Below are 48,391 nucleotides of genomic sequence, written 5' to 3' on the forward strand. Positions count from 1 at the left end.
TCGACAAGCTCAGTCCGAACGGAGTCAGGCAATGAAAATAGGGAAGTTATTTCCAATATTGCCCGGTAAAAAGAAAACCTTGCCACGAAGGCACAGAGGAAAAGATTTTTTCTTTTCTCCGTGTCTCCGTGGCAAAAAGAGGAAGTTATACCGAGACAAATACTTAGCTACTTAATGCTCCATTGCCGTAACTGCAGCTGGCAACAATGTCAAATCGGACGCAACGTTCTTTAACCACTGTTCAAAATCCTTTAGTGATTCATCTATTTCTTCGCTGCTATATTCTTCGGTGTCTGCGTCAAATTTCCTTATCCAAACATTGATTCTTCGTTCATTATTTTTATGCTCATCAATATTCGCAGCAAAGTTATCCAGCCAAGGCTCCAGTTCGTGATTGGTGAAAAGCAATTTCATGAATTCTATCGTCGTACCATGGTCAACGGCTACAATCTTGTGTCTCAGGCAGTACTTGGCTATTGTTAATTTGCCCTCTCTTGGACAACTCTCCCAGACTCTATGACATTTTGTTCTGTATGCTTCCAGTCCCCACTGAAAAAATTTAGCCCGGGTACATTCTATAGATCTGTGTAGTTTATAATCTGACCCAAAATACCGGTTAGTTTTATTTTCGATATTTTTGGCACTTTTTTCAGAGGTTCCATTATTTATACCGTTTGTGTTGGCACCCAATTCTATGTATTCATGTTTGGGATGAGGAAACATGAGAAGCTCAATGATATTGATCATCAACACCAACATATCTTCTCTGGGTAAAGGACTGTGCACATCTTCTATGGGTTCTACAGAATCATCCAGATCAAACAAGTCCTCCTCTTCACCATCCGACAAAGGCTCAACCAGATCAGTTAACAAAGCATTCAAATCTTCCAGAAAAGCGAAAATATTTCCGTCGTACCTATTGCTGAGGATGGTGGTTTTAAAATCAAAATACACAGAGCTGAGATCGTTTACTTTACGATCAAAGAATTCAGGATTGTCCTCGACGAAGCTCAAGGCGCTGGCATCATGATCCAGACTGATACTAAAAAGATAAAAAATAATTGATTTAAGTTTTTGTGGATAATCACTTTTTATCATTTCAATATTTTCAATGATTATTTTTTTTGTTAATTCATCCAGGGGTTCCATATGTGGACACAAGTAATTATTCTTATCCATAACATCCAACCATTGTTTCAGATTGAACTCACCCTGAAGGTTAACACATGACTGAAATATGATTTGGGAAGTCCGCTGCCTACTGTCTGCTTGCTGCCTACTGTCTACTATATGACTTGTCTCCTGTGGATTCTCAGGAAAAAATTTTGCATTTTCCAATACTGATGATGCAAGGTAGTCACCTTCAAAAGAGCAGTCCTGAAAAACAATCCTTTCAAGATCAGCACTGTTTAATTGCTCTTTAGTGAATTTACAGCGCTTGAAAACTGTATATTCAAACTCGGCTCCCTTCATTGAACAGCCTCTGAAATCTACCCCTTCAATCGTCTCTGACACGCCACCAGGCATTTTTTTCAAGCCATCCAACGACACCAGTTTTTGTAGCCCTGGATTTTGTCGCATAAGCAATTCCAGGTTTTCTTCACCAAAATACATGATGATGATTTTGATACTATCCGGAACCTTACTACGATCAGAAATTAACTCACAATAATGGTCTGACCCGGAATACCGGAGCATTTTTTCCGGTGTGCACCCGCCAGACTGTGGATTATAACGTCTTTTCGGGGCAGGCAACCCATCTTGCTGATTTGGAGGATTGACCTGAAGCATTTTCAGTTTATTAACCAACGCTAGCTTACCCACCTCCTCACCGTTCCTGACTTGCACTGTTCTGGTGGATGTTTTGCCTTGCAGGATGCGGCCTGTCGGGCTGAATGTGCCAATTTTATCAGCTTTGCTTACCATGCTGGTTTTAACCAAATCCAAAATCAGGCTCCCCTTTGATATTTTCGATATTTTCGGCCGCATTTTATTGAACCGATGAAAACCGAACAGTTACCACGGCTAACGGTCATGACCAGCATCTTTATGCCAGGCTTAATCGGCAATTAATGGCGAAAACCATTCATTATTTAATGCTATGACCATTCGTTTAATAACTTAGTTCCTTTGCCCTGTAACTTATCTGCAGTGGTAATTGCCGTATTTGTTGACTAGCCTAACAGCCTCAATTGCAAGCGCCTGCGTGCGATGAACATGCTGACGTTAATTTCTGAAAATGCCAGACAGGAGCGAGCGGACTACAATGATGCCGACCAAGATCACGTCACCTAATTCAGTGCCCCCTCATGACGCTGGCAGCAAAGGTACGCATTGGGTCGCCGACGAAGCGGATCTGAAAGTCTGGCAAGAAGGCCGTTCAAAAAAGTCACGGAAAATTAAAAAAAAGAAGAGGTGCCCAGGTTCTGCTGACAAGCCTTTTCCCGGCGTTTCTCCCGTTGCATCCCGATACCTTGGCAAATCGGACTACAATCCCGTTCCAGGTCAGCAGGTCATGGATAAGGGCTTGGAGTCAAGATATTGCCAGCCCTCGACCGAGGCCTCTGCATCACTTGATGCGCCTGCCAGGGATGATGAATGTTCTCATTTTCAGTATGCTTCCCGGCCAGAGTTGGGCAAGTTATATTTGACTCGCCCAAGGTTCAGGCCTCAATACATGACGCCACTGGTTGATATTGGAGCCAATCTCGTCAAGGACTGCTTTGACTTGCCCCAGGTTGTGGCAGATGCTTCCCGGGCAGGGGTTGGGCGCATCATGATAACGGGCACTTCCATTTCTGCGTCGCAAAAGGCTCAGAAATTGGTGGATCAATGGCCGGAGCCATCGGCGAATGCTACTGAAGCCTCTGGATTTTCAGATTCCTCCCCATGTTCTTTGTACTATACAGTGGGATGCCATCCACACCATGCCAGGGATTTCCACCGAGATGGTGGCATACGGCAAATGAGAAAAATACTTGAACAGGGGGATAGCCACTGCATTGCGGTGGGTGAGTGTGGATTGGATTACGATCGCAGATGGTCGTCTCCTGAAGTGCAACGTACCGTGTTCAGGAAACAGTTGGCGCTGGCTGCAGAGCTGAAAAAACCACTGTTTTTGCATGAGCGGCTTGCCCATGATGACTTCGTGCGCATTCTGGCAGACCACATAAATCAGTTGCCTTCACCAGCCATGGCCTGCGTGCACTGTTTCACCGGTAACAGTGAGCAACTGCAGGCCTATCTTGATCTGGGCTGTTCCATTGGAATTACCGGTTGGATCGGCGATAACCGTAACAAAGATCTGGTTAAGGCACTGCGCTCTGTCGGTTGGGAGGCTCTGCGTGACCGCCTGATGGTTGAGACCGATGCACCGTTTTTAAAACCTTATCTGGTCATGCCGCAGCGGTTAGAGCACCGTCGCGGTGGCAAAAGAGCAAATGATAATGAACCGGCTAATCTGCCCTATGTGATCCATGCGCTGAGCCAGGTGCTCGGTGTGGATGGCGAAGAGATTGCCGCTGCAACCACCGACAATGCCAGACGGATATTCTCACTCGGTGACTGACGCAGTATTGGTATCCCGCTTGCAAAAAGCCAGAAAAGTCAGGGTCATATACGCCGCAGGAGTGATCATCTGAAATTTTAGTTATGCGTTCTTAGCACTTTGTTATCAATAATGTGCAACTTAATGATTGTTTGATAATCCAATTATAAAATTCATCGATCAAGTTAAATTATGTTTAAGGAGGAACCATGCAACCACTACAAAACAGCCAGGCATCCAATGCTTCAATAAGATCAGCAATGGATGTTCCGTGCACCCCACGATCTGATCAGCCAGTACAGCGAAAACTGGAGATATGCCACTACAAGACAACCATGATGTTCGGCCATGGTGAGATTAAATCCTTTCCATTTATTCTCAATGGAAAGACTTATCATTTTATAAACCAGAAGTCAGGTTGTCATTCTGTTTCAATAAATGATGAGGTTTTACTGGAAAATTTTACTGCCCGACAAGAAGAAAAAAACAACCTGATAGCAAAGAGGCTTTCTGATGTTATAACAAAAGGTTTTGAAAATGTTTGTACCGTTTTAGATGACCGCACAAAAATTCCAATAAGAGGTATATGTCATGACTTTGCTCATTACTTGAGTCTTGGCTTTACCGTTTTTGAGTCCACGCGATATAAAGATCATGATGCTTTTTACGAATCACTTCCAAACGTAAAAGTCACTGAATTTACCGGAGAACAGGATTTAAGTTTTGGAGACATTGTACAAATAACAGCTAAGCCTGACTCCGTTGGATATAAACCTTTGGTTTATCATAGCGTGGTTTATCTCGGTGATGGAATATACATTAGCAAAATTTCTGGATTAAATATTTACATTCAGGATCTTGATTCGATATTAGATATATGTAAAAGCTGGAAAAAAGGAAGTCTGAGGGTTATCAGAGATGTTGGTGCAGCGGAGCACTAATTTCTACTCGCTCCCATGCTACTGCACCGGAGTGCGACCAGACTGTGTATGTATTCTCACGTAAATGGTTTGTGGCAGGGAGGAACTTTTATAAGAAGACATAGTCTTAAGATTTATTCAATAATCCAATAATTCAATGAATCACTCCTGTATGTTACCTTCATTCGATGTTGCTTTTTCTGATCTTTATTCCAGTACATTAGATATCATAAACCAATCCTGCGAACTTGATGCCAGCAAACAACAGCATGTGTCTCAAGGCATGTCTGGCCAGACACTGAACTCTCCTATTCCTGTTTACAATAGTCAATCAGATATATACCAAAGTGAAACAGGCATTCTTAAATCGTTGCATGAATACGATATTGTATCTTTAGCAGAATTCAATCCAGATGATCAGTTAACTCATCTTCATGACATACTGTTTAACCAACAAGATTTACCAGATGTTACTTTTGTTAACCCGATAAACCTGAACCAAACGACAAGTGATGAGCAAACGACCCCACTGGAAGAAATTGCTGATAGTTTCCTTGTTGAGCACCAAAGGGAGCGAATGCAAGAACCCAAAAAAAGGAAGCTGGTAAATCAGCAAAGAAGGAAGCGGTATCATGAAAGAATGAAGGATCCCGAAAAAAGAAAGCTGAATAGTCAGCGCCAAAGGGAGCGGTATAATGAAAGAGTGAAGGATCCCGAAAAAAGAAAGCTGATAAATCAACGCCAAAGAGAGATAAGACAAGACCCCGAAAAAAGAAAGCTGGAATATCAACGCCAAAAGGAGCTAAGGCAAGATCCCGAAAAAATAAATCAGTTTAATCAGCGCCAAAGGGAGCGGTATCATGAAAGAATGAAGGACCCCATACAAAGAAAGCTGCTGAATCAGCGCCAAAAGGAGCGAATGAAAGACCCCGAAAAAAGAAATCTGAGAAATCAGCAACGAAGAGAGCGAAGGAAAGACCCTGAAAAGAGAGCTGAAAAATCAACGCCAAAGGAAGCGAAGGCAAGGTTCATTAAATAAAATTTCAAATGAGAAAGCTGTCTAATTGCGATGGTCTACTGGTCTGGATGAACAGTTGAATCTTTGCGAAGTTTCCTTTTACACTCACTTTTGTTGTACTCAGTGTTGCGCTTCTTGTACTCACTGTTACGTTTCCTTATGCGCTCGGCGAAATCGGGATCATTCCGGTAGCGCTCCCTTCGGTACGCCTTTATGCGCTCGGCGAAATCGGGATCATTCTGGTAGCGTTCCCTTCTGCGCTCCCTGTTGCGCTTCCTGTTAAGCTTCCTTTTGCGCTCGGCGAAATCAGGATCATTCTGGTAACGATTCCTGTCACGCTTCCTTTGGCGCTCGGCGTAAACGGGATCTTTGCGACGCTCTCGCATTTGGTTCCTTTTATGCTCCCTTTCGCGCTCAATTATCGAAGCGTTATCATCAACAATGTCTTTTACCCGGGGCGTTTGATTCTCATTTGCAGTCTGGTTCAGGTTTATCGGGTTAACTACAGTCAATGGTCGTAAATCTTGTGGGTTAGAGAGTACGTCAGGAAGGTGGTTTAAGGGATAGTCTGGATTCGAATGGCTCTGTGGTGCTGGCTCCCTGATTTCAGGCTCACTCCCTGATAAACATATATGCTGAATACGAGACATGTCTGGTATTGATGATGGTGTATCATTAATGGGTTCGTTACCAGAATTCTCAGGTATATGTTCATCAACTGATGTTGGTATGTCCGGAATATCAGTTTCAAAAAAAACTGCTGTTTGTGAAGCTGTTTCTGACGCTCTTTGTGAAATAGTTAGTGGCTCAATATGATATTTATTCAATGAATTAAAGAACTCAGGGTTATTTTCGTCTGTATCTGGTTGATTATGGTAACCGGGAATGGAAGTGTTCAGTACCTGAACAGACATTCCCTGATATGTCTGGGTTTGTATGCTGGCATCAACAAATCGATGGTCTTGTTCTATTAAATCTAATGAGCCGAAATAAAGATCGTCAAAATCAAGATCGAATGAGGGCAGGCTACTAAGAAAATCCATCGAATTGTTGAATTATTGAATTGCTGAATTACTGCTTAAGACAACTCTTTATTATAAAAGTTCCTCCATAATAAAAAAACATTCAGATTTTCAGGAACCTGGCTCTGATACCAATTTCACTAAACATGAACTGTGCAGCTTTTGAACAGCTTGATCTTTATCAGACAGAGCGGAATACTCCATCCATAGCGCAAAGCGCTTGGGTGGAGATGGATCGGGCCGCGCAGGCAGCGACCAGCCCGTAGAGGGCTGGCAAAACAACCGAAAAAACAGGAACTTTTCGTTGTTTTTCAGGTCAAAAAAAATTATGGCACAAACAAAAACAATGAAGGTTCGAGTAAAAGACAAACACGCCAGATTACTTAGTAAAATGGCTCGATCTGTCAATTTTGTCTGGAACTACATCAATGAACTCAGCACCCGTATGATCAAAGAACGGGGAGTATTTTTGTCTGCCTATGACATACACCCTTATACCAAAGGGGCAGGGAAAGAGTTGGGATTACACAGTCAGTCTTTGCAGTGTATTGCTGCCGAGTATGTGACTCGCAGAAAACAGTTCAGGAAAGCGAGGCTTAACTGGCGAAAATCCGGTGGTGTCCGTCGATCTCTTGGCTGGATTCCGATAAATACCGGGCAATCCAAATGGAAAAACGGACAGGTTTTTCATAACGGCCATTATTTTTCAGTCTGGGACTCTTTTAATCTCAGTGATTACAAGTTCCGTTCTGCCAGTTTTAGCGAAGATTCAAGAGGTCGTTGGTACTTCAATGTTGTTGTTTATGTTGAGACTGAAACATCAAAAGGCACTAAGTCTGTAGGTATAGACCTTGGCTGCAAAGAATCGGCCACTGATTCTAATGGTGATGGTGTAAAAGGCAGAACATACCGGGCCTTTGAAGCCGATCTTGGTATTGCTCAACGAGCCAGAAACAAAAAGAGAATCAAGGCTATTCACGCAAAAATAACAAATAAAAGAAAAGATGATCTTCACAAATACAGTCGCAAACTGGTTAATGAAAATGCGGCTATCTTCGTTGGTAACGTCAATTCCCTCGGTCTGGCAAAAACCAAAATGGCAAAATCTGTTTTAGATGCCGGTTGGGGAATGTTGAAAACAATGCTGGAATATAAATGCGATCACGCAGGCATTGTTTTTGAAGAAGTCAACGAAGCATACTCCACCCAGACTTGTTCGTGCTGCGGTTGTATTTCCGATAGCAGTCCGAAAGGTAGAGCAGGTTTGCGAATAAGAGAATGGACCTGTTCAGAGTGCGGAGCTGAACACCACCGCGATACCAATGCGGCAAGGAACATTCTTGCGCTCGGGCATGAGCGTCTAGCTGTAGGAATCCCCCACTATAACCGCGTAGCGGTTTAGTGGTGGGAGGATGTCAATAATTACCAAAAGCTGAAGCCCGGTAAACGCAGAGAGGTTGAGCCGCCAGAAGTCAGACTATAGGCACCGGACGCTACTTCAGAGGTTGATCTACCACTGACGATTTGAGAGACAGCATGAGTAGTAGGGTGAATGGAGCTAAAATCGCCGATGCCTGGCAATGGAGAAGAAGAGTACAGTCCTGGCTGGGACTGAACTGGTGCTGTGCGGATGGAACCAGTTTCCGGGTAAGGCAGAGGTTCAGCCGATAGTGGCTCCTGTTTATGTTGCTGCCTAACTGCAAGGGGGGCCGGTTCGGTGGAGGTGGTGATCTCTCGATTACGAAGCTTGATGTAATTGCAGTCATCTGTGCAGGCATTTACACAAAGAAACACGGCGCCAGAAAAGCAGACGCCAACAGCCAGGCCGCCGAAGACACCAGCGACAGTGCTGCAGGCTGCAGTATTATGGGCTACAACACCACCAATAGCGGCACCTCCAGCGGCAGGCATCGGAGTAGTTATGGCACACGCAAAGCGATCCTGTTTAATTCGCTCACAATTAAGGGTGTAGTCACATAACCGGTGAGCCACTGGCTGTGTTGTCACCGTTAAATACGTAGCATTAGAGATATTCATATACCTTATTATCCTCAGATTATTGGTTACTTCCGGCCCATAATTTTTATTAAAAATATTTTTGTCTGCCCGCAGACAAAATTATCTGACTTAATTATTCCCAAAAAGTTCCTTATGAATTACCACAATTAAATGAGTAAAGAAGGGTCATGTGCAAATATTGCTTCTTATCAGTAAAAACGACAATGATCATTATTCATTTAAAGACCTGGCACTGACTTTCACTGGCTTTCTCTTAATCGGTCACCTGAGCTTTTACCTCAGCAGGGAGTGTCTGAAACATTGTATTGTATTGCTCATACAAATTCTTATGGCGCTTTAAACAATGATGCATAACTGTATTGCCTTGTTTGTCTTTGATATGCATTAGCTTAAAAAATGTTTCAATACCCGTTTTTTCGATTATCGGGTCACAGAACTCGTTATTGATAAATTCACAGGGAAAGTATTTGTGCAGAGGTGTACAGCCGTTGTTGTCTTTAAGTTTTAATAAATCAACCAGCAGGTCTGAATTTGATTGAAGTAGATCCTGCAGAATACACTCTCGTAATGTTCGTCTGATATGAAATCGCAGCCTTGATGTATGGATGTTTACCAAGAGCAAATGTAAAGGGGTTGAGTCATCATTTTTTAAACGACCTTGCAAAAACGTAGTTAATCCATATTTTTTAACCAGCCAGTTAACTGTATCAATGAGACCATCCGGCCCAACATTTGAATAGTCAATAAACTCAGTTTTAGACATAATATGCAATACATTTTCACCTGTCTCAGGATTTATTAGTTCAAGAAAGGCCCTGCCCGAATCACCCAGGGCATCAACGATGATTTCAAGAATATCTTTATAAAAGAGCAGATGTAACGTTGCATAACTCTGATTAAGAAAAAAAAGATAGAATTCCTTGATCTGTTTCTCACTCATCATGCTAACCATTCCCTGGAATATCTGGAGACTAAAGCAGGCTTCCCTATTCAGGTTTTCAATATTGCCAATGCATGACGTGAAGCACCCAGGATAATGTATTTTGCAGTAAGCAACGTCAAATCGACACAGGGCTTTGATCAGCGGGCTTTTTTTGTCTTTCTGTGGACTTGTGGCCCATTGGACAAAAGTATCGTTATTGCCTGATTTCTTATGCAATGCAATCAGGTAAGGGAGTTTTTCCATCAAGGGTTTATGGTTGTAGAGACTATGTTCAAGTATATAGAGAACAGATTCTGTGCATTGGGGTTGAGTTTGCTGACTGAAAAAACTTTCTATATCCGTCTTACTCTTATTACAGAGATTCAATAAAAAACACTGGTGATTGACTTTAAACAGATCATCTTTTAATTTAGGGTCGCTTATTTGTCGGAAGTAATAGTCAGCATCGTCAAAACGTTCGGCTGCGATAGCATGTCTGTTCAATTCGGCCGCAAATGAATTTTTCAAGGCCTCGTCATGGGTGAACATGAGCCTGTTTTTCAAGTAATGCCAATCGCCCCCATTATCTATTATGTCCTTCAACAAAGTTGTCTGGTGTTTGGTTTTGTAAAGCAGCAGTTTAATTTGTAATTCTTGATCCGTAATCCGATCCCAGAGAAATGTAGCCAGGTACATTGCTTCCCTGTTCATGGCATCTACAATCGGAGTTTGTTCTTGCTGCCTGAGTGTTATGGACATATCATCGGTACAGTCAAATGCCTGATCCCAAATACATCGATCACCAGCAATTATGAGATCCCGGTGGTCATCGTCCATATCACACAGCATGTGATCTATACCTTCCAGCAGCCTGTGATCTGAAATTTTTACACGAGCGTTAAGAAGCCACTGTTGAAATAAGGAATGGCCTTCCAATGTGCAAATGGACAGCACCTTGAACCTCAGTAATGGATTACCGAATGACATGCAGAGGTTGACAATTTTTTCAGGCTTCTTAAGTTCAAGGCATTTTTGTACCATTGAATGACCCGTTTCCGCTTGTGCTGTAAGAAGGTCAACTTTCTGATTATCGCTGAATGTTTCAGTCAATATAAATATCAATTCATCACTGATGTATCGCTTGCCTGTACAGGCCCATAGCAAAGCAGACACATTGGATTTTCCGGTAAAAAGAATAGCCTCCAAACGATCCTGAATAGTCAGGACATCTAACAGGTATTTAATACGGTGATGGTATTCTGGTTCAGTTAGCTGGAATTCTTCATAGGGACGCCTGAGATCACTGCACATGAACTGTAGTAAGGATTGATCAATGTCAGGCCCCCCTTTCAGGATTTTTTCTATCAATTCCCTATTTTCATGAAGAACGGTTTCAAACAGATAGGTACTTTTGTTATAAAGACAAGCGAATGCAAGGGGAGGAGCAAGATCATGCATGGGTTGGGTGACCATCTCCAAAAGGGTTTGCCTATCAAATTTATCTTCCAGCTTCTTGAATAATGGCTCATCCATAACACGGCATACTTGATGCAATATCGTTTCGCCGTCATCGAAAGATTTTAAAAGTACATGCCGGAGGTCTTCCGAGGACAGTCGGTCAAATAAAGCCTGGTAAAAAACACTGCCTGCCTCGTTGGAAATGCTGGCCAATTCCAGAAGTGCATCCGTAATCTTGAGTTTTTCCTGACATTCAGTGGGGCGAGGAATGAACAGGCTTTGAATCTGAATATCACTGAGAGCATTTAATTGGGCCTTAATCTCCAGGTGATTCTGTTGATACAAGGATTGATAGACGCCCTTGAGAAGAGCTCTCCATGAAATCATATTGTCGGGGCTATTGGTTTTTGAGTCGGAAAAAGGGGTAACACTGGTGACTGAGCTATCAGTACTCTTTTCTTCAGGGTGGCATGTTACAGTACGTTTTAATATTTGCTGATCAAGCAGGTTGTTATCCCCTGACTCCATTGAATCCTGTTGTTTTTTTAAGCTTATGGGTGTCAAGTTATTTCCTGCAGTCTTATCCTCTTTGGATTCAGCATTTGAAATAACCGAGACAGTTGGATTAAAACTAATATCCATGAAAAAATCACCCTTTTAACTGCTACACAATTATTAATAAAACCGAGACTGGTGAAAACAAACTTCTTGACTGGAAAAACACTGTGGCAGACAAGCTGACATAGTGTTTTTATAAGTGATCTTATTTTTATTGGTTACTTGGACTTTTGTAATTAATGATAGTTCGAAAAAAAATGAAATAAATGAAAATCAGTTTCAAAAATAATGAAATATCCGGGTTAAATATATTCAAGATTCAAGACCTGACAGTGTTTTTCCTCTCCTTTGAGACAACCTGGCAAGATCACGTTGATTCTGCCAGAGCTTTTCAGATAATTCAGTAACTGTCTCATTACGATCAGAAACAACCCAGCCGGCAATTGCCTCCGCTACATCGGGATACGGATTCGCTGCCTTGCGCTGGGCGTTTTCTATAAAATGCTGCAGATTTTCATAAGTCAGACAATAGAACACTTCAGCCAAATGCCGATTTTCAAGTGTATAGGCATTGGATAGTTGTTCTATTTGTCCCTTAAGAGGTTTAGTTAAAACGGGTAAGCCAATATGTATGCATTCGGCGATCAGTGTAAATCCGCAGTTACAAATCACCCCTCTGGATGTCTGCAGACTTTCTTTAAAGCTGTTTACGCTCATTTGAAAAAACTCCGTATTGCCAATAACCTCCGGCGCCCTGGGACCATAAATTTTAAACCGGTATCCCGAAAACCGGTTTAACAGGCTGGCAACATTATCCTGATTTTCAAAGGGCAAATAGACAACAAGGTGTTTTTTATCTTCACATAGTCGTATTGTCGTGTCGATGACCGGTGGCAAGATCGGCTGGTGCCTGAAACTAACCCAATGAAGCCCGATGGTTTCTGAGGCCGGAGCAAAGAGTTTTACCGCTAACCCCGTAATGGAAAATCTCCGCAGCATGGGAACATCGTAGTCAAACGAATATTGATGACCAAAGCCAATGACTGCCTTGTTTCCTAAATACCCAGCCCAGGCCGTGACAGGTTCAAAGTCAGAGATAATAAGGTCATAGTCCTTCACATTTAACGTCCAGACATCACGTATAAATCCGAAAAAACGGTTATGCATTACTGTTTGGAAAAAATTGATACGGCCATTTTTCGCGATAAAAGTAAACCCATCCCGGTGCAAATAATCACCAAATACTTCCATATCGTAAAGCTCACTCTTCTGACGACCTGAAACAAGATATTGAACCTTGGCCCCACGATCGGCCAGTGCTTTTGCAATCAGACGAGACCGTGTCAAATGACCATTGCCCATTCCCTGGATACCGAATAATATGTTTACCCCAGTCGGCTCACCATCGTATTGCTGTCTGATAGCCGCTTCAAAATCAGATTCAGCCAAATTGTATCCGGATAGAAAACCGGAGCAGCCGGACCGACTTTGTTCAATGGCATCGTAATGTAATAAACAGGTTTTAAGTGTGTCATCTGATACCGGTAAAATAAGACGATCGATCAGTAGCTGATCAGTTGTTAAATGCCGGTTAAAGTACTCAACCAAATGTTCCGCAAGCGCCCTTTTAATGTGTTGATACCTGGGTGAATAAGCCCGACACATCCGATTCCACAGTTTAATCGTGGTACTTTGAATCTCGTTATTCTGATAACTGTCAAACTCCGGGCGCAGGGCATTGATGGCTGATGTATTCATCGGAGTTTCCCGACCAAAGTATATGACAACTATCCTGACAACCATCCTGACACAGCGGGATCAATACCGTCCGGTTTACAAAATACCCGGAAGTATCGGGTTTTCCGGGTCCACTTTCTGCTTGTCTATCCACTGCATCAGATCTCCTCTGGTTTCGATGCCTGGCAAGCTGGTCACCGTTTGGACCCAGACAATGCCAGCAACCAATGCGTAGAGTTCCTTTGGTGCCTCCTTTTTTGTAAAGGTGTATTCTTTTTCAGCTGTGCATGCCAGGGGGTTGATACCACTGGTGCGCAATTGGTTGACCTCAGGCTCAACTTCGGTCGGCAATGAGGCGCCCCGGGTGGTTCCCCCGCCAGCTCGAATGGAATCCCCTGGGCCAATCTTATCAGCGCCTCCACGAAGTTTGTCTCCAGGATTAGGACGCCCACCAAACAGGGTACTTCTACCAAACAGTCCATCAAACAGGCTACTGCCACCAAACAGGCTTCCTGCATCTGGCTTGTTTTGTCCACCAAACTGGCCTCCAACACCAGACGTGCTTCCGCCACCATACACGTACCCTGCACCAGAAAGGTTTGCCCCACCATACAGGTGTCCTGTACCAGAAAGGTTTGCTCCGGGCAGGCTTTCGGCCTCCAACAGTTTTACCTGTCGTACAAATTTGCTTTCATCCTGTTTCAACAGGGAAAATCCAAAGGGAATGGCAAGTCCGGCCGCACTGGACATGGCGGTTTTGTGGTCAACCCCGATGGCTTCCAGCACTGGCGCCACTTGTTGAATGCCAATGTTGTGCTTTTCTGTCTTACTGCTCTCCCCCTTACCATGGGAGAATGATACATTTTCTCGTCCCCGCCAACTTGGTACCGTATGAAGAGCAAAGGTTGCCTGGTGAAAATCAGCACCTTGCTTCAGTCCTTTGGGCATACGCAACCGGGCACAAATCGGAATCAGATTATCGCTGTCCTGGCTGCAGAAATTTGACACATACTTTCCCATGATGGTGCTGTTGAGTTCCACAGTGAATTCGGTGCCTTCCAAAGCCCTTTCACTACTGGCAAACAAATACACCTGAATCATCGGTGCCTTTGTCTCCCCTTTCGGCTCAACGCCCTTCCTCGCCAGTTTCAATCGTTCCTGTACCGCAGAAGGGAGCTTGTTCAAGGGTACCCATGAAGCGCTGACAACAGGCTGAATGTTCTGGTTGTTACCGACGATATTCACACTAATATCGGCCGTTGATACATTGCCGTTGCAGAATACGCTCACTGAGGGCATCCAAACCTGCCTGGCGAGAGAGGTTAACCGTTCTCCACTGGCCACTTTGGTCTCGGACGGTGCGCCCTGCCTGCTCATGCGCTGCAGGATCTCTGCCATATTCTCCATGGCAGTCCCGGTCCCGGATGGCCCCAGTGAGTAAGACTCAAGCTGGCTGGCAATAACATTGAGGCCTCTGGCCAATTGCTGTTCAGAGCGTTCACTTTCCCGGGACCGGGCAGGCATCTCTGGTTGCCCAGGCGCTGCCTGAAGCCCTGCAACGTCATCATAGGCGGGGGGCGCTGATGGAGCTGCATTCACTGGTGAATAATGCGGAACCTGTTGTGGGAACTGATGATCAGCACCATGATTCGCTGTCTGGTCGATGGTGCCACCTTCACAACGGGGGAAATCCTTACACAAGAATGATAAAGGCACACTAGGAAACATATCGAATGTTAATCGCGACTGAGCTTCCTGCAGCAACTGGTTCTCATTCATTACGTTGATCAGCCAGTCGCTGCCCCTGCCCAAACAGCTGTCTGGTGCCCGGATAAGCTGACAAAATTTTGTGGCTTCAGGCCCATCAACGCCCTCTCCAACAATTAAAGATTCCTCCTGAACGTGCTGGAGCAACCCTGTAATACACTGATGTTTTTCGCTGCCTTCACAACTCGGCTTTCTAATGTCGTCGAATCCTGACGCCTTGAGTTGTTTTTTCAGTGTTTCGGCGTTGAAGTCAGGATCCTGATTTGCTGCTGTGCAGAATTCCCCGGCGATGGCATGGCATTCCCTCACTGTCCTGTCATGCAAGAATTTAGTAAGGTCTCGGGGAGTTATATTACTGCGCTCAATTTGCCTGACTACCTGACTGGCAGAGGTTTGCTGTGGCAATGAACCCTGGACAACGGGATGAAAGGCAGATGACGGAGAAATGTTCACTTTCGGTCAGCTCCGGACAGTGGATTTACTTCCTCGTTGGATTTCCCGGCTGGATAAAAGTTCATTGCCTGGAAGCAAGGGTCAGGCCTTTGTATTTGAACACATTCAAGATTCAAGACCTGACACTGCTTCTCTTCTTCTTTTTTCTGCATTACTTTTCTATACCGCTCCCTGGCGCGCTGATTTCTCAGTTTTCTTTTTTCGGGATCTTGCATTCTTTCACTATACCGCTCCCTGCGGTGCTGATTTCTCAGTTTTCTATTTTCGGGGTCTTGCATTCTCTCCCTTTCACGTTGATTCTTGAGCTTTCTTTTTTCGGGGTCTTGCATTCGCTCTCTTACACGCTGATTCTGGAGCTTTCTTTTTTCGGGGTCTTGCATCCGCTCCCTTTGACGCTGATTTTTCAGCTTTCTTTTTTCGGGATCTTGCAGTCGCTCCCTTTCACGCTGAGAATTCAGTTTTCTTATTTCGGGAGCTTGTCTTCGCTCCCTTTCACGCTGAGTATTGAGCTTTCTTTTTTCGGGGTCTTGCATTACTTTTTCATACCGCTCCCTGTCACGCTGCTTTCTCAGCTTTCTTTTTTCGGGGTCTTGCATTATTTCACTATACCACTCCCTGGCGTGCTGGTTTCTCAGCTTTCTTTTTTCGGGGTCTTGCATTCTTTCTCTATACCGCTCCCTGGCACGCTGATTTCTCAGCTTTCTTTTTTCGGGATCTTGCATTATTTCACTATACCACTCCCTGGCACGCTGATTTATCATTTTTCTATTTTCTGGGTCCTGTCTTCGCTCCATTTGGCGCTCAGCAAACAAACTATCAGCAATTTCTTCTGCTAGTGTCATTTGCTCATCACTTGTCGCCTGGTTCAGGTTTACCGGGTTAACTAAAGTAACTGGTGTTAAATCCTGTCGGTTAAACAGTACAGCAGGAAGATGAGTTAACTGATCATCTGGATTCGAATGTCTGGCAGGTATTGGGCCAGGCTCGCTAACCGATAAGCATGCCTGCTGTGTAAAGGGAAAGTTTGGTATTGATGATATTTCATCATTAATGAGTTCATCATCAGAATCCTGAGGCACATATTCATCAAGAACTGATTTTGGTATCTCATGAATTACAGTCCCTAAGGAGATTTCTGGATCGAAGCCTGTTAGAGGTACAATATCGTATTCATGTAAAGATTTAAAAATACCAGCTTCATTTTTGTGTATATCTGATTGACTATTGTAAATAGGAAAAGGAGAGTCCAGCGTCTGGCCAACCATGCCTTGAAACGCTTGCTGCTGTTTTCTGGCATCAAGTTGGCAGGGTTGGTTTATTAAATCTAATGTCCCGGAATAAAGACCTGAAAAAGTAACTTCGAATGAAGGTAAGTTATAGGATTGATTCATTGAATTACAGAATTATTGAACTATGTCTTAAGACCACGCCTTCTTAATAGAAGTTCCTCACTACGGCAAACCCGTCAATATTGATGTCAACGAAGCATAAGGATTTTCTATAACCATTATGATTAGTGGGATAATATAAGTATTTAGGAAACTTATTTCAAAATTCAGGGTCTTTCTTTTTGAACACATTCAAGATTCAAGACCCTGTACTGTTTCTCTTTATCCCGAACTTCCCGGGTAAAGCCGTCCCAGTCGATCTTTGGTGTACGCCATTTATATTTTGTATCAGTGCCATGGTTCTCTAAAGCCCAGCTGTCATATTTCAGGGCACAATCATGCAAGTTAGTAATAGTGTCAGGAATCACGCTGCCCAAAAGGTTGTTAACCAGCCATGCTGGTATGGAACCCTTTGGATCAGAATGTGAGATAAATATCAGTTTAACCCCGCCGGAGTGGGTCGGTATCATGTAATACCCAGTGAGAATTGAGCGAGCTCTTACAAATCCTTCCCGCTCAGGACAGTCTGCATGGTCAACGCTGTGGTTCATAATGATATACTCACCGTTGGTAAACTCCATCCAGGAGCGCAGGTTGCAGAAATCGCGTTTCGAGATCGGCCAATAAGGCTGCACTGCGTAGTATCCAATGTCATTCCGTGAATCCAGCTGACAGATCTCGTACCCCTCAATCATCTTCCTGTCCCAGGTTTTGCGGTAGTCCGCATCATGCAGAGTGTTGAACAGCGTCTCGGGATTAATATCGTCCCACTGGACAGTTGCACGAACAATGTTGAATCCGGTGCCTTTCTCACCAGGCTTCAGATCCTCTGGCCTGGACTCCACGAGAAGAACTTTCTGCCTGTCCTCATATACTTTTGTCCACTTGCCATCCTGACTCCCGGCAAAGCCACGCAGTTTAACGAAGTCGGGCAGTTGCATCAGCTTGTACATTTGCCCCTTTGATTCAACAAAAACAGGGGTATCCTGACACGCTGTATCATTCCCATCCGGGGAATTGGCTACCTGAAAACTTTGTGATATTTGCCTGTCTTCCAATGGCTTTTTTGCTGATGTTATAGTTGGTCTCTGCTTGCCACCCTCAGGTAAAGCGTGAATAGAATGAACCACGTTTTCTTCTACAGAAACTGAATTAGTATGCCATGTACCGAAATCATTCTGACGCTGGGATCCCGGCTTGCCAATTGACCTGCTACTGCATTCATCAAATTGGGGATTACCTTGACATGCTCGCATTTTGTAACCAGATAGTCTTGATTAACTCACACAATGTCACTATAAAAGCCCAGGATGAATAAATGTCAAGTCGAGTAGAGAATACCTGTGCTCCCGGCAATTCCCGCCCTTTATTAAAAGCCCTTAATATTCCCAAGCATCACAGCAGGTTAAAAAAATTGCATCCAGACCTGGTTGATCAAAAGCTGGGAGGGTTCTTTGATGCAATTATCAACCGGGCTGTTGCGGGAGTAGTACCTTACGACAGCTCATAGAACATGAGTGGTAGTCTGACTTCAGGGTTCATTTTTTTTGATCATCAAATAGCCACCAGGAGTGGAGATTGTTTTTTGTGTACTGTGAAAATAAGGTGCTTGAGATTTATTATACGCTCAAAGGCGCATATTGAACGGGAGCGGGAATAGCTGCAATCAAGGATCACCCGGATAAAAATTCCGGAAACGTAGAGAGTAATCAGCTTTTTCAAAAAACTTCGGAAGCGCACAGGTATCTGACGATAAAATTCATTAAATAAAATTTCAAATGAGAAAGCTGTCTAAGAAACGAGTTGAACTTTTCTTTGACCAAAAAAATCAAACTTGTCAGAAAAACTTTTTGTCAGGAGCTTAATCATAGGAGTTTATCACATGAATACACTGCATCCTGACCAGAGTCTGGCAGTTCAGCCAAACTTTTCGCGGGCGTCAGACTTAAATGACGCATCAGGATTAAACAAGGGTGCTGGTGTATACACGACAACTGCAAAGTTTAATGCCAGGGATGTCCGTCATACTGATATCAGTAATTTTTTTGTCCGGCTGAAGCGGGGAGACGTCAGACAACTCGCAATGGATACCTGTGCTGAGGCTGAAAGATTGCATGGCGATAAAATCTGGAAAAAAGATAATCTTGATAAAGACCTCAAGGCGTATGAATTGCCGAGAGACTTTAGTTGCCGTGATGGTTTAAAGGATCGTAAGGCCAGTGCAATACTGAATGTTTTTCTCAAAGTAAAAGATGAAGGTGTAAAAGCAGCTGCCAGGGGAGGAGAAGCCCATACATTGCCTCTGGCACAAAATTTATGTGATCTGTTGAATCGTAAAGCGGCAAAAGAGGGCGAGAAAAAGAGAGAACCCCATTATGTCAGTATGGATTTCTTTGTCGGTGAGATGAATAAATATCACCAGAAAATAAATCAAACGGACTCTTTCCGTGGCAGCACCGGCCAGGAAAACCCTGGTGTAACAGGGCCGGGCCTGCCTCCTGCTGAAAACCCAGTGTTTGCGAAGGCGGGGAGACCACTATTATTACTGTTACCTCCAGCGTGGTATGGTCCAGCAATTGTGCCTTCACCACCACCTGATTACCGTGCGGTTCGAGCTGAAATGAGGTTGGCGAACCTGAAAGCTGCGCTTGCTAACTTGCAACAAGGGCTGAAGAACGATTTTCAAAGTCAGTCTTTTCAGCATGGAATGAGTGCTGCTGAACTGGAAATATCGCAACTTGCCATTAACCTGCCGGTAAATCTACAGGGGTCCTATGGTAAAGCTAAAGCTGATTTTAAGCGCCTTCAACAACAACTGCCAAAACAACTGCCAAAACAACTGCCAAGCATGAATGAGAGGGTTTTGGTCAAGGAATTTCATCAACAGATAGACCGGCTGCAACAGTCGCTGGCGGAGAAGGAGCCAAGAATAGAGAACTCCTGTGCAGTAAGGGCTGTGAAGCGAGAAGTTCACGCTTTGGCAAACCAGATTGACAAGCTCAGCTCTGTAGAGTCTGAGAAGGCAGTGCTCCAGGTGCGAAAGGGAGCATTAACAATCAGTATTGATAACTGGTTTGCCGTTCTTGATGCTTTCGATACCTTAACTCGACTGAAAAGTTATCTTGAGGGTTTACAGTTTCTGAAATTATCACAGGACGTTGATTATTTCTCTGCCAGGCTTGATCAATTTGATGACAATATCAGGAAGATACTCCCCGGTGAGACACGAAATGAATTAATGAGGGAGTCAGGTAAACTCAGAAGCGTTTTTTCTGATAAATTTAAAAGCCAGACAGATACCAGACAGACCACTGTTTCAAAAAGGCAACCATCTTTCAGCGAACAATCCACTCTTGAAAATGTGCATGAAAAGTTAAGGACAGAGCCTCCGAAGAGCAGACCTGTCCTTGTGCATGGAGATATCCTGGCGTCATTTGCCAGTGAGTTGGGATGCAAGAAATTGAGATTTTTTAGTGATGGGTTTATTTCTACCGCCAGTTTAGGAATAAAGCCCTCTTCTGAGAAAACAAAATGCCTTGTAACCTGGACTACTATTCCTCTTAAATCTCTGCCTTCCGATTTTCAGGCAAGAATGATAGAAGCTTATAATGACAGTTATAACTGGCCTGAAGATATAACACTGTTGCAGGTATATGCTTTTGCTACTGATAAGAGCGATTTTAACGGTGCCAGCTTTCAATTAGAACTTGAAAGCCTTATGCCTGATTTTCATCACAGAATATACAGAAACAGCCGCGATGGGAGAAATTATAGCCCTATGGGGGCGGATCTCCGGATGCCTGAGGGTTTAAAGCAGGGGAATAGGTTTTATGAGGCGCACCGGGCTTTACATGAAAATCTGGCTAGAGAGGATACCGTCAGTTTTGCTTATGGTTCAGGAGTGGATAACCATGGCAATCTGGAAGATATTGGTTTTACTCCGGGTGCGAGTGCTCAAGAAGCTGCATCAGCAGAAGCTGGTTTTGGTATTCCCTTCGGGATTGATTTGAAGAAGCAGCCGGAAAGTTTGCTGTATGAACTGGAGCAGCAGAGAACCGGGGATTATCGTGATTTTGAGGTGCCCGATGGTGATGAGCCTGATTCTGACGTTGTATCCGATAGTTTGGGTTCCAGTGGAATAAATTCGGTAGCCCTTCAGCCAAAGGGCAAATATCAAATTTCTGCACGTGCTCGGGCAAGCGAGATATTTGCAAAAGAGGTGGGTATTTTGTGGGTGAAAACGATCACAGCATTACCAGATGTAAATAGCCCATGTGGTCTGATGGATTGGGTACAGAATAATAAACCCGACCCGGGAAATCTGCGTATCCCTCCGCTTCTGTAGCACATACGTATGTCTTATGGGTTTTAATGACAATCGTCTTGTTAAAAATTTACTGAAAAAAACGAACCACCGAAACGTCCGGATCACGACTGGCACCCGCATCCCTTAATGCCTGCAGGTACTCGCCCCACATCGCTTCTTTGTGATGACACAACTCATGGAGATAACCCCAGTCATAAATCCCACTGTTATGCCCATCATCAAACATCAGCTTGATGGCATATTGGCCAACCATTTCTACGCCGGTGATGGCAACATTCAGCTTACCGGTCTGCAAAACAGGGTTGCCATGGCCACGAACCTCGGCAGAAGGGCTTAATACTCTGAGAAATTCCGCTTCCAGCTGGAACGTGTCATGACCAAACTGAATCTCTAAAGTTTTGGAGCGTTTATGCAGTTTGATGGCAGAAGGAATTGGGGCAGTCATTTCGGACGGGGTTTCCACTCATTATGCAAGAGTATGAGACAGAAAAGGAGTAACCAGCAAGGCACTGACCACTCCCTATCAAACATCAGAGGATATAACGACTCAGGTCTTCATCCTGAACCAGTTCACCCAGGTGTTTATCAACATAAGCCGCGTCAATCTTCAGTGGCGCGCCATCCTGGGCAGAGGCCAGATCTGCCGCTCCAAAGGAAACCTCTTCCAGCAGACGCTCCATCACCGTATGGAGACGGCGGGCACCGATATTCTCGGTACGCTCATTCACCTGCCAGGAAACCTCGGCCAGGCGGCGAATGGCATCCTCGGCAAACTCGATATTGAGTGACTCGGTGGCCATCAATGCCTGGTACTGTTCCGTCAGGGAAGCATCCGGCTCGGTCAGAATACGCATAAAGTCTTCAGAAGAGAGCGCTTTCAGTTCAACACGGATGGGCAGACGTCCCTGCAGTTCCGGAATCAGATCGGAAGGCTTGGCCAGGTGGAACGCACCGGAGGCAATAAACAGAATGTGATCGGTCTTCACCATGCCGTACTTGGTAGAGACGGTACATCCTTCAATTAATGGCAGCAGGTCACGCTGAACGCCTTCGCGGGAGACATCGGCATTGGAAGCGCCTGAACGTTTGGCAACTTTGTCAATTTCGTCAATAAAGACGATACCGTTCTGTTCAACAGCCTCAACCGCCCGGGTCTTGAGTTCGTCCTCATTGACCAGCTTGGCTGCTTCCTCTTCCTGAGCCAGACGCATGGCATCCTTGACTTTCAGCTTCCGCTTTTTCGATTTGCCGGTGTTCAGGTTAGAGAACATGTTCTGCAGCTGGCTGGTCATCTCTTCCATGCCAGGAGGCGCCATGATTTCAACACCCATGGCCGCTTCACGAACATCAATCTCAATTTCTTTATCGTCCAGGTCACCTTCACGGAGTTTTTTGCGGAATACCTGACGGGTTGAGTTGTCCTGGGGCTGGGACTCTTCTCCAAAAGAACGGGGAGGCGGCAAAAGGGCATCCAGAATGCGCTCTTCAGCGGCATCCAGCGCCCGGTGACGAACCCGCTCCATTTCCATCTCACGGAGCATTTTGATGGCGGCATCCATCAGGTCACGGACAATGGACTCGACATCGCGGCCTACATAACCCACTTCGGTAAACTTGGTAGCTTCCACCTTGATAAACGGTGCATTGGCAAGCTTGGCCAGACGGCGGGCAATCTCGGTTTTACCAACGCCGGTGGGACCGATCATCAAAATATTTTTCGGGCTGATCTCGTTACGCAGATCTTCATTCAACTGCATTCTGCGCCAGCGGTTACGAAGGGCGATGGCAACGGCGCGCTTGGCCTCGTCCTGGCCAATAATATGTTTGTCCAGCTCATGGACAATTTCACGGGGTGTCATATCTGACATATCAGAAACTCGTTAGATCGCTATTGTTTCAAGCTGCAGGAAGCTCTTCGATGACTTGGTTTGAGTTGGTGTAGACACAGATATCTGCGGCGATACCCAGACTCTTTTCAACGATATCCCGGGCACCCATTTCCGTGTTGTGAAACAGTGCCTTGGCAGCTGCCTGGGCATAAAAACCACCGGAACCGATGGCCAGGATGCCATCTTCCGTCTCCATCACATCGCCGTTACCGGTGATAATCAGGGAGGCAGTGGCATCAGCAACAATCAGCATGGCTTCCAGCCGTTGCAGGGCCCGCTCGGTTCGCCACTCTTTGGCCAGTTCAACCGCTGATTTGGTCAGTCGTCCCTGGTGTTTTTCCAGCTGGGCTTCAAAACGCTCAAACAGGGTAAAGGCATCAGCGGTACCACCGGCAAACCCGGCAATCACTTTACCCTGGTAGAGACGGCGTACTTTATGGGCGTTGCCCTTGATTACGGCATCACCCAGCGAAACCTGGCCATCACCACCGATCACGACACTGCCGCCACGACGTACCGACAGGATAGTTGTGCCACGATACTGTTCCAAGGCTCGCTCCTTAATATAGAAAACAGATAACAGGGCCTTATATTGGGGAGGGTGAATGAATTATCAAGAGGGGCGGGAGAGAATCCCGCCGGGAATTACGCTTTTTTCTATTTGAGCTGTAAGAGAAGGCTATCAATATTCTGGCTGGCCAACACTTTCTGGGCATTCTGGAGTGAGACACGGTCGGTGAATGGCCCAAGCTGAACCCGGTGCCAGGTTTCCCCTCCGCCAACAATGACCTTCTCGACTTTGGGCATCAAACCTTCCAGCAGCAATCGAACCCTGAGTCGCTCTGCATCCTTGGGGCTACGGAAGGAACCGGCCTGCAGAAGATATTTTCCGGGTTTGGCGGTCACTGTTGCTGCCGGTTTCTGATCCGGCTTACTACTCTGTGTGTTAGCAGGAACCGTTGCCGGTTCCCTTACCGGCTCCGGATCGACAATAGATACCGTCACTTCAGACTCGGGCAGCAGGGTATAAAAATCAAACACTGGCTGATTATCTTTATTACGGTCGTCTTTCCTGTTGTCACTGGACGATGAGTTGACCTGCTCAGCTACAGTTCGTACATCTTTGGCAGAAGGCGTCAACCCTGCCAGAAAGGCAACAAACACACCAATAAACAGACCTGCCAGTAGCCAGGCCCAGTTTGGCAGGGACAACCCGGCTGATTTACCGGCGGTTTTCGATTTACTGGCTCCCCGCCTGCTATTGCTTGGTCTGGACGTCATATCTCTCAACTTTTGTTTTTCAGCTCTGTGTTTTATCAGCTCTGTGTTTTATCAGCTCTGTGTTACGTCAGCTCTGTCATCAATCAGGCTCTTTATGAACACAACCCGATAAAGATACCACTATCTCCAGCCTTACGGATATAAGTTCAAGCACTGCTATTAGAATACGCGCTTCTCTTGAGACAAATGGCCTTTTTCGATAGCATTCCCGCCATTTAAATACCAGCGAGTTTCAACCAAGGACTCATGCATGAATATTCTCAAGCTGCTTGAAGACAAGGTCATCAAAGCGCTTATTGCTGCGGGTGCTCCAGAGGATACCCCGGCCATGGTTCGTCCCGGCACACGGGCGAACTTTGGTGATTACCAGTGCAACGCCGTAATGGCTGCTGCCAAGAAAATGGGCATGAACCCAAGGGAACTGGCGCAAAAAGTGATCGACAATCTTGACCTTGACGGCATTGCCAGCAAGGTTGAGATTGCCGGCCCCGGTTTTATTAATATTTACCTCGCCCCCCAATGGCTGGCCAGCAGTCTTCAGTCTGCCGTTAACGATCCCCGGGCTGGTGTTGCACAAACCGGCAACAAACAAACCGTTGTCGTTGATTACTCAGCACCGAACGTCGCCAAAGAGATGCACGTTGGCCACCTGCGCTCCACCATTATTGGCGACTCAACCGCAAGAACCCTTGAGTTTCTTGGACACAAGGTGATCCGCCAAAACCACCTGGGTGACTGGGGTACTCAATTCGGCATGTTGATCGCCCACCTGGAAGAGCTTGAGAAAGAGAGCCAGGAAGCCATGAGCATGGAGCTTTCTGACCTGGAAACGTTCTATCGCGAAGCCAAGAAGCATTTTGATGACAACCCTGACTTCGCAACCCGCGCCAGAAGCTATGTAGTCCGCCTCCAGGCCGGTGACGAGTACTGCCTGAAACTGTGGAAAAAGCTGGTGGATGTCACCCTGTCACACAACCAGGATACCTACGACCGTCTGAATGTCTCACTGACCGCTGATGACGTGATGGGGGAAAGCGCATACAACGACAGCCTCCCTGTCATCATCCAGCTGCTGGATGAAAAAGGACTGTTGAGCGAAGACGACGGTGCAAAGGTTGTCTTTCTGGATGAGTTCAAAAACAAGGATGGTGACCCCATGGGCGTCATTGTCGAGAAGTCCGGTGGTGGTTTTCTCTACACCACCACCGACCTGGCGGCTATTCGTCACCGCTGCCATACCCTGAACGCTGATCGCGTTCTCTATTACGTGGATGCCCGCCAGGGACAGCATTTCGACCAGGTATTCACCATTGCCCGCAAGGCAGGTTTTGCTTCTGAGCATGTGTCGCTTGAGCATCACGCCTTTGGCATGATGCTGGGCAAAGATGGCAAACCGTTCAAGACCCGCGCCGGCACCACCATAAAACTGGCAGACCTTCTGGATGAAGCGGAAGAACGGGCAGCCGCCCTGATTGCCAGCAAATCCGGTGACCTGTCTGAAGAGCAGAAGGTGAATGTGATCCGCTCAGTGGCCATTGGCTCGGTGAAATACGCTGACCTGTCCAAGAACCGCACCAGTGACTACGTCTTCGACTGGGACAACATGCTGGCGTTTGAGGGCAACACAGCACCGTATCTGCTCTATGCCTACACCCGGATCATGAGCATCTTCCGCAAGGCTGGCATCAGCGAGTCTGACCTCACCGGGGACATCCTGATCGAGAACGATGCTGAACGGGAGCTGGCCCTGCAGCTGTGCCGCTTCAGTGAAACTATAGAATCCGTTGCCAGAGAAGGACTGCCACATCAATTGTGCGCCTACCTGTACGACATCTCCGGCGCCTTTATGAAGTTCTATGAAGCCTGCCCGGTTAACAAGGAAGGTGTTTCTGAAGCCCGGCGCAACAGCCGCCTGCAGATCTGCGCGCTCACCGCCAGAACCCTGAAGCTGGGCCTCGGCCTGCTGGGCATTGAAACCGTCGAGCAGATGTAATAGCCTGATACCCGCCTGGCACCCTTCGAAGCGATCAAGTGTCAGGCTCCCTCCCACGTCACCCACAATTATTTTGCCCCACAAGTCAACATTGGCGGAACTTTTCCAGAATCTCGTAGTCTAGAACAGTAGTGCAGAGAGATATCTAAGGAGATTAACCATGAGTGGTTCTGCCATATTCAACGGATTAGCTCAAGCTGCAAGGTCGTTTACCAGCAAACTGGCTCCTTTGGCTCGACCTGCTGCAGTGATGGCCGCCGGATATTTTGGCGGAGGCGTCGGAGCTCAATTTGGCCCCTGGGCTGTGAAGACCGTAGTTAATCATACTACAACCGGCTTATTTGCCCGGTTCTTTTACCGACAGTCATTAAATGCCGCGTTTGGACAATATTTTTATCCTGCTGGCCAACTGGCAGGTTCCAGTATTGTCGCTGTATGCCCGGGACCTGGCAAAATTGCAGGTGCAGTTCACAAGCACTTTCACAATCGGAACTATCAAGCTGAACTTCGCAGAATTCAATTCGACGAAAAACTGTTGAAGGTGAATGAAACGGAAGATGGCTTCATGAAGTGTTCTTACAAAGTCCCCGTTGACCTGTCAACCTACAGCATCGTTGATAAACAGGAAGCTGACAGCTTGCCAAGACTGCCAATACCTTCTTCTGGCAAGTGTGACCAGTTTGAAATGACTACTTACAAAACAGCTAAAACCGATGGTTCCGGAGTGATGGAAACGGCCCTGTAACATTAATAATTAGCTTGTGGACTGAATCTTCATGCCTCTGTTAAACAGGCATGAAGATTCGTTTTGTTTCCCTGAATTCTGAAATTTGACCTAAGACTCCAGAAGAAACGTAACAGGACCATCATTGAGCAGTGAAACCTTCATATCGGCACCAAAACGGCCTGTAGCAACATTCGGGTGCATATTGTTAGCACGTTCAACAAAGTAGTTGTAAAGCTGCTCCCCCTGCTCAGGAGATGCTCCGGAACTGAAGCTGGGTCGTAACCCTTTACAGGTATCCGCAACCAGGGTGAACTGGGAAACAATAAGCAAACCGCCACCCACATCTTTCAAACCAAGGTTCATCTTGCCCTGGTCATCACTGAAAATCCGATATTTCAGCACTTTTTCCAGCAGTTTGTCCGCCAGAACCGGGTCATCCCCTTTTTCAATACCCAGCAATAGCAGAATTCCGGAACCAATTTCTCCAACCGTTTCCCCATCCACCACCACGCTGGCATGCCTGACCCGCTGAATCAAACCTTTCATCGATACATCTCGAGTTTTTCCAATAAACGAAGCCAGTCTTCTATGGAGCCAGTCTTCGGGCAAAATCATCCGTTGCCCTGACCAGCGCATCCACAATGCCCGGCTCACAGGAGGCATGACCAGCATCCCGGATAATCTGTAAATCTGCTTGCGGCCAGTGATCCGCAAGGGCCTGTGCATTATCAAGCGGACAGATCATGTCATAGCGCCCATGGACGATCACGCCGGGAATGGCGGATATCAGATTCATCTTCTCGATAATCTGATTCGGGTTAATAAAGGAATTATGTTTAAAGAAATGACACTCTATCCGCGAAAGGGATAAGGCCAGGTGCGGGTCGGCAAAGTGATCCACCAGTTCATGGTTGGGTCGCAGGGTTGCCGCATTCCCCTCCCACAAAGACCAGTGCTTGGCAGCATTCATTCTGGCCAGCTCATCCTCGCCAAACAGCCGCTGATAATACGCTTCCAGAAGATCGCCTCTCTCACCCTCGGGTATCAGCTCAAGGAAGTGCGCCCAGTGATCCGGAAATACTCGGCTGGCTCCCTCTTTGTAAAGCCAGTCAAGGTCCTGCTGCCGGGAAAGAAAAACCCCCCGGACCACCAGTCCTGACACGCGCATCGGATGGGCCTGGGCATAAAGCAACGAGAGGGTTGAGCCCCAGGAGCCACCAAACACCAGCCACTGCTCAACCTCAAGGCTTTTGCGAATCAGTTCCATATCTTCAATCAGAGCGGTGGTGTTGTTCTGCTTCAGCTCAGCATGGGGCCTGGAGCGTCCACATCCCCTCTGATCAAAAAGGATAATCCGGTACTTTTCCGGATCAAAAAAACGGCGATCCCGCTCTGTACAGCCGGCCCCTGGCCCTCCATGGACAAATAGAACCGGTATCCCATCCTGAGAGCCACACTCTTCAATGTATACCTCATGAATATCATCAACTTGCAGGTGCCGGGTAGCGTAGGGCTTGATGGCAGGATACAGGGTGCGCATGGAAAATCCTTTCAGGAAAACACCAGAATAATGCTTTACCTTAACCTTAAACGGTTATTGCAGCAAAGGGCGCTTCGTCACTCTCATAAACATAACTTGAACTAATTTGCCGACAGCCTGTCTGAGACCTGTAAGGCTGACCTTTATGAAGATGGTAATAAAAACAGCGATAGTCCGAAGCATATGAAATACCTGTCAGGCAGAGAAATTAAAACAGTACTGGTCTTTTTGATTGGCCTTATGACAATACCGGCGGGAGCTTACCAATACTTCTCTGATGACGATCAAATAATGGTTCAGCAGTGGGTGGATAAGGCAGGCTTAAAAATTTACATAACCAATCCTGATAAAACCCAACAGAATGATCGCGGGCAATACACCCGAGAGACTTTACAGGCCCTGCATACAACCCGACCTGAACAGTTTTATCGCTACCTTTCACAACTTTTTATTTCGGCGGGCACAATGGAGGTGAATGAGCTGAATCAACTGCTCAAGCCGGTACTGAATTTAAATAAAAAAGAGGAAACCGTCTTTGACACCTTCATCCTTGAGCAGGATAAACAGGGTCTGGCTGGCTGGTTGAACCATTACACAGAGTTGGAAAAACGTCTTGCCAATGATGATCAGCTTTACTCGGCGTTGTTTGAAGCGTTAACCAGAACCGTCATAAACAATACTCAACATTGCCCTGAAATCTTAACCCTGGACCATTTCAAGGGCGTCAGGGAAAAACGGCGAGCTGTTTTGCAGTGCATAGCCCTATCGTTGAATCTGTATATTGTTGATATTGATATCAGCCACAACCGGATACTCACTTCCAGAATACTGGGTCCCGGGCCTGTCAGCACCGATCTGACCTCCTCGCCAGCGGTGATTCTGGACAATAGTGAATACTCGTTCTCAACCCTTCTTAAACTCTACGACAACCCACAAATCATCCCGGTCATATTACTCACCTCACCATTGGAAAACGGTTTTCTGGTCTCTCACCGAATGAGCCAGAAAACCAACAGGCCCCCGGTATCACCTCTGACAAATTCCGACATTGCAAAAATGCGGCAGCGCTATCAGGCTGACAAAGGCGACCGGGTCAGACATGAAAAGAACCGACACTTTTTATCGGTGGGGAAACGTGACCCGCACTGGCTGGAAGGCTGGATTGCATCGCCGGGTTATACGATTGCAGCATGCCTTGTAATTTCGGTGATTATTACCCTGGTAGCGACCATGGCCCCATACCCCGGCAATCCCTGGCTAGGGGCATAAAAAACCCCGCTCAGCAATCAGGCGGGGTCCTGCAACGACAATATTTCAATTATTCGCCAGTATTACTTCGAGCGACTTGCACGCTTGCGCTCATGCTCCTTCAGGAACTTTTTGCGAATACGGATATGGTTAGGCGTCACCTCAACCAGCTCATCATCATCAATAAACTCCAGGGCCTGCTCCAGAGAGTGACGAACCGGGGGCGTCAGGATGATATTCTCATCGGTGCCTGCGGCTCGAACGTTAGTCAGCTGCTTGGCTTTGGTCGGGTTTACCGTCAAATCATTATCGCGACTGTGCAGGCCGATAATCTGGCCTTCATAGACGTCAACGTTAGGGTTAATGAACAGGCGGCCACGCTCCTGCAAACTGAACAGGGCATAAGCCAGAACCTTACCATTCACCATGGAGATGAGAACACCGTTATTGCGCTGGCCAACTTCCCCACCCTTGACTTCGCCATAGTGATCGAAGATGGAGGTCAGGATACCGCTGCCTGACGTCAGGGTCAGGAACTGGGAACGGAAACCGATCAGACCACGGGCAGGCATAATGAAATCAAGACGCACACGGCCTTTGCCATCCGGCACCATATCCTTCAGTTCAGCACGGCGCTGGCCAAGCTCTTCCATAACCGGTCCCTGGTGCTGTTCTTCAATGTCCACCACCACGTGCTCAAAGGGCTCCTGTTTAACGCCGTCGATTTCCTTGACCACCACCTGTGGACGAGAAACCGCCAGCTCAAACCCTTCACGACGCATGGTTTCAATCAGAACGGACAGGTGCAGTTCACCACGACCGGACACCTTGAACTTATCCGCATCATCGCCCTGCTCAACACGCAGCGCTACGTTGGAGATCAGTTCGCGATCAAGACGCTCACGGATATTACGGGAGGTAACAAATTTGCCATCCTGACCCGCAAACGGCGAGTCATTCACCTGGAAGGTCATGCTCACTGTTGGCTCATCGACGGTCAACGGAGGCAGCATTTCAGGACATTCCGGATCGCAGATCGTGTCAGAAATGTTCAGTTTATCAATACCGGTAATGCAGACGATATCACCGGCACGGGCTTCGGCCACTTCAACACGCTCAAGGCCCAGATGCCCCATCACCTGCTGCACTTTCGCCTTACGCTGTTTGTTGTCGCGATCCACCAGCACAATCTGCTGGCCAGGCTTAAGCACACCACGGGTGATACGGCCGATACCAATAACACCGACATAGCTGTTGTAATCCAGAGCACTGATCTGCATCTGGAAAGGACCGTCAACATTGACCGGCGGTGAAGGCACACGCTCGGTAATCATCTCAAACAACGGCGTCATGTCATCGGCCAGATGTTCCGGATCATGGCCGGCAACACCGTTCAGCGCGGAGGCGTAAATAACCGGGAAGTCCAGCTGCTCATCCGTTGCACCGAGACGATCAAACAGATCAAACACCTGATCCATAACCCAGTCAGGACGAGCACCCGGACGATCAACCTTGTTGATCACCACAATCGGGCTCAAGCCCTGTTCGAAGGCCTTCTGGGTAACAAAGCGAGTCTGGGGCATCGGACCATCAACGGCATCCACCAGCAGCAGAACCGAGTCAACCATGGAGAGTACACGTTCAACTTCACCACCGAAGTCAGCATGCCCTGGGGTATCCACGATATTGATATGGAAATCCTGCCACTCAATCGCCGTATTCTTGGCCAGGATGGTAATGCCGCGCTCTTTTTCCTGGTCATTGGAGTCCATGATCCGCTCAGCGCCCTGATCCTTGCGGCCAAGGGTACCTGACTGCTGCAGCAGTTTATCCACCAGCGTGGTCTTGCCGTGGTCTACGTGGGCAATAATGGCAACATTTCTTAACTTATGAATTTCCAAGGATCACTAAACCTCTCAATCTGAATTTTTAAGAAGTATGTGCACATTTTTGTACACAATTTCTAAATCTGTTATGCCTGAAATGCGACAATTAAAATGGCAGCCATGCTATCTATCTGGCCTTTGTGACGCAAGCTTTAAAGACCCCTATATTCACCAGACTTCACTGGGTATAAACACTCAGGTCACATCGATTAAATTAACAATAGGAATCTGTGGATAACCGACCCTCTAACGGGAGCAGGGATTGCCGATGCAAAGCATTGATGGTTTCGCTCGCAAAGGGATGAACTGGGGAAGGCTGTTTACCATGGCCAGAAAAATTAGCACAGATACATCAACTCAATATCCAGCTCAAGAGAACAAACGCAGCCCGGTCAAGGGTAACAGCCAGGGTGTTTTTGCCAATACCCGGCAGGTATCTCCGATCACCGGGACCAGTGATACTTATATTGGCAAGGGTGACAGGCCAGCGAGTCGGATAAATTCACCAAAAAGCCTCAGTGATTCACTGATCACTCTGGCTGACCCTGTGCAGCAACCTACCTCCCGGGACAAAGTGATTACCGGCCTGCAACGGGTTGCAGCACACTCCCTCCAGGGGATTCCCCATGATCTTCTGAGCAGGCTGAAAGAGGCTGCCAATAACCGCGGCGCCGCACTGTTTACCCGACCTGTGGAACCGGTCTGTCGCACCCTGATTGATGAAGGGTGGCCCACCAAGCATTTCAGGATCAAGGGAAAAAGCAGTAACTGGGGTGCCCAGGCGGGCACCATTCCAGTACTTCAGCAGTACAGCAAACTGGCCCTGGACAATAACAGTAAAATAGAGAAATACAGCAAGCTGGCAGAAAAGTGCCTGAAAGAGGTGGATCGCAACGGCAACCAATACGCCCAGTCTGTGCCATTAAGAATCAGCCAGGCCCGCGTTGAGGAGCTTGAGCGCAATGGCTATCTGTATCAACGCAATGAACAGGTCAATGAACACGGTGCCCGGTGTCTCTATTTCAAGACACGGGCCTGCCATCGCAGTGACGGGCCTGAACATACCCAGTTGTTGATAAGGGAACCCGATGGCCAATGGGCTGTCTACGACGCTGATCAAGTATCTCCGGCTCCTGTCATGGTGATTGCGCAGCCAGCAACCGGGCCGGGCAAGGCAGCGCAGCCAATGACCGCAGATATTGATCCGCTGATGGAGGTTTTTCCCCAGGAGAGCCTGGATCTGGGGCGTTTGGACCGATTACCCATACCGTTGGTATCAGACCAGGTTGTTATCCGGCAGGTAGACAAGTACCGGTCGAGAACGCAGAAATCCTTTGCTGCCGGGGCAATATCCAAAGCGGTGTTGCAGGAGAGACTGGCAGGCTATGACCTGTTGGAAAAAAAACTGCTGAACGATTTTTATTCGGTAAAAGATGAATCCGGGCAGACCCTCTTCAGGGAGGATCCGGATATGGGGAATGTGTCAAACCGAACCCGGGATATGGTTAGCTATTACGAACGGGCATTAGGCAGGAAACACCGGGTTATTCATCACAATGTTGATGTTCATAGCCTGGCCACTGATGAGCAGGCAAATTACCCCATTACCGCTTTTCTGCCAGCCTCATTAAATATGGCAGAAGGGATCTGCATGATTTTCAATGAAGAGCAGTTTCACGCTGTTCTTGGTGAGCTGATGAATCGAGGTTATGCAGTCCAGCAAAATCCACTCTGGAAAGCCCGTCCAAAAAACAACAATTTTCTCAATGCCAGGGCCAGCGTGGCAGCCAGTATGAACGCTTCATTAATCGATCCTGAGAAATCAGAGGGAGACTCAATAACGGATCTTTCCGATTTCAGCGACAGTGATTCTGATGATTCTGGCTTTGATCCCCGCGAGCCTGGCCGGGAATAGACTTGTGTCAGCATGAGCTCCTGTTATAGCGAGACGTTTCCGGACACCTTTTTACGTTACCCTGGCAAGTTTTTCTTGCTCAGGTGTTGGATAGAATTGTTCTTTGCAGGCACGTTTTAGTTTCACATTTACGCCTTGTCACACATTCTGAAAATATACATCAAAAATAATCACTGCTTCGGAACACTGTCAAACTCGTATATCAAGCACTTATCCGACGGGTATGAAAAACACGAATTGGCACAAAGGGTTTTATGCTTACGCAAGAACTCAGCTGGACTCATTCCCACGCATAGCATGGGAACGAGGGGATGTGGGTATTGGCACTTTTCTGTAGTAGTGCCTTTTAAGGTTTATGGTTGCTACATTACGCAGCAATCAGCTCCGCTCATTCCGACCGCTGACTCAAAACGGATAATTCACGGCCAACCCGATTTCATCTACGCTAACCACCACACCATAACGCGGCCCGGTATCTGCCGGCCCCTGTATCAGATCGGAGAGTATAGCTCCGGCAAAGCTGCCCAGCGCATCGGCCAGCAGGTCGTTTTTATCGAATTTATTGTTGTCTTTCCGGTCATCAGCGAGTTCCTTGAGAACACCCGGCACCACTCCGATCCCGGTGGCCAGGGCAATCCGTCCCCAGCGATGCCCGGTGGCGATATCCAGCTGTCGCAGGCCAAACTCACTGACAGCCCCCAAAGCCATGGAGATGCCGAAGTGCTGTTTCTTGTCGTCATCAATACTGCTGCTGGCCAGCCCGGCAGCACTGGCAGCGCCAATACCGGCGATCCACCACACGCTGTGGTTATAGCGCTCTTGCGGGTAATCTTCATACCGGTAGTATTCATCTCCAGCCGGTTCATCGTCGGCATAACCGGACACAGGTGATGCATAATTCTCGGGAGGAGCGCTGTAAGACTCGGCATAAAGTGCGGGAGAGCAGATCAGGGTTGAGAGCAGCAGGGCCTTCTTCAGGTTATGTCCAATGCTTTCTCTGCGGGCAGAACCATTCCTTTGATGTTTGTGCTTCATATGACATCCTTGTTTACAACCAGTCGACATGAATCCGGCAAACCCGGGACAGAGGCGTTCATGGCCAACAGGCTCGGGCATTAACTCACTGGATTCACCGCAGGCGGGACAACAAAAACCGCAATAAGTAATAAGATGAAGGACAACACAATCTTCATTGCTTACGTTCTCAGCTTAGGAAGGAAGATGAACGCAATGGCCGAGAACTGAATGGCTGACAGTTGTAACCGGATAAGCTGACTTTTTTCAGTGGTGAGTGGTGCTGGCGTGATGACTTTTTATGGCAGGCCGGTTCAAAGCGTCATACCTGGCTATGGCAGGTAATTTTTTGACAGTCCTGATTATTGTCACAATAGTTACTTAAAGAGTTACTAAAAGGCTTTCTAAATGGCTGATTTCGCTGTTATCCTCGCGGGTTGATCTTGATTTTTATACTTATGCCGCCAGAACGATCTTCCCCGCCAGACTTTTCATTCAGGGGAAGCGGCAGTTACGCTCATGGCAATGTCTGTCCAGAGCCGGAAAATGATCCTATACCATGTCAGAACAAAACCTTAATGCTGGCAGTCTGCAGGTTTACCTTCGACTGCTGACTTACGTAAAACGCTACGCGGGGTATTTTGCCCTGAGCCTCCTTGGCCTGGCCATTTTTGCCCTGACCCAGCCCGCCTTTGCCAAGCTTCTTGAATACTTTGTCCAGGCACTGGAAGGTGAAGAGGTTACCCTGCTGCAGAACTGGGAATGGCTTGCCAGCTCAGGTATCTCATCAATCTGGCTGATCCCGGCCCTGATGGTTATCATCGCCATCGTCCGGGGTATCGGCTCTTATCTGGGTAATTACTACATCTCCAAGGTCGCGAACTTTGTTATCCATGACCTGAGAACCGAGATGTTCGAGCGCATGATCAATCTGCCCAATGCATTCTTTGATAACCACAATTCCGGTCACCTGATTGCCCGCATTACCTATAACGTCAGCCTGGTGACTTCGGCGGCTACCGATGCCATCCGTGTTGCCGTCCGGGAAGGGTTGACCGTTGTCTTCCTGCTCAGTTTCCTGTTTTACACCAGCTGGCAGATGACCCTGATATTTATTGCCGCACTGCCAATCATTGCCATGGTGGTTGCCTATGCCAGCAAACGTTTCCGCAGGATCAGCAGAAATATTCAAAATTCCATGGGTGATCTCACCCACGTGACCTCGGAAACCATTAATGGCTATCGGGAGGTCAGGGGGTTTGGTGGTGAAGATTATGAATGTGACCGCTTCCGGGCTTCCAGTGCAGCCAATACCCGCCAGAACCTTAAGCTGGCTAAAGCGGGTTCGGTCCATACGCCGATTCTGCAATTCATTGTCTCCATAGCCCTTGCCCTTTTGCTGTTTATGGTGCTGTTTGTCAAAGGTGACTCAACCACAGCAACCCTGGTGGGTTATGTGACGGCAGCAGCCCTGTTACCGAAACCGATCCGCCAGCTCAGTGAAGTGAATGCCAATATCCAGAAAGGCATAGCGGCAGCAGAAAGTATTTTCGACATGGTGGATGAAACACCAGAAGCCAATAATGGCCAGTACAACTGTGACCGGGTAACCGGATGTGTTGAATTCAGGCAGGTTGGTTTTACCTATCCCGGTGCTCATTCACCCGCACTGAAAGACATCAACTTCACCATTAAGCCCGGACAAACCTACGCCCTGGTCGGCCGGTCCGGTTCCGGAAAAAGCACCCTCGCCAATCTCGTTCCCAGGTTTTATAACCATACCGAAGGCGATATCCTGATTGACGGTGTCTCCCTGAATGACTTTGAATTGAGAAACCTGCGCAGCCATATTGCCCTGGTCAGCCAGAACATCACCCTGTTCAACGATACCGTCGCCAGAAATATTGCCTATGGTGCCCTTGGGGATACTGCTGATGAGGAAGATATCCGCCTGGCCGCTGAAGCGGCCCATGCCACAGGGTTCATCAAAGACATGTCTGATGGTATTCACACGCTTGTTGGCGAAGATGGCGTACTTCTCTCCGGCGGCCAGCGTCAGCGTCTGGCCATCGCCCGTGCGGTGCTTAAAGATGCGCCAATCCTGATTCTGGATGAAGCAACCTCAGCCCTGGATACGGAATCCGAACGCCATATACAGGCAGCCCTGGATGACATCATGAAAGGCCGTACCACCCTGGTGATTGCCCACCGCCTCTCAACCATTGAGAATGCCGACTGCATCCTGGTGATGGAGCATGGCCGAATTATTGAGCGGGGTACTCATACAGAACTGCTGGCGAAAGGCGAGCATTACGCCAAACTGCACAAGATGCAGTTTCAGGATGAACCGCCTGTTGCCGTACAGCAGATCCCCACTTAAACGTCAGGTTGCTGATGGATTGATTGATGATATTGATAAGGTTGGACGTCACACGATTAATGTTCTCCCTCTCTTACGCAGCAAAAATCATCTATGGTAAAGTAGCGAATTTACCGTGAAACAGCCGTACAGCTCCCAAATTCAGAAACGTTAAACGAGAGGCATAATGTGTACCTGTGTGTGCTACCCAGCCTGTAAAAATACCCGTCATATGACGTTAAGGTAAGGATCGCACGGCTGTGATAAGGTAAGAAACTGTCATTAATCTGACTGGACATCATTGATGAAATTGACTATTCCCCGTTTTGATCTGGCCAAAGTCCTGGTAATTGGCGATATCATGCTGGATCGATACTGGCATGGTGCCACCTCCCGGATTTCACCGGAAGCGCCGGTGCCTGTAGTCAAAGTTGGGCAGATAGAAGACCGCCCCGGTGGAGCAGGCAATGTTGCACTCAACATTGCCACACTGGGCGCACCGGCATGGGTTATCGGTGCAACCGGTGATGACGAAGCCGCAGATACTCTTCAGACCCGACTCGAGGCCGCAGGCATTTACTGCAGCTTTGCCCGAATCCCGGGCGTGCCGACCATTACCAAGTTACGGGTCATTTCCCAGCATCAACAATTGATTCGCCTGGACCATGAGGAGACCTTTGATGGCCTGAGCCCCGATGTCATTGAAGAAAAAGCCGCCCGCCTTATCCACAACCTGGGCGCTATTGTCCTTTCTGATTACAGCAAAGGCACCCTGCAAGGCAGCCAGCAGCTGATTCGTCTGGCCCGATCCCATAATATCCCGGTACTCGTTGACCCCAAAGGCAGCAGCTTTGAACGCTATCGTGGCGCAACGGTGATAACGCCCAACCTGAAAGAGTTCGAGACCATTGTTGGCCCATGCCGCAGCGAAGAAGAGCTGGTCAAGAAAGGCCAACAACTGTTAAAAGAGCTTGAGCTGGGAGCGCTGCTGATTACCCGCAGTGAACACGGCATGACCCTGATCCGGGAAAATGAGCCTGAAGTTCACTTCCCGGCAAGGGCAAGAGAAGTCTTCGATGTAACAGGTGCCGGAGATACGGTCATATCAGTACTTGCCGCCTCCCTGGCCGCGGGCTGTGATATGCCCCAGGCAGCAGGTCTTGCCAATATTGCCGCAGGCATTGTTGTTGGCAAGTTGGGCACCGCCAGTGTTTCCATGCCAGAGCTGAGGCGTGAAGTAAACCGGGAGTTGGGTGCGGAAAGAGGGGCCGTTTCAGCAGAACAGTTGATGGTTGCCATTGAAGATGCCCGGGCCCATGGCGAAAAGATCGTATTTACCAATGGCTGTTTTGATATCCTCCACGCTGGCCATGTTGGCTACCTGGAGCAGGCGCGCAAGCAGGGGGACAGACTGGTTCTTGCCATTAATGGCGATGCGTCTGTCACCCGCCTGAAAGGTGAAGGGCGCCCGATTAATCCTGTGGACCGACGGATGGCAGTACTTGCTGGTCTGGAAGCGGTGGACTGGGTGGTCAGTTTTGATGAAGATACACCGGAAAACCTGATTCGGGCAATCAAGCCGGATGTACTGGTAAAAGGTGGCGACTATTCACTGGATGAAGTGGTCGGCGCCCCCATTGTTCATGAATACGGTGGTGAAGTAAAAGTGCTGGCTTTCCTGGAGAACTGCTCAACTACGGCCATTGTGGATAAAATCCGCGATGAAAAAGAAGCCCAACCTGCCTGATGATTGCCCGGGGGAGTCCGTAACCAGCATGCCCCCCCTGAACTCCCAAGCCTCCGATCTTCTGAATAGTCTGCCGGGTATTGCCTGACAGACTACCCCCTCCTCTACTATGCTGACCGTCTGACGTGACGGTATCCACAGGATCCCACTGTTCAAACAACAAGTACTTATTAACCGGACTTATCAAGGGTCGATATATCGATCAGGCCCATGCTTGAGAAATTACCCGTGGTTACACGATGGATCGTTTCCCTGATCTTAATGGGAACAACATTATCATCCTCTGGATTTCAGGAAGATAAATTCTGTCTGGACAATCAACTCACTCAAGTTTACTCGGCACTGGCGAGCAACGTTGCCATCGGCATCACCATTGAAAGCAGTGGAAATACGATTTTTCCCGCTAATGGGAAGCCAATGACATTGAAACGTGGCCAGCGGTGGTGCCGTGATATCCAGCCGGAAGAGCGCCTGGTCATTCATGAGTCCCGATTTTTCAACCGGCTCGTCAAAAAATGGCACTTCAGAAAAGCCTTCCCCACCTCATTATTAAAAGGGATCCGTATCGAATTCGGCAAATCGGGACGTGTCAGTGAACTCTATGGTATCAACCTGGTGCAGGATTTTGATGCTACCGACCCGTTACCACAACCCAACCAATGGATGGCCGAACTCTATCAAAGTTATGACGCGCCACTGAATCAAATATGTATTCCGGGTACCCACGACAGTGGCAGCTATGACATTACCCCTTTCTCCGATGAAGATCCTTACATGTGGGAAAGCTTGAAGCAGTTGTTTGATTATTATTCTGGAAGCTATTTATTGACGCCCTTTAAAGAACTGGTTCGATGGTGGGCTGTAACCCAGGGGCTAAACACCTATCAACAGTTTGCGGCAGGTGTTCGCTACCTTGACATTCGCCCCAGAAAGATCAATGGCCAGCTGGTCACTGTCCACGGGCTTGCGGGTGCATCCATTGATAATATCATCCTTGATATCAAGCAGTTTCTGAACGAAAACCCCGAGGAAATCATTATTTTTCATATTCATGAGGCCTTTGGCATGATGCAGGCTGATATCGATGAATTATTTCAGGCTTTACATGCCAGTTTTGGCAGCAGCATTGCTCCCCCAAAGATGAGTCCCTCAAACACTATTCAACAATTCCAGAACAGCGGCTACCAGATTATTGTGATATCCACGCTTCATTCAGCCGTATTCTCTGGCTGGCCAACTGACGCGACACTGTCCAACCGCTGGCATAACAAAAACCGCCCCTACCCACTACTGGACAGTATTGCCAACAATCTGGAGCATCGTAACAACAACCAACTTCATATTACCCAGATGACCATGACAGAAAGCCCGGATGATCTGAAGCAGGGTGCAGTCCCCGGGCAACCATCCAACCTGCGATCATTTGTCAGAACCTTACGCTACCCATCCGGATTTTTGCGCTATGCGGCTAACGCGGCCCGCAGCCACAATAACCGGGTGAATATAGTGACCGTTGACTTTCCAGAGGACGATTATATTTATTCAGCCTGCATGCGTGAGAACAGGATGGACCAACAGTTAACCCAGTGAAATCTGATACCCTGATTCAGTATTTTACGAAGCTCGCGAAATTCTCCACCCATAGCGCAGAGCGCCTGAAGCATGGGAGCCTCCGTAATAAATAGAAGCTTTACCACCGACAGGCTTTCAGACACGCCTCTACATTCTGTTGCATATGAACAGGATTGATGGTGCCCACGATAGCTGAAGAAACCGCCGGGTGTGAAAAAACCAGCTTCATACTTTCCAGAACGGGATTCTCTTTAGCAAGATGGCCAGACAGACAGGCATGACCACTGGCAAAGGCTTTCTTGATAAAGATTCCTTTTCCATGTTCCAACGCATAGTCCAGGACCGGCTTCTCACCCTGTTCATTCAGGTTATAGGTCACCATGGCAACGTCGGAATGCTTCAGCGCCAGAACACCACCGGCAACGGTTTTGGTGGACATACCCGAAGCGAGGATTTTCCCCTCTTTTTTCAGGTCAGCCAGCACTTCCAGGCAGCCGGTCTGCTCTATGATATTGACATCATCACCATTGGAGTGGACCAGCATCAGCTCAATCACATCAGTATTCAGGCGTTTCAGGCTTCGCTCAACACTGAACCGGATATGCTGCTCCGAGAAATCAAAATAAGACTCACCCTGGCCATTTTCAACCGCGACAAACTCTTCGCCAACCTTGCTGCAGATGACCCACTGTTCACGAAGCCCTTTATGTCTTGTAAATAACTGGCCAAGACGTTCTTCACTGGCACCATAGGCTGGAGCCGTATCCAGCAGGTTCATGCCAAGATCATGAGCCAGACCAAGCAGATCAAACATTTCACGGTCATCAGGAATCGTAAAACGTTCCGGGTACTTTACGCCCTGATCCCGGCCAAACTTGACGGTGCCGAAACCCAATGGCGATACTTCAAGATCAGTACCGGCTATCTGCTTTTTATCAAGACGCTGGCTCATGATGTCTTCCTCTGTTCAAAATGCCCTTGCCAGAAGTTTGGGCAGATCTCAGGCCGGGAAAATCCTTCAGGCACAGAGAAGCTTCCTTCATCGGCCGGACGAATATCATCCTCCTGCAGCAACCGAATCACCTCATCGGAGAGATTGGGAGCCAGTGCCAATTTCGTCGGCCAGGTCACAATAGCATTGGCAACCGGCTGACAGAATGCCGCATCCGGGCGAAGCAGGCGGCTTTGTTTAGGCTCAGCACGATTGACCCGCAGGGTATCCCACTGCGCCCGACTCAGGTCTACCCAGGGCAACAACGCTTTCAGCTCTTTTTTCGCTGTGGCAATCAATACCTCAGCAGACTGTTTGACACCATCTTCCGCAATGCCTCCGCCGAGATACCAGACCCACTTCCCATCCTTATCCGGATGGCTGGTAATGGTTATTCTCGGCAGTGGTGTTGTGCCAAGGCAGTGGGCAAAGATGGGTTCAGGATGCTCATGGCGGACCATCACCATCTGCAGGGGACGCACCTGCATTTTCGGATCAATAATACCCCAGGTATTCAGAAGCGCCTCAGTGCCTTCACCGGCAGCCAGCACAAAGCGTTTGGCTTTTAGGAGGGTTTTGTGGCCGTTGTTATTGGGAGAGGTATTAAGAGAGGTATCAACTAACTCAACAGCATCAATTTCACCCTGAGCATCCGTTAACAACCGGGCATTTCCCTGTTCGCTCCAGTCTACTTTAATCGTTTTGTCTTCCAGACCGTTGACCAGGGCCTCAGTGACAGTAGCGATATCCAGAACAATTTCATTGAGCTGATATACCTTTCCGCGGAAACCATCATGCTTGAAAATGGCTGGGAACTGTTCCCTGGTTAATGCATCAACCCGTCCACGAAGCGCTTTGCTGGCAAAGAAAGAGGTCATCCGAGAGCCTATATCACCCGGCGACCAGAGGTAGTGGTATTCAGACAGGATACGGGCCGAACGAAGATCCGGATCGGCCTCCCCGCCCTTGCCAGCCAGGGCATTACGCCAGCGCTCCGGCATACCGGCAATGGCCTGGGAAGCATTGGTTAACTGTCCGGTTAATGTGTATTTTGTGCCGCCATGGACAATGCCCTGGGATTTTATGGTCTGGCCACCACCCAGGGCGTTCTGCTCCAGCAACAGGGCCCGATAGCCCAGGGTATTCAACGTGCGAAACAACCAGAGACCGGCAATACCACCACCAATCACCACCACATCGGCTTCAACAGTATGAGACATAATTGAATTCAACTATCTGGGACAACCTGAAATGGGCGGGATTATAACATAGCTGACCCTATTAGTAGTCAGGCAGGAAAAACGGTGATCAACAGTTGTACTCATGACCAGTGACTGATGAGCGCAATAGTACTCAAGAACTTTTTATCAATTCCCGGGTCAATGAATTCAGTTGCCGAATGAATCAGGATGTATCCATGCCTCATATCAATTCAATACCCTTCATCGCTACCCCTCCACCACTTCCATTCGCTGCAGGGGCGCAAGGGGCAGCATCCTCTCCCGATACGGATCAATCATTGGCCGCAGCCATGGATAGGCCACAGGAACCCCGGGAATCCATCGCTGATATTGATTATGGAACTATTGTTCAGCAAATTATCAGTACATCAAACCTGTCAGGAACCTGGTCACCGCAAAGCATTGAACATCTCACGCAATGCCTTGACTTAAAAACCCGGGCCAAAGTCATCACCCTTCTTGAAGACCCATCAACATTCAGGCAGCTGCAACCATTGCGACAACAAACTGCCGGGCATATGGAGTACCTCCTGAATTTTTTTCATGAGCATGGAGGGGATGTCAATTCGCTAGAAACAGCCCTTGCCAACCAGGTTGACCAACAGGCAGAGAAAATCGCCACCATTGAGAAACGAAAGCTGATCAGCCATTGGCTGCACTGGGACCAGCATGAAGTCGATCAGTTGGCCGACAGCACTCTGGCTGCCACCTATCGGGAGTGCAAAAGTGATAAGCACCTGGCAGATAGCACCAGGATCAGGCTCTCCCATCTGATCGAACTTGCTGACATACCGCCGGAGTTCAGGGAACAGTATACGGTAGACATTGGCTACCAACAGGCTCCCCATGAGACTGAAGGGCATTTCCTGATTAGAGTACCCGATGGCAATTATGCCCTTGGCTATGGTTTTTTTGATCTGCTATTCAGCCAGAACCTCCTGCAGGATGGAGATGCTGATTATGATGGAAAAACCGGATTCTCATTAACCAAAGATCAGACTGTCAAGCTTAGTCAGCATTTAGAAGAATTAAACAAATGGTATGACGATTTTTTAGGCATAGTCGGTGATTTGCTGGGGGTGGATGACCCCATTTCAGGGGATAGCGCTGATCCTTTCGTCAGCATCGGAAAAAAATCAACGGCTGAAATCCTTATAAACCCGATACGTATGAACACAGCATGTCTGCGTTTGATCAGCCCTTCACCTCCGACGCTGCCTTTTTTGCTGTTCAATACGCTTTCCATCAACCTTGAGAATCATGATGACAAAGACTTTTTAAAGGGTAAGTTTGAAGCAATTTACACAGAACTTGAGATGTATGGTGCTAACGGAGAGCCCAAGCAGTTTCTCCGTGGGACCTATAGCACCAATCTGAATGTTGGACAGTTAAGGCTCATTTGTCCGCACCTCAATAAGTTATTAAAGCTTCAGCAATTACTGACAGAGGTTACGGGCACCAGAAGCCTGCGCACCGCCATCGACTTATTCAGGGAACTGGGTGTAAGCGAACTGGATTCCATTAAAAGCTATAAGACAGCGTTACTCTATGAGATTTACCAACAAATAAAAGGTACCAACAGTCATCAGGTATTACTTTCTATTCAAAACGCCTTGACGAATCTCCAACACATTTCAGGGATTGAAGCGAAATCGATTGAACTCTGTCATGACCTGTTACGGCATCACTCAGTATGCTATTTCAGGAAACCGGCGAATCAACCGGTCATTGACGAGGAACAACTCTACGCTGTCTATGGTGATAGTGACAGGGATGTCAGGTACGCAGGCAGACAGATTCACAGGAATATCAGGGCGCTGTGCCAGACACTCCGGAATTGCCATGCGTACCAGCAATACAAAGCCAGCAACCCCGGTATTGATGGGGCATTAGCCGCACTGGAAAGAAACTTTATCCTGCGGCTTAATCGCTATTCAGGCATGCGTGACCAGGGCCACAGTGGCCGCAGGATGGTTGACGAGGCTGTCGAGTATTTTGAACTGTTTGTCAGCCAGTTATTTTATGCAGAAGTCTATAACCTGACCGACAACTCCATCAGCAATGCCCTGAATAACCTTGCTGCCATTGTCGGCAACGATTTGGAAGGGTGCAATGAAGGTTTCTCCGGCAGGATACAGTCATTGTTACTGCCGTTGGTTTGTGGCAGTAACAGCAAGATAAAGGATTCTATTCAGCAATTTTTGCAAGACAGCGTTACAGCATCCCTTGCCAGTGCCATCGGAAACAGTTACGAATCCTCCATGGCCGCCCGCTGTCAGGAGCAAGTTAACCGCTTTGTCGGGTTGTCCATCGCCGCTGGCCCGGCCCGGGCTGATGCGTATGAGAACCTTACTTATGGCAGTAAGCAAACCATCAGCCATCTTTTGCATTCCCACTACACCCCGGTTTCACTGTATCAACACGCTTACCGTTTTGTATCCGATGAGTTCTGGCGTCTTAATCACGAGAGAAGTGATGATGGCATTTATCAACTGATGCACTTGCTCGGTTTTGGGCACTCATTGGGTGCTGATCATGAGGCATACCGGGAAGACCTTGACCGGCGATACCGGGTAAGGGGCAGTGCCCTCAATCGCTGGCAATATGCACTCTTTCAGCAGGACCTGCCCAGGCACCTGGTTGGCTATCTGGTCAAGGAGCGATACCTGGAAGCGAAACGTACCCATGAGAACGATGGACTGTATATCCACCGGGAAGCTTTACAGGTCAGTGATAGCGATCAAATCGCCCCACCACGACGTACATTTGCCGCTGGCGCCGCAATCGAATCCCGAGCTTCAGAAGCTAACCGTCAATTTGGTTTTCAGCCAGAGAGCAGGATGACCCAGGCTGGATACAGGGTAGAGACTTCATAGGATAGAGTGATGATAGCGGCCGCAACTGGTAACCCACGCGTATACCCTGCACCGACAGAGGCGGAAAAGCGTTCACTCCCTGTCGACAATCAATCATCTGAACGGGAAAGTTTATCGCTTATTGATCAGTTATTTCAGACTGACATCCAGTCCTGCCGGGAACAAATGAACAGCAGCCCCCTCTGGAATACTTTCAAGGCACTGCCAGATACCTTCCTGGCGTATATATACGCTGAAAAAAACCGACTGGCGATGGCCGAAGAGAGTCGGTACGTTGTTGATGACAATCAACAAATCGTTGCCGGTTTTCATCATGGGTATGAAGCCAGCGATGATCAGTATCATCCCGGCACTTTCCGTCCTTTTATGATAAAAGGCTACTGGATTCCCTGCTCTGAAGGAAAACGGTTTCAGCTTCGGCAAGGCCTTTGCTCAATCACGCGCACCGTCGAGAGCCAGAATCAAATCCTGTATCTGGTACACCCGAAATCCACCACGCTGTTTGCTCCCCTGACACGAAAATATCAGCATACACAGGTTGATGTTCCCGCTTTGGCATTGAGTTCATTCAGAACCTTGTTGATAGCCCTGCCCGTCGGCAGCACAACAGAATTTGCCATGGTCAAAGTCAGCCTGAATGAAAAAATAGGGGGGGTCCGCAGGTTGCTTGTGCAAAAAGAGTGTGCCGCCAGCGTGGCGGCTTCGGCGGTATTAAACAATAAACAAACAGGGAAGTTTACCTGCCTGGAAGAAAATTTGTCTTTCGTCCCTGATGCCCGCCTGCTTGACCTGGAAGAAGAAGCCGTACATCTATCCGGTGCTGGTATGATCCATAGGCCTGTTCCGGAATTATTCACGACTGAGGACCACTATATTATTCCACTGTATGCCCTGTTTGGTATAAACAACTGGCCTTTGCTCAATACCCTGATTGAACAAAGTCAAAAAACGCCGACCCTGTTTATTACCGACACATTGCTCAGGCCCATTGCGGAGGAAATGGTCGATCATATTTACAGCCAGCGCTTTTATCTTGAGTTCCATGGCCAGAACGTATTGCTGAAGCTCGATAAAAACGACTTATCTGTCATTGATTTTATCTACCGTGACATGGGCGGCGTGAACTGCCGTCTGAGTGACGTCCAGCTAAAACAACTTCCGGAGCATCTTCGTGACCATGCCCAGTACTGGGAACCGAACTTTATTTCCGATGCCGCGGTAATCATGGAGGGTATCGCCAAAAAAGTACTGTTTAACCTGACGAAAGTTTTTTTCAAATCAGAACCCTACAATAGGGATCCGGAATTTTGCCACTGGCGTGCAAAAATGACAGTCCATGGCTACCAGGATAACTGGACCCTGCCAGGAGCCGATGGGTGCACAGATAAACATCGAACACGCCATACCCCGGATACTTTTTACCGCTATGGGTATTATGAAAAAATATTTGCCCGGGAACTGCTTGAGGTGATGTCCCGCCATGGTATTTTCCTGAACATCAAAAGGACATGCCCTGGCTATGACTACGCATTTTTCATGGACAAAATAGGCCGCATCGATTCCTGTGACACACCTTGCGTAGAGTTTGAGTGGTTTTCTGAACTTGTGAAAATGACCCTTCCGCACTACTACCAGCATCAGGACGCATACTCCCGAAGAAAGAATAGATGAATGAGGCTACAGCCAGTTAACAATATCTGTCGCCTGATTCGAAATCAGCGCAGTAAAGCCTGGTACAACTTTTTCGCAGTGACAATACGGGTCTGTTCTACCGTCTCTCCCAAAAGCAGGATAATGGATGCCCTGGCCTTATGAAGCGCTGCCATTGCTTCATGCAGTGAGGTTTCCGGTGCCAGATTAATGGTTTTTCTCATCAGTTCGCCCACTGGAATATCGGCTTCTTCATTGACCAGACAACGGGCAATATGCCGATACAGAACAATGCCGGAAGGTCTGCCATCGGTGAGAACCACATAACGCTTACAGGGAGATGAACGAATCATCGCCTCTGCTGAAGCGACCGTTGCATCGGATGTAAGACAGACGGCGGGTATTGAGTGCTCAACCAGCTCGGTCAGCTGCCGCTGGTGGGAGGTAAGCACAGCATCAGCCAGTTTTCGCTGACGCTTGCCAATCACCCCACGCTTATTGTAATGCTTGATAATGTTCCGTAGCTCATCACTGCTCCTGGCCTCCTCAACAGGCTTGGGTAAAAGCCGGGTCCAGACCAGGGCCAACAACAGTACGGGCCTGGTCACTGTATAGATGAGATGGATAAATGGTGAACACCTGGCGACGACCCTGTCGGCAATCTGCACTGCCAGCAGTTTTGGCAGTACCTTGGCAAATACCAGCATAAAATAGGCGAGCATTGCCGTAAAAACGGCCATCCAGAGATCGTTAAACTCCCTGGCAGCCAACGCTCCAAGAAAAGTGCTGCCAGCAATACTGATCAAAGTACTCAACAAAACGATCGCTGACAGGTGCTCCCGCTTTTTCTGAAAGACTTTCTGGATAGCCGCTTTATTGTCAGGCCTTTTGCACAGGATCGTTACCAGCCTCAACTCATCAACGGCTACCAGAGATGATTCAAGAAGTGATAAAAAAGCAGTAGCAGCGACAATCAGGCACGCAAAAAAAACGACCAGGAGCATCCATACCTCCAGAAGAACAGCACAGCAAACAGTCTGGGCGGGGGAGCTGGCAGGACCTGCCAGCATCAAAACAACACCGGTAATACATTGTTTTCGACCACTTTTCTTCTTAATTTATAACCTTTTTTGCCTGTGCGACAACCTCTTGATCAAGCCTGACTAAAGCAGGTACCGTTTTCTGCCCCATCCTTCGGCGAATCAGGAAAAATTGAAGTGCCTGGCAAAAAGAACCTGATTTTCCTGAAGCGCGTATATCTGAACAATCATTTTATTTAAAATAAAATTCGAATATAATTCGATTTTTATTCAGGAAATTATATCT

At 47.6% G+C, this 48,391-nt stretch carries 34 protein-coding genes; 15 read left to right on the plus strand and 19 right to left on the minus strand.

All coding sequences use genetic code 11. The features are described from left to right. Positions 1-171 precede the first annotated feature (171 nt). On the minus strand, positions 172-1,947 hold the full coding sequence (locus KDK13_RS04270; RefSeq protein ID WP_257283690.1) for a pentapeptide repeat-containing protein: 1,776 nt from the start codon (positions 1,945-1,947) through the stop codon (positions 172-174). A gap of 319 nt (positions 1,948-2,266) precedes the next feature. Here KDK13_RS04270 and KDK13_RS04275 point away from each other — a divergent pair, with 319 nt between their 5' ends. The 3 genes from KDK13_RS04275 (at position 2,267) to KDK13_RS04285 (ending at position 5,506) form a co-directional block, all read left to right on the plus strand. Beyond that, positions 2,267-3,568, plus strand: a complete 1,302-nt coding sequence (locus tag KDK13_RS04275; RefSeq protein WP_257283691.1) for a TatD family hydrolase — start codon at positions 2,267-2,269, stop codon at positions 3,566-3,568. Between the two features lie 188 nt (positions 3,569-3,756). Further along, entirely contained in the window at positions 3,757-4,488 is a 732-nt protein-coding gene (locus KDK13_RS04280; RefSeq protein ID WP_257283692.1) for a hypothetical protein, read from the plus strand. 151 nt (positions 4,489-4,639) lie between these two features. Further along, positions 4,640-5,506 (plus strand): hypothetical protein, encoded by an 867-nt coding sequence (locus KDK13_RS04285; RefSeq protein WP_257283693.1) that lies wholly within the window; start codon positions 4,640-4,642, stop codon positions 5,504-5,506. 35 nt (positions 5,507-5,541) lie between these two features. Here KDK13_RS04285 and KDK13_RS04290 read toward each other — a convergent pair whose 3' ends face one another. After that, on the minus strand, positions 5,542-6,528 hold the full coding sequence (locus KDK13_RS04290; protein WP_257283694.1) for a hypothetical protein: 987 nt from the start codon (positions 6,526-6,528) through the stop codon (positions 5,542-5,544). A 307-nt stretch (positions 6,529-6,835) separates the two neighbouring features. On the opposite strand from KDK13_RS04290, the gene KDK13_RS04295 reads away from it, so the two are divergent. Further along, positions 6,836-7,909: a transposase gene (locus tag KDK13_RS04295; RefSeq protein WP_257283695.1), complete on the plus strand. Its 1,074-nt coding sequence runs from the start codon at positions 6,836-6,838 to the stop codon at positions 7,907-7,909. A gap of 20 nt (positions 7,910-7,929) precedes the next feature. Here KDK13_RS04295 and KDK13_RS04300 read toward each other — a convergent pair whose 3' ends face one another. The 6 genes from KDK13_RS04300 to KDK13_RS04325 form a co-directional block, all read right to left on the minus strand. Further along, complete coding sequence (locus KDK13_RS04300; RefSeq protein ID WP_257283696.1) at positions 7,930-8,544, minus strand: hypothetical protein; 615 nt, start codon at positions 8,542-8,544, stop codon at positions 7,930-7,932. A gap of 235 nt (positions 8,545-8,779) precedes the next feature. Further along, entirely contained in the window at positions 8,780-11,548 is a 2,769-nt protein-coding gene (locus KDK13_RS04305) for a hypothetical protein (protein ID WP_257283697.1), read from the minus strand. Between the two features lie 228 nt (positions 11,549-11,776). Beyond that, entirely contained in the window at positions 11,777-13,222 is a 1,446-nt protein-coding gene (locus KDK13_RS04310) for a glycosyltransferase family protein (protein ID WP_257283698.1), read from the minus strand. Between the two features lie 75 nt (positions 13,223-13,297). Beyond that, on the minus strand, positions 13,298-15,421 hold the full coding sequence (locus tag KDK13_RS04315) for a hypothetical protein (protein ID WP_257283699.1): 2,124 nt from the start codon (positions 15,419-15,421) through the stop codon (positions 13,298-13,300). Beyond that, positions 15,418-16,500 carry a hypothetical protein gene (locus KDK13_RS04320; RefSeq protein WP_257283700.1) on the minus strand — a complete coding sequence of 361 codons (1,083 nt, stop codon included), beginning with the start codon at positions 16,498-16,500 and terminating at the stop codon, positions 15,418-15,420. Before KDK13_RS04320 ends, KDK13_RS04315 begins: the two co-directional genes overlap by 4 nt. A gap of 476 nt (positions 16,501-16,976) precedes the next feature. Further along, the gene (locus tag KDK13_RS04325; RefSeq protein WP_257283701.1) at positions 16,977-17,762 is read right to left on the minus strand and encodes an START domain-containing protein; all 786 of its coding nucleotides are present in this window, start codon (positions 17,760-17,762) and stop codon (positions 16,977-16,979) included. Positions 17,763-18,127: 365 nt separating this feature from the next. On the opposite strand from KDK13_RS04325, the gene KDK13_RS04330 reads away from it, so the two are divergent. Continuing rightward, positions 18,128-18,319, plus strand: coding sequence for a hypothetical protein (locus KDK13_RS04330; RefSeq protein ID WP_257283702.1), 192 nt, complete (start codon positions 18,128-18,130; stop codon positions 18,317-18,319). Between the two features lie 873 nt (positions 18,320-19,192). Then, a complete protein-coding gene (locus KDK13_RS04335; RefSeq protein ID WP_257283703.1) occupies positions 19,193-21,154 on the plus strand; it encodes a hypothetical protein in 1,962 nt (653 codons plus the stop codon). A gap of 49 nt (positions 21,155-21,203) precedes the next feature. Here the strand turns inward: KDK13_RS04335 and KDK13_RS04340 are convergent, their stop codons facing one another. The 4 genes from KDK13_RS04340 to KDK13_RS04355 form a co-directional block, all read right to left on the minus strand. Beyond that, complete coding sequence (locus KDK13_RS04340) at positions 21,204-21,581, minus strand: DUF971 domain-containing protein (protein ID WP_257283704.1); 378 nt, start codon at positions 21,579-21,581, stop codon at positions 21,204-21,206. 85 nt (positions 21,582-21,666) lie between these two features. Next, on the minus strand, positions 21,667-23,004 hold the full coding sequence (gene hslU / locus KDK13_RS04345) for an HslU--HslV peptidase ATPase subunit (protein ID WP_257283705.1): 1,338 nt from the start codon (positions 23,002-23,004) through the stop codon (positions 21,667-21,669). Positions 23,005-23,032: 28 nt separating this feature from the next. Next, on the minus strand, positions 23,033-23,575 hold the full coding sequence (gene hslV, locus KDK13_RS04350; RefSeq protein ID WP_066014130.1) for an ATP-dependent protease subunit HslV: 543 nt from the start codon (positions 23,573-23,575) through the stop codon (positions 23,033-23,035). A gap of 107 nt (positions 23,576-23,682) precedes the next feature. Further along, positions 23,683-24,306: an SPOR domain-containing protein gene (locus KDK13_RS04355; RefSeq protein WP_257283706.1), complete on the minus strand. Its 624-nt coding sequence runs from the start codon at positions 24,304-24,306 to the stop codon at positions 23,683-23,685. 250 nt (positions 24,307-24,556) lie between these two features. Here KDK13_RS04355 and argS point away from each other — a divergent pair, with 250 nt between their 5' ends. Continuing rightward, a complete protein-coding gene (gene argS / locus KDK13_RS04360; protein WP_257283707.1) occupies positions 24,557-26,299 on the plus strand; it encodes an arginine--tRNA ligase in 1,743 nt (580 codons plus the stop codon). A gap of 160 nt (positions 26,300-26,459) precedes the next feature. Further along, positions 26,460-27,044, plus strand: a complete 585-nt coding sequence (locus KDK13_RS04365) for a hypothetical protein (protein ID WP_257283708.1) — start codon at positions 26,460-26,462, stop codon at positions 27,042-27,044. 90 nt (positions 27,045-27,134) lie between these two features. Here KDK13_RS04365 and dtd read toward each other — a convergent pair whose 3' ends face one another. Beyond that, complete coding sequence (dtd, locus tag KDK13_RS04370) at positions 27,135-27,572, minus strand: D-aminoacyl-tRNA deacylase (protein ID WP_257283709.1); 438 nt, start codon at positions 27,570-27,572, stop codon at positions 27,135-27,137. A gap of 40 nt (positions 27,573-27,612) precedes the next feature. Further along, complete coding sequence (gene pip, locus KDK13_RS04375) at positions 27,613-28,566, minus strand: prolyl aminopeptidase (RefSeq protein ID WP_257283710.1); 954 nt, start codon at positions 28,564-28,566, stop codon at positions 27,613-27,615. A 183-nt stretch (positions 28,567-28,749) separates the two neighbouring features. Here pip and KDK13_RS04380 point away from each other — a divergent pair, with 183 nt between their 5' ends. Next, on the plus strand, positions 28,750-29,835 hold the full coding sequence (locus KDK13_RS04380) for a hypothetical protein (RefSeq protein ID WP_257283711.1): 1,086 nt from the start codon (positions 28,750-28,752) through the stop codon (positions 29,833-29,835). Positions 29,836-29,897: 62 nt separating this feature from the next. Here KDK13_RS04380 and typA read toward each other — a convergent pair whose 3' ends face one another. Beyond that, entirely contained in the window at positions 29,898-31,715 is a 1,818-nt protein-coding gene (gene typA / locus KDK13_RS04385; RefSeq protein WP_257283712.1) for a translational GTPase TypA, read from the minus strand. Between the two features lie 253 nt (positions 31,716-31,968). Between typA and KDK13_RS04390 the strand changes: the two genes are divergently transcribed. Continuing rightward, the gene (locus KDK13_RS04390; protein ID WP_257283713.1) at positions 31,969-33,615 is read left to right on the plus strand and encodes a CyaA/EF/ExoY family adenylyl cyclase toxin; all 1,647 of its coding nucleotides are present in this window, start codon (positions 31,969-31,971) and stop codon (positions 33,613-33,615) included. 405 nt (positions 33,616-34,020) lie between these two features. Here KDK13_RS04390 and KDK13_RS04395 read toward each other — a convergent pair whose 3' ends face one another. Continuing rightward, the gene (locus KDK13_RS04395) at positions 34,021-34,650 is read right to left on the minus strand and encodes a hypothetical protein (protein WP_257283714.1); all 630 of its coding nucleotides are present in this window, start codon (positions 34,648-34,650) and stop codon (positions 34,021-34,023) included. A gap of 538 nt (positions 34,651-35,188) precedes the next feature. On the opposite strand from KDK13_RS04395, the gene msbA reads away from it, so the two are divergent. From msbA to KDK13_RS04410, 3 genes are all read left to right on the plus strand, one after another. After that, the gene (gene msbA, locus KDK13_RS04400; RefSeq protein WP_257283716.1) at positions 35,189-37,009 is read left to right on the plus strand and encodes a lipid A export permease/ATP-binding protein MsbA; all 1,821 of its coding nucleotides are present in this window, start codon (positions 35,189-35,191) and stop codon (positions 37,007-37,009) included. Between the two features lie 283 nt (positions 37,010-37,292). Further along, the gene (gene hldE, locus KDK13_RS04405; protein WP_257283717.1) at positions 37,293-38,735 is read left to right on the plus strand and encodes a bifunctional D-glycero-beta-D-manno-heptose-7-phosphate kinase/D-glycero-beta-D-manno-heptose 1-phosphate adenylyltransferase HldE; all 1,443 of its coding nucleotides are present in this window, start codon (positions 37,293-37,295) and stop codon (positions 38,733-38,735) included. Positions 38,736-38,963: 228 nt separating this feature from the next. Beyond that, on the plus strand, positions 38,964-40,325 hold the full coding sequence (locus KDK13_RS04410) for a phosphatidylinositol-specific phospholipase C domain-containing protein (protein ID WP_257283718.1): 1,362 nt from the start codon (positions 38,964-38,966) through the stop codon (positions 40,323-40,325). A 100-nt stretch (positions 40,326-40,425) separates the two neighbouring features. On the opposite strand, the gene KDK13_RS04415 is transcribed toward KDK13_RS04410, so the two are convergent. Beyond that, on the minus strand, positions 40,426-41,259 hold the full coding sequence (locus KDK13_RS04415; protein WP_257283719.1) for an aldo/keto reductase: 834 nt from the start codon (positions 41,257-41,259) through the stop codon (positions 40,426-40,428). Beyond that, positions 41,256-42,518 carry an FAD-dependent oxidoreductase gene (locus KDK13_RS04420; protein ID WP_257283720.1) on the minus strand — a complete coding sequence of 421 codons (1,263 nt, stop codon included), beginning with the start codon at positions 42,516-42,518 and terminating at the stop codon, positions 41,256-41,258. The genes KDK13_RS04415 and KDK13_RS04420 overlap by 4 nt, the downstream gene beginning before the upstream one ends. A gap of 197 nt (positions 42,519-42,715) precedes the next feature. Between KDK13_RS04420 and KDK13_RS04425 the strand changes: the two genes are divergently transcribed. Continuing rightward, positions 42,716-45,415, plus strand: coding sequence for a hypothetical protein (locus KDK13_RS04425; RefSeq protein WP_257283721.1), 2,700 nt, complete (start codon positions 42,716-42,718; stop codon positions 45,413-45,415). A 9-nt stretch (positions 45,416-45,424) separates the two neighbouring features. Beyond that, entirely contained in the window at positions 45,425-47,086 is a 1,662-nt protein-coding gene (locus tag KDK13_RS04430; RefSeq protein ID WP_257283722.1) for an IucA/IucC family protein, read from the plus strand. Between the two features lie 44 nt (positions 47,087-47,130). Here the strand turns inward: KDK13_RS04430 and KDK13_RS04435 are convergent, their stop codons facing one another. Next, complete coding sequence (locus tag KDK13_RS04435) at positions 47,131-48,135, minus strand: CNNM domain-containing protein (protein ID WP_257283724.1); 1,005 nt, start codon at positions 48,133-48,135, stop codon at positions 47,131-47,133. Positions 48,136-48,391: the final 256 nt, after the last annotated feature.

This window comes from Endozoicomonas sp. SESOKO1 (assembly GCF_024606265.1).
GTDB lineage: Bacteria > Pseudomonadota > Gammaproteobacteria > Pseudomonadales > Endozoicomonadaceae > Endozoicomonas.

Bases quoted from the DNA above. Each gene is read 5' to 3' on its own strand.
- KDK13_RS04335 (WP_257283703.1), top strand. From the start codon at position 19,193: ATGGATTTCTTTGTCGGTGAGATGAATAAATATCACCAGAAAATAAAT.
- KDK13_RS04435 (WP_257283724.1), bottom strand. From the start codon at position 48,135: ATGCTGGCAGGTCCTGCCAGCTCCCCCGCCCAGACTGTTTGCTGTGCT.
- hldE (WP_257283717.1), top strand. From the start codon at position 37,293: ATGAAATTGACTATTCCCCGTTTTGATCTGGCCAAAGTCCTGGTAATT.
- KDK13_RS04340 (WP_257283704.1), bottom strand. From the start codon at position 21,581: ATGACTGCCCCAATTCCTTCTGCCATCAAACTGCATAAACGCTCCAAA.
- hslU (WP_257283705.1), bottom strand. From the start codon at position 23,004: ATGTCAGATATGACACCCCGTGAAATTGTCCATGAGCTGGACAAACAT.
- KDK13_RS04355 (WP_257283706.1), bottom strand. From the start codon at position 24,306: ATGACGTCCAGACCAAGCAATAGCAGGCGGGGAGCCAGTAAATCGAAA.
- KDK13_RS04325 (WP_257283701.1), bottom strand. From the start codon at position 17,762: ATGTACAAGCTGATGCAACTGCCCGACTTCGTTAAACTGCGTGGCTTT.
- pip (WP_257283710.1), bottom strand. From the start codon at position 28,566: ATGCGCACCCTGTATCCTGCCATCAAGCCCTACGCTACCCGGCACCTG.
- KDK13_RS04280 (WP_257283692.1), top strand. From the start codon at position 3,757: ATGCAACCACTACAAAACAGCCAGGCATCCAATGCTTCAATAAGATCA.
- KDK13_RS04395 (WP_257283714.1), bottom strand. From the start codon at position 34,650: ATGAAGCACAAACATCAAAGGAATGGTTCTGCCCGCAGAGAAAGCATT.
- KDK13_RS04430 (WP_257283722.1), top strand. From the start codon at position 45,425: ATGATAGCGGCCGCAACTGGTAACCCACGCGTATACCCTGCACCGACA.
- KDK13_RS04305 (WP_257283697.1), bottom strand. From the start codon at position 11,548: ATGGATATTAGTTTTAATCCAACTGTCTCGGTTATTTCAAATGCTGAA.
- KDK13_RS04365 (WP_257283708.1), top strand. From the start codon at position 26,460: ATGAGTGGTTCTGCCATATTCAACGGATTAGCTCAAGCTGCAAGGTCG.
- KDK13_RS04415 (WP_257283719.1), bottom strand. From the start codon at position 41,259: ATGAGCCAGCGTCTTGATAAAAAGCAGATAGCCGGTACTGATCTTGAA.
- KDK13_RS04300 (WP_257283696.1), bottom strand. From the start codon at position 8,544: ATGAATATCTCTAATGCTACGTATTTAACGGTGACAACACAGCCAGTG.
- KDK13_RS04390 (WP_257283713.1), top strand. From the start codon at position 31,969: ATGCAAAGCATTGATGGTTTCGCTCGCAAAGGGATGAACTGGGGAAGG.
- KDK13_RS04380 (WP_257283711.1), top strand. From the start codon at position 28,750: ATGAAATACCTGTCAGGCAGAGAAATTAAAACAGTACTGGTCTTTTTG.
- KDK13_RS04425 (WP_257283721.1), top strand. From the start codon at position 42,716: ATGCCTCATATCAATTCAATACCCTTCATCGCTACCCCTCCACCACTT.
- msbA (WP_257283716.1), top strand. From the start codon at position 35,189: ATGTCAGAACAAAACCTTAATGCTGGCAGTCTGCAGGTTTACCTTCGA.
- KDK13_RS04285 (WP_257283693.1), top strand. From the start codon at position 4,640: ATGTTACCTTCATTCGATGTTGCTTTTTCTGATCTTTATTCCAGTACA.
- dtd (WP_257283709.1), bottom strand. From the start codon at position 27,572: ATGAAAGGTTTGATTCAGCGGGTCAGGCATGCCAGCGTGGTGGTGGAT.
- KDK13_RS04275 (WP_257283691.1), top strand. From the start codon at position 2,267: ATGATGCCGACCAAGATCACGTCACCTAATTCAGTGCCCCCTCATGAC.
- KDK13_RS04330 (WP_257283702.1), top strand. From the start codon at position 18,128: ATGTCAAGTCGAGTAGAGAATACCTGTGCTCCCGGCAATTCCCGCCCT.
- KDK13_RS04290 (WP_257283694.1), bottom strand. From the start codon at position 6,528: ATGGATTTTCTTAGTAGCCTGCCCTCATTCGATCTTGATTTTGACGAT.
- KDK13_RS04295 (WP_257283695.1), top strand. From the start codon at position 6,836: ATGGCACAAACAAAAACAATGAAGGTTCGAGTAAAAGACAAACACGCC.
- KDK13_RS04420 (WP_257283720.1), bottom strand. From the start codon at position 42,518: ATGTCTCATACTGTTGAAGCCGATGTGGTGGTGATTGGTGGTGGTATT.
- argS (WP_257283707.1), top strand. From the start codon at position 24,557: ATGAATATTCTCAAGCTGCTTGAAGACAAGGTCATCAAAGCGCTTATT.
- KDK13_RS04310 (WP_257283698.1), bottom strand. From the start codon at position 13,222: ATGAATACATCAGCCATCAATGCCCTGCGCCCGGAGTTTGACAGTTAT.